The sequence below is a fragment of the Colwellia sp. RSH04 genome, from assembly GCF_003545765.1.
In the GTDB taxonomy this organism is placed as follows: domain Bacteria; phylum Pseudomonadota; class Gammaproteobacteria; order Enterobacterales; family Alteromonadaceae; genus Colwellia.
Window position 1 is genome coordinate 1 of sequence record NZ_QXIO01000006.1, and the last position, 57,671, is coordinate 57,671.

47 protein-coding genes and 1 pseudogene are annotated in these 57,671 nt (G+C 37.2%); 16 read left to right on the plus strand and 32 right to left on the minus strand.

Annotation, left to right across the window (positions count from 1 at the left end):
• Positions 1 to 424: 424 nt before the first annotated feature.
• The gene (locus tag D1094_RS11085) at positions 425 to 880 is read left to right on the plus strand and encodes an RNA-binding protein (RefSeq protein ID WP_118960183.1); all 456 of its coding nucleotides are present in this window, start codon (positions 425 to 427) and stop codon (positions 878 to 880) included.
• A 65-nt stretch (positions 881 to 945) separates the two neighbouring features.
• Here the strand turns inward: D1094_RS11085 and D1094_RS11090 are convergent, their stop codons facing one another.
• Positions 946 to 2,190, minus strand: a complete 1,245-nt coding sequence (locus D1094_RS11090) for a DUF5610 domain-containing protein (RefSeq protein WP_118960184.1) — start codon at positions 2,188 to 2,190, stop codon at positions 946 to 948.
• A 206-nt stretch (positions 2,191 to 2,396) separates the two neighbouring features.
• Between D1094_RS11090 and trmA the strand changes: the two genes are divergently transcribed.
• Positions 2,397 to 3,491: a tRNA (uridine(54)-C5)-methyltransferase TrmA gene (gene trmA / locus D1094_RS11095; RefSeq protein WP_118960185.1), complete on the plus strand. Its 1,095-nt coding sequence runs from the start codon at positions 2,397 to 2,399 to the stop codon at positions 3,489 to 3,491.
• A 333-nt stretch (positions 3,492 to 3,824) separates the two neighbouring features.
• Positions 3,825 to 6,230 (plus strand): PAS domain-containing hybrid sensor histidine kinase/response regulator, encoded by a 2,406-nt coding sequence (locus tag D1094_RS11100; RefSeq protein WP_118960186.1) that lies wholly within the window; start codon positions 3,825 to 3,827, stop codon positions 6,228 to 6,230.
• Here D1094_RS11100 and D1094_RS11105 read toward each other — a convergent pair whose 3' ends face one another.
• The gene (locus tag D1094_RS11105) at positions 6,231 to 6,476 is read right to left on the minus strand and encodes a biotin/lipoyl-binding protein (RefSeq protein WP_259337916.1); all 246 of its coding nucleotides are present in this window, start codon (positions 6,474 to 6,476) and stop codon (positions 6,231 to 6,233) included.
• Positions 6,477 to 7,029: 553 nt separating this feature from the next.
• Between D1094_RS11105 and D1094_RS11110 the strand changes: the two genes are divergently transcribed.
• The 7 genes and pseudogenes from D1094_RS11110 (at position 7,030) to D1094_RS11140 (ending at position 15,201) form a co-directional block, all read left to right on the plus strand.
• Positions 7,030 to 7,503, plus strand: coding sequence for a hypothetical protein (locus tag D1094_RS11110; protein WP_118960187.1), 474 nt, complete (start codon positions 7,030 to 7,032; stop codon positions 7,501 to 7,503).
• 81 nt (positions 7,504 to 7,584) lie between these two features.
• Entirely contained in the window at positions 7,585 to 9,183 is a 1,599-nt protein-coding gene (locus D1094_RS11115) for a hypothetical protein (RefSeq protein WP_118960188.1), read from the plus strand.
• Between the two features lie 125 nt (positions 9,184 to 9,308).
• Positions 9,309 to 10,499 (plus strand): glyceraldehyde-3-phosphate dehydrogenase, encoded by a 1,191-nt coding sequence (locus tag D1094_RS11120; RefSeq protein WP_220452549.1) that lies wholly within the window; start codon positions 9,309 to 9,311, stop codon positions 10,497 to 10,499.
• A gap of 262 nt (positions 10,500 to 10,761) precedes the next feature.
• Positions 10,762 to 11,615 (plus strand): annotated as a pseudogene (locus D1094_RS18745) (serine hydrolase); the annotation flags it as partial.
• A 58-nt stretch (positions 11,616 to 11,673) separates the two neighbouring features.
• A complete protein-coding gene (locus D1094_RS11130; RefSeq protein ID WP_220452552.1) occupies positions 11,674 to 13,335 on the plus strand; it encodes a hypothetical protein in 1,662 nt (553 codons plus the stop codon).
• Between the two features lie 4 nt (positions 13,336 to 13,339).
• Positions 13,340 to 13,918 carry a DUF3299 domain-containing protein gene (locus D1094_RS11135; RefSeq protein WP_118960189.1) on the plus strand — a complete coding sequence of 193 codons (579 nt, stop codon included), beginning with the start codon at positions 13,340 to 13,342 and terminating at the stop codon, positions 13,916 to 13,918.
• A 146-nt stretch (positions 13,919 to 14,064) separates the two neighbouring features.
• Complete coding sequence (locus D1094_RS11140; RefSeq protein WP_118960190.1) at positions 14,065 to 15,201, plus strand: DcaP family trimeric outer membrane transporter; 1,137 nt, start codon at positions 14,065 to 14,067, stop codon at positions 15,199 to 15,201.
• Between the two features lie 246 nt (positions 15,202 to 15,447).
• Here the strand turns inward: D1094_RS11140 and D1094_RS18640 are convergent, their stop codons facing one another.
• The 3 genes from D1094_RS18640 to fabR form a co-directional block, all read right to left on the minus strand.
• A complete protein-coding gene (locus D1094_RS18640; protein WP_182440166.1) occupies positions 15,448 to 15,627 on the minus strand; it encodes a hypothetical protein in 180 nt (59 codons plus the stop codon).
• A 34-nt stretch (positions 15,628 to 15,661) separates the two neighbouring features.
• Positions 15,662 to 15,958: a winged helix-turn-helix domain-containing protein gene (locus D1094_RS11145; protein ID WP_118960191.1), complete on the minus strand. Its 297-nt coding sequence runs from the start codon at positions 15,956 to 15,958 to the stop codon at positions 15,662 to 15,664.
• Positions 15,959 to 16,311: 353 nt separating this feature from the next.
• A complete protein-coding gene (gene fabR, locus D1094_RS11150; protein ID WP_118960192.1) occupies positions 16,312 to 16,938 on the minus strand; it encodes an HTH-type transcriptional repressor FabR in 627 nt (208 codons plus the stop codon).
• Between the two features lie 179 nt (positions 16,939 to 17,117).
• Here fabR and D1094_RS11155 point away from each other — a divergent pair, with 179 nt between their 5' ends.
• The 3 genes from D1094_RS11155 (at position 17,118) to D1094_RS11165 (ending at position 20,485) form a co-directional block, all read left to right on the plus strand.
• The gene (locus D1094_RS11155; protein ID WP_118960193.1) at positions 17,118 to 18,236 is read left to right on the plus strand and encodes a fatty acid desaturase; all 1,119 of its coding nucleotides are present in this window, start codon (positions 17,118 to 17,120) and stop codon (positions 18,234 to 18,236) included.
• 66 nt (positions 18,237 to 18,302) lie between these two features.
• Positions 18,303 to 19,733 carry a Si-specific NAD(P)(+) transhydrogenase gene (sthA, locus tag D1094_RS11160; protein ID WP_118960194.1) on the plus strand — a complete coding sequence of 477 codons (1,431 nt, stop codon included), beginning with the start codon at positions 18,303 to 18,305 and terminating at the stop codon, positions 19,731 to 19,733.
• Between the two features lie 248 nt (positions 19,734 to 19,981).
• Entirely contained in the window at positions 19,982 to 20,485 is a 504-nt protein-coding gene (locus D1094_RS11165) for a phosphoglycerate mutase family protein (protein WP_259337917.1), read from the plus strand.
• 141 nt (positions 20,486 to 20,626) lie between these two features.
• Here D1094_RS11165 and D1094_RS11170 read toward each other — a convergent pair whose 3' ends face one another.
• From D1094_RS11170 to D1094_RS11235, 14 genes are all read right to left on the minus strand, one after another.
• Positions 20,627 to 22,069 carry a hypothetical protein gene (locus D1094_RS11170; RefSeq protein ID WP_118960195.1) on the minus strand — a complete coding sequence of 481 codons (1,443 nt, stop codon included), beginning with the start codon at positions 22,067 to 22,069 and terminating at the stop codon, positions 20,627 to 20,629.
• A gap of 10 nt (positions 22,070 to 22,079) precedes the next feature.
• Complete coding sequence (locus tag D1094_RS11175) at positions 22,080 to 23,210, minus strand: hypothetical protein (protein ID WP_118960196.1); 1,131 nt, start codon at positions 23,208 to 23,210, stop codon at positions 22,080 to 22,082.
• Positions 23,211 to 23,403: 193 nt separating this feature from the next.
• A complete protein-coding gene (locus D1094_RS11180; RefSeq protein ID WP_118960197.1) occupies positions 23,404 to 24,645 on the minus strand; it encodes a malic enzyme-like NAD(P)-binding protein in 1,242 nt (413 codons plus the stop codon).
• A 617-nt stretch (positions 24,646 to 25,262) separates the two neighbouring features.
• Positions 25,263 to 26,558, minus strand: coding sequence for an adenylosuccinate synthase (locus D1094_RS11185; protein ID WP_118960198.1), 1,296 nt, complete (start codon positions 26,556 to 26,558; stop codon positions 25,263 to 25,265).
• 141 nt (positions 26,559 to 26,699) lie between these two features.
• Positions 26,700 to 27,284 carry a hypothetical protein gene (locus D1094_RS11190; protein WP_118960407.1) on the minus strand — a complete coding sequence of 195 codons (585 nt, stop codon included), beginning with the start codon at positions 27,282 to 27,284 and terminating at the stop codon, positions 26,700 to 26,702.
• A gap of 112 nt (positions 27,285 to 27,396) precedes the next feature.
• Complete coding sequence (gene hflC / locus D1094_RS11195; RefSeq protein WP_118960199.1) at positions 27,397 to 28,284, minus strand: protease modulator HflC; 888 nt, start codon at positions 28,282 to 28,284, stop codon at positions 27,397 to 27,399.
• A 3-nt stretch (positions 28,285 to 28,287) separates the two neighbouring features.
• Positions 28,288 to 29,451 (minus strand): FtsH protease activity modulator HflK, encoded by a 1,164-nt coding sequence (gene hflK / locus D1094_RS11200; protein ID WP_118960200.1) that lies wholly within the window; start codon positions 29,449 to 29,451, stop codon positions 28,288 to 28,290.
• 90 nt (positions 29,452 to 29,541) lie between these two features.
• Positions 29,542 to 30,828, minus strand: coding sequence for a ribosome rescue GTPase HflX (gene hflX / locus D1094_RS11205; protein ID WP_118960201.1), 1,287 nt, complete (start codon positions 30,826 to 30,828; stop codon positions 29,542 to 29,544).
• Positions 30,829 to 30,868: 40 nt separating this feature from the next.
• On the minus strand, positions 30,869 to 31,126 hold the full coding sequence (gene hfq, locus D1094_RS11210; protein ID WP_118960202.1) for an RNA chaperone Hfq: 258 nt from the start codon (positions 31,124 to 31,126) through the stop codon (positions 30,869 to 30,871).
• 188 nt (positions 31,127 to 31,314) lie between these two features.
• Entirely contained in the window at positions 31,315 to 32,214 is a 900-nt protein-coding gene (gene miaA, locus D1094_RS11215) for a tRNA (adenosine(37)-N6)-dimethylallyltransferase MiaA (RefSeq protein ID WP_118960408.1), read from the minus strand.
• 84 nt (positions 32,215 to 32,298) lie between these two features.
• Positions 32,299 to 34,239: a DNA mismatch repair endonuclease MutL gene (gene mutL, locus D1094_RS11220; protein ID WP_118960203.1), complete on the minus strand. Its 1,941-nt coding sequence runs from the start codon at positions 34,237 to 34,239 to the stop codon at positions 32,299 to 32,301.
• Between the two features lie 28 nt (positions 34,240 to 34,267).
• Entirely contained in the window at positions 34,268 to 35,605 is a 1,338-nt protein-coding gene (locus tag D1094_RS11225) for an N-acetylmuramoyl-L-alanine amidase (RefSeq protein WP_118960204.1), read from the minus strand.
• A gap of 90 nt (positions 35,606 to 35,695) precedes the next feature.
• Complete coding sequence (tsaE, locus tag D1094_RS11230) at positions 35,696 to 36,193, minus strand: tRNA (adenosine(37)-N6)-threonylcarbamoyltransferase complex ATPase subunit type 1 TsaE (protein WP_118960205.1); 498 nt, start codon at positions 36,191 to 36,193, stop codon at positions 35,696 to 35,698.
• Positions 36,194 to 36,220: 27 nt separating this feature from the next.
• Positions 36,221 to 37,795 carry an NAD(P)H-hydrate dehydratase gene (locus D1094_RS11235; RefSeq protein WP_118960206.1) on the minus strand — a complete coding sequence of 525 codons (1,575 nt, stop codon included), beginning with the start codon at positions 37,793 to 37,795 and terminating at the stop codon, positions 36,221 to 36,223.
• 38 nt (positions 37,796 to 37,833) lie between these two features.
• Between D1094_RS11235 and queG the strand changes: the two genes are divergently transcribed.
• Together queG and D1094_RS11245 are read left to right on the plus strand one after the other, a co-directional pair.
• Positions 37,834 to 39,027 (plus strand): tRNA epoxyqueuosine(34) reductase QueG, encoded by a 1,194-nt coding sequence (gene queG, locus D1094_RS11240; RefSeq protein ID WP_118960409.1) that lies wholly within the window; start codon positions 37,834 to 37,836, stop codon positions 39,025 to 39,027.
• Between the two features lie 162 nt (positions 39,028 to 39,189).
• Positions 39,190 to 41,652, plus strand: coding sequence for a bacteriohemerythrin (locus D1094_RS11245; protein ID WP_118960207.1), 2,463 nt, complete (start codon positions 39,190 to 39,192; stop codon positions 41,650 to 41,652).
• Positions 41,653 to 41,799: 147 nt separating this feature from the next.
• On the opposite strand, the gene D1094_RS18925 is transcribed toward D1094_RS11245, so the two are convergent.
• The 5 genes from D1094_RS18925 to D1094_RS11270 form a co-directional block, all read right to left on the minus strand.
• Positions 41,800 to 42,315, minus strand: coding sequence for a hypothetical protein (locus D1094_RS18925; RefSeq protein ID WP_259337920.1), 516 nt, complete (start codon positions 42,313 to 42,315; stop codon positions 41,800 to 41,802).
• 77 nt (positions 42,316 to 42,392) lie between these two features.
• The gene (locus D1094_RS11255) at positions 42,393 to 45,332 is read right to left on the minus strand and encodes a hypothetical protein (RefSeq protein ID WP_118960208.1); all 2,940 of its coding nucleotides are present in this window, start codon (positions 45,330 to 45,332) and stop codon (positions 42,393 to 42,395) included.
• 74 nt (positions 45,333 to 45,406) lie between these two features.
• Entirely contained in the window at positions 45,407 to 45,892 is a 486-nt protein-coding gene (locus D1094_RS11260) for a DUF4442 domain-containing protein (RefSeq protein WP_118960209.1), read from the minus strand.
• A gap of 97 nt (positions 45,893 to 45,989) precedes the next feature.
• The gene (locus tag D1094_RS11265) at positions 45,990 to 46,451 is read right to left on the minus strand and encodes a DUF523 domain-containing protein (protein WP_118960210.1); all 462 of its coding nucleotides are present in this window, start codon (positions 46,449 to 46,451) and stop codon (positions 45,990 to 45,992) included.
• Positions 46,452 to 46,468: 17 nt separating this feature from the next.
• Positions 46,469 to 46,816, minus strand: a complete 348-nt coding sequence (locus D1094_RS11270; RefSeq protein WP_118960211.1) for a DUF3630 family protein — start codon at positions 46,814 to 46,816, stop codon at positions 46,469 to 46,471.
• Positions 46,817 to 47,080: 264 nt separating this feature from the next.
• On the opposite strand from D1094_RS11270, the gene D1094_RS11275 reads away from it, so the two are divergent.
• Complete coding sequence (locus tag D1094_RS11275) at positions 47,081 to 47,380, plus strand: cytochrome c (protein ID WP_118960212.1); 300 nt, start codon at positions 47,081 to 47,083, stop codon at positions 47,378 to 47,380.
• 131 nt (positions 47,381 to 47,511) lie between these two features.
• Here D1094_RS11275 and prsT read toward each other — a convergent pair whose 3' ends face one another.
• From prsT to D1094_RS11315, 8 genes are all read right to left on the minus strand, one after another.
• Positions 47,512 to 50,256, minus strand: coding sequence for an XrtA/PEP-CTERM system TPR-repeat protein PrsT (gene prsT, locus D1094_RS11280; protein WP_118960213.1), 2,745 nt, complete (start codon positions 50,254 to 50,256; stop codon positions 47,512 to 47,514).
• 90 nt (positions 50,257 to 50,346) lie between these two features.
• A complete protein-coding gene (gene wecB, locus D1094_RS11285; RefSeq protein WP_118960214.1) occupies positions 50,347 to 52,638 on the minus strand; it encodes a non-hydrolyzing UDP-N-acetylglucosamine 2-epimerase in 2,292 nt (763 codons plus the stop codon).
• A gap of 112 nt (positions 52,639 to 52,750) precedes the next feature.
• Positions 52,751 to 53,587 carry a hydrolase 1, exosortase A system-associated gene (locus D1094_RS11290; protein WP_118960215.1) on the minus strand — a complete coding sequence of 279 codons (837 nt, stop codon included), beginning with the start codon at positions 53,585 to 53,587 and terminating at the stop codon, positions 52,751 to 52,753.
• A complete protein-coding gene (locus D1094_RS11295) occupies positions 53,577 to 54,461 on the minus strand; it encodes a hypothetical protein (protein WP_118960216.1) in 885 nt (294 codons plus the stop codon). The genes D1094_RS11290 and D1094_RS11295 overlap by 11 nt, the downstream gene beginning before the upstream one ends.
• 3 nt (positions 54,462 to 54,464) lie before the next feature.
• Positions 54,465 to 54,716 carry an acyl carrier protein gene (locus D1094_RS11300; protein ID WP_118960217.1) on the minus strand — a complete coding sequence of 84 codons (252 nt, stop codon included), beginning with the start codon at positions 54,714 to 54,716 and terminating at the stop codon, positions 54,465 to 54,467.
• Positions 54,717 to 54,744: 28 nt separating this feature from the next.
• A complete protein-coding gene (locus tag D1094_RS11305) occupies positions 54,745 to 55,836 on the minus strand; it encodes a GNAT family N-acetyltransferase (RefSeq protein WP_118960218.1) in 1,092 nt (363 codons plus the stop codon).
• A 68-nt stretch (positions 55,837 to 55,904) separates the two neighbouring features.
• Entirely contained in the window at positions 55,905 to 57,302 is a 1,398-nt protein-coding gene (locus D1094_RS11310) for a phosphomannomutase CpsG (protein WP_118960219.1), read from the minus strand.
• A gap of 20 nt (positions 57,303 to 57,322) precedes the next feature.
• On the minus strand, positions 57,323 to 57,571 hold the full coding sequence (locus D1094_RS11315; protein WP_118960411.1) for a ubiquinone biosynthesis accessory factor UbiK: 249 nt from the start codon (positions 57,569 to 57,571) through the stop codon (positions 57,323 to 57,325).
• Positions 57,572 to 57,671 lie beyond the last annotated feature (100 nt).

A 57,671-nucleotide genomic window follows, 5' to 3' on the forward strand; every position in this document is an offset into this window, starting at 1 on the left:
AATTTATTTTTAAACTAACTTTCAAACGTTATCTTCGTTAAATGTTTCTCATTTGATTCACTTAACTTATCAAAACACTTCTTTCGTAGTTCATTTAAGTTGAACCCCTTGGAAGTGGGGCGCATTGTAGAGAAATTAAGAAAAGGATCAAGTACTATTTCATCTTTTTTACTAACTTTTTATTCATTCGTATATTTATCAGCCATGAAGTACACAAAACCATCATTTTAGTGGTGTATTTCTGTGTTCTATTAAATAAAATAGTATTTAACTTTTATAAACTCGTTTATATTGCATATTTTTTACACTTATAGTTGCACAATATTTCAAGCTGGGTAACATAGAATCGCAATTTGCGTTTACTGATGCATTAAGCAAATTCATATAAATCTCAAACAAAATAATAATTAATTAGGTATTCATTATGAAATCTCCCCAAATATTAACAGTTATCATTGCTGCTGTATTTGCACTTATCGGCTATATTGTTTCAAGTACTATGGCTACAACTCCACTGTTAGTCGCTGCAATCGCCTTTATTAGTGCTTTTGTAGCTCCCCTAATTGGTAATAGTTCAACATCTATCGCAGGATCAGAGTTAGACACTTCAAATGAAGATGTTAAAACACTGTATGTTGGAAATTTACCTTATAGAGCCAATGAATCTGTTGTCAGAGAGCTTTTTTCTGCTCATGGTAGTGTTCAGTCAGTTAGGTTAATGAAAGATAAACATACGGGTAAACGCCGTGGCTTTGGCTTTGTTGAAATGGCAGCGGATGACTTGGAAAATGCAATCGCAGCTTTAAATGACACTGAATTTCAGCAAAGAACGTTAAAAGTACGTGAGGCCAAAGAGCGTCCTGAACGCAATGATAACTAGTTAATTCGGCTCTCTATTTGGAGCCTTATTAAATATATTGCTTAAGCCACACTTTTGTGGCTTTTTTATTGCTCTTTATTTGCCATTAGTTTTTCTACTAAGTCATTCCACTTGTTAGTCATTGTATTAGTGACTTCTTCACTATGTGACATTAAGCCCGCCTTTAATATCCCTTCGTAAAATCTATTAATTTGTTGTAAATCATTTGATAAGACATTTTCTGCACGTTCTTCAACCTTTTTGAATTGCTCAATAAAATCAATAACTGGCTTCATCTTTTTGGCTAAAAGTTGTTTATCTTCTACTTTTTCTTTATCGACAATATTTGCGACATCTGTATACTTTTGGCTAGCGGCATTGCTTTTGATCATTGAAAGCTGAAGGTTAAGACTCGATATTTCATCTGTATTAAAGTTAAGTTGCTGAGCTTGTTCAAGAGCTGACTTCATATCACCGCTAAAAAAATTCTGCTGCAATTTAACAACATCGGATACAAGTAACTCTATTGACTCTCTTTCTTGTTTATCTAACTCACCTTGTACTTCAAAGCGAAAGTTAATCTCTTTATATAAGAACTGTTGTTCTACATCTGTATTTTTACCGCTATAGCTCCTTTGCTCATTAGCTAAGTAGTGATCAAATTTAATGATGACATTATCACCATCTGCTGTAACTATTGATAAATCGCTAGTGCTAACTGACTGATGGGTAGATGTTTCTATACCAATTTCATCATTCTCAATTACATTGAGTGTTTTATCTGCTAACTTATCTATGCCTTGGTGAATCAGCTCCTGACTTTTTGTTATACCTTGTGAAAGTTCATCATCTAGTATAGTCATTTCATTTAATTCTTTTAATGCATCACCAACACCTATATCTACACCTTTATGTGCTTGTTCAAACATACTAGTAAGTTTTTCATTATTTGCACCATTCTCTTTTGCTGCCATGATACTTTGACTTATAAAACTCATGACATTTTCTGCGACTAACTCAAAATCGAATATTGAATTGGTATCGCTTTCTTTTTCAGCTTTATGCAAATCAACATTCGCGAGATCATGATACATATTTTTTTGAGATGAATTAGTAGACGAGCTACCAAATGAAAAACGAGCAGAGATACTTTGAAAAACGAGTTTTGCAGAAATATTATTTTTATGATTTACCATCAGCTCTTTCATTGAATCAGGTTTTTGTATTGCGCTATCATTAGTCTCTTGATTATTATGTGATTTCTTAATTCTTGACGAACCGATATTATTCGCCATATTCATATCATTATTAAATTTATTTATATTAGTCATAATAATCACCTTTCAGTGCTGTTTAATCAGTACTAGTTTATCGGCCATTGTTGTTAGAACATGAGTATAGCAGTCCATTTTTAACCTATATTATGAATGCTATAATGGAATCAAACCTCTAAGAAAAACCTAGACAAAATCTAAGGTAAGAGTAAACTTTGCGCCTTTATTTTTTAATGAAATCCCCCCCTTACTAAGGAAAACTTATGTTCAGTCATATACAACCTGGCAATTACACAGAACAACTTGTTGAAAAACAAAATGAAATGACTGAGTTATTTAAAGAGTTTTCTTTACCTAAAGCCGAAGTTTTCACCTCTGAACCAATGAATTACCGCCAAAGAGCAGAGTTTCGCGTATGGCATGAAGGTGATGACCTTTATTACATTATGTTTAACAGTGAAACAAAACAAAAATTTAGAGTTGACGAGTTTCCTGTTGCTAGTGTTCTAATTAATCAAGGAATGAAAGCACTATTAAGGGCGATTAAAGACAAACCAACACTTCGCTTTAAGCTATTTCAAGTCGACTTCCTAGCGACACTGAGTGGCGAGCTATTAATTAGTCTGCTTTATCATAAACCTTTAGATGAAACATGGGAGAGTGCTGCGAAGCAACTTAAAGTTGAATTATCTAATATTGCTCCTGTAGATATTATTGGACGTGCAAAGAAGCAAAAGATAATTATCGACAAAGATTATGTAATGGAATCACTTAATGTCGGCAATGACACCTACGTATACCAGCAAGTAGAAAATAGTTTTACTCAGCCTAATGCTGAGGTTAATCAGAAAATGTTACTTTGGGCACAAAAGGTCACAAAGAAAGCAGGTGGTGATTTAATAGAACTCTACTGTGGCAATGGTAACTTTAGTATTGCATTGGCAAAGAATTTTGATCGTGTTTTAGGAACAGAGATTTCCAAAACATCAGTAAAATCTGCACAAGTTAACATTCAACGTAATAATATCGACAATATTGATATTGTAAGAATGTCGAGTGAAGAGTTTAGCCAAGCAATGAATGGTGAAAGACAATTCCGACGTCTTGAGGGATTCGACTTAACACAATATAGTTATGATACTGTACTGGTTGATCCTCCAAGAGCAGGTCTTGACCCTGACAGTATTGAACTGGTTAGACAGTTTAATAAAATAATCTATATCTCTTGTAACCCTGAAACATTAAAAGAGAATCTTAGCCAGTTAGTTTCAACACATAACATTGAACAATTCGCCTTGTTTGATCAATTTCCTTTTACACACCATATTGAAACAGGTGTAACGTTGACACGAAAGTAAAATTATTCTTTACCTGTAGTAGCCCATATCAGATTTGACACTTTTCAATTTTGAATGTGACCTAATCGCCCCGTTGATAAGGGCAGCAATGATACATTAGCTGAAGTTAGCCTTGGTTTATCTAACGACAAGTCGTCCGACAAAATGACGTTATTACTGTTTAGTAAAACTTTACATTCTAAATTTTAAATGCAGATGTAAGCTTTAGGCTTACTTAAAGTGTACATAGGATTAATTTGAATATAAGGAAGCTCTCGGTCACTGAGCCATTTATGGCAACTTACCCGATCATCTATTATATTAACTTTAACGACCCCAAGGGAAAATTTTTGCATGACAGACTCTTCTGATTTAAACGTTACGTTTCATGAGCTAAACAAAAATGAAGGCGAGGCGGCCTTTCCAACGCACTTAAATAATCAAGAACTATTAAAGTTTCTGAAGCTTTCCACGGAATTGGCTGCTGATGAAGTTTTTTGGATGAAATCAGACTCTGAAATATTTTATGTAAACAGTGCCGCTTGTGAAAAACTCGGTTATAAGAGAGAGGAACTGATTGGTAAAAAAGTGTGGGAATGGGATCCATTGTTTCCTAAAGAGGTGTGGCCTAGCTTTTGGAAGGAACTAAAAGAAAAAAAGCACGTCGATTTTGAAACTCAACACCAAAACAAGGAAGGTATAATCTTCCCTGTTCGAATTAAAGGTCACTTTGTAGAACATAATGAGGAAGGGATATTATTCGCCTTCGTATCTGATATATCAGATATAAAAAATCAAGAAAAAGAGCTTGAAGACAACAACATAAAAATTAATGAACTGTTAGCTCAGGAAAAGAAAAAGTTTGCTGAGTTCGTCAATTTAGCCCCTGTAGGAATTGCCATCAATAAAATGGAAACTGGCGAATTTGACTACATTAATGACGAGTTTAGTCGATTCACTGGCTATAGTATTGAAGAACTCAATCAGATGAATTATTGGGAATTAACGCCAAAAAAATATGAAGAACAAGAGAATAAACAACTTAGTTTAATGACTGAGAAAGGCAGCTATGGGCCATACCAGAAAGAATATATTCATAAAAAAGGACACACTTACCCCGTTCTTCTTTCAGGAATTAAGATAACCGACAATAACGGACAAGAATATATTTGGTCAGTTGTACAAGATATTTCTCAACAAAAAGAAGTGGAAGTTAAATTACAAGAAGCGAAAGAAAAAGCAGATGCTAGCGCTTTTAAAATGCAGTTAGCCAATGACTCAGCGGGAATTGGAGTTTGGGAATGGAGCTTAAGATCAAATGAACTTACTTGGGATGAATGGATGTATAAGCTGTACGGCATAAAAAAAGATAAATTTTTAGGCGCTTATCAAGCCTGGGAAAATAGCGTACATCCAGAAGATATTGACGACGCAAAAGTAAAATTAGAAACAGCGATAAACGGTACAGGAGTTTACGATACGGAGTTTCGTATCATTCATCCTGATGGGGAAATAAGAACCATGAAAGCAAATGCTGAAGTGGCAAGGGATGATAAAGGCGCCCCCATTTCAGTTATTGGAGTCAACTACGACATTACTGAAAAAGTAAATACACTTGCAACATTGATCCAAGCTAAAAAAGAAGCTGAAAATTCAGCCAAAGCAAAAAGTGCATTTTTAGCTAACATGAGTCATGAAATTAGAACACCGATGAATGCAATTTTAGGCGGGTTTCAGTTATTAAAGAACGCTGATTTGGATCAAGAATTAAAAAGCACACTAAACAATGCTTCATTTTCAGCACAAAGCTTACTTACTATCATCAACGACATTTTAGATTACTCAAAAATTGAATCAAATAAACTTGAACTAGAAGAAGCGCCATTTTCCCTTCAAGAAATTCTGGATTCAGTTCAATATGATTTAGATTCACAAGTAAGCAACAAAGGAATAGATTTTTCTGTATCTACCGATAACACTTGTGCTGATAGCTGGCTGGGTGATCTCGTTAGGGTTAAGCAAATATTATTAAACCTAGCATCTAATGCGGTTAAATTTACCAGTGAAGGTAGTGTACAAATAAAAGTAACTGAGCAAATTTATAATAATCAAGAAGCTATTCAATTTGAGGTTATAGACTCAGGTATTGGAATGAATTCAGATGCACAACAGCGTATTTTCGAGAGATTCTCACAAGCTGATACATCAACGACCAGAAAATACGGTGGCACTGGATTAGGTATGTCGATTACGATAAGTTTAATTAAACTCATGGGAGGAGAAATTAAATTATCCAGTGAATTAAACAAAGGCACAGAAATTAAAGTAACCCTACCATTAAAACACTCAAAAATTACAACTAAGTATACAAAAGAAAAGCCTCTTACAGCCCCAAAACTCTCAAAATTTAATATCTTAATTGCTGAAGATAACAGAATTAATCAAGCATTAATTAAGTCATTTCTAAAACCAACAACCGCAAACCTAACTTTTGTGGAAAATGGACAACAAGCTGTAGACGCAGTAAAACAGCAAAAATATGATTTGATTTTTATGGATATTCATATGCCTCAAATGGATGGAATTGAAGCTCAAATACTCATTAAAGAGTTTGACTCACGTCTTCCTGTTATTGCATTAACAGCCAATGTTATGAAAGAAGATATTGAATATTACTTAAATCAGGGTTTTACGGCTCATGTAGGTAAACCAATAGATATAAACAACCTTTATAGGTTGTTACATCAATTTACTTCATAGCTACGGGTGGTATAACATTGCATCAACCACTTTAGCCTGCACTACTTCAACGGCGGCCGTGTTAGCACCTATATATTGCCCTACTAACGCAAGGTTTGCTTGAGCCGATATTAGAGCAATATCATAATTGCGAGAATCAATCTTAAACAGCACTTCTCCTTGCTCAACAATTTGATTGTCTTTAACCCTAACATCGACGATATTACCCGACACTTCAGGGGCAATACGCACTAAGTAGGTATGCACTTTAGAGTCTGTTGTAATAGGAGTAACCCTATCAGACCATAAGCTATATAACTAAATAGCCAATACTACCGATACAATATAGATACTCAATTTACGGGACGATTTTTCTCCTGTTGACATAAATATCTAACCATTAATGTTAAATTAGTAACAACCTACACTTGATTGTTTTATTTACTATAGTGAGTTTTATTATGCCGAACAAATCCCTTACAGACCACTGCTAATATTGAAATGTATGGCTTTCATTGTCATTTTTGGCGATATCTTTAAGCTCAAAAAGAGAATAGAAGTCTAGTTAATAAACACGCATGTGTTAGTGATTTTACCTAATCTGGTAGCACAGTTATTTGTTGGTAGACAAGTAGCAGTCAGCATTTAAAATTGGTTTTCAGCCAATTTTACCTATTGCATTATCAGATTCAATGAATCTATTTATCAGACCATTGATCCCCGTGATAATTAAACAACCAGTTATGGGTCTTGATGACAATAATAATCTAAATTTCTCTAATGAAGGTACTGAACTCGCGATATTGCTTTTGATGTTGCGGTGGGCAAATCCTTTAGTAATGGCTTAGTTGCTGTAGCGGGGGTTGTGGGCTCGTTACCAACAGCGACTGATGATGCGCTAGGTTTTGATCAATATCTTTTAGGTCCTGAAATAGCGCTTGGCTATGTTCAAAAGAAGTATGTTATAGGAGCCTTATTTAGTCATCAATGGGATATCGCTGGGGAAAACTCATATGACACCAATATTACAGGAGGTCAATATTTTTATACGGTCAACCTCAAAGAAGGTTGGCAGGTGCAAGCACAACCTACTTGGTCGTATAACCACAATGGCGAAAGTAGCAATAAATTAACGTTTCCTGTAGGTGTTGGTATTTCAAAAACAATGATTTTAGGGGGCTCACCTTGGAAATTTGGTGTGCAATATTGGCATTATGTTGAACAGGCTGATGAATTTGGCCCAGACTTTCAAATTAGATTGTCAATTACGCCTGTAATAACGCTACCTTGGTAGTTAATGCTTTCGGTCATAATTGATGATGTAAACCTCAATAGGTTTACTTCATCAATACTTTAATAAAAGAAGCTTAAACAAATGAATAAATTTAAAGAAAAAATAGCGTATAACATTAATATTCTGTTCTTATTGCTTATTGGTGCCCTATTGCTTTCGCCGATAACGCATGCCAAAGATAGATACAAAGCCTTTGCAGAAGTTGGCTTGCCTGAAGAAATACCTAACTTTTTATTAAGTTCGTTATCACATGATAGTGCTTATATTGAGCATGTATTGATTGAGGAAGGCGTAGGGACGGAAAAAACAAATTTAGAAGTGTTTTTACTTTTTAGCAAAGATAAAAATAACAATATTGACTTACGTGCTAAATATGATGAGTTTATAAATGAAGATGAGGAACGGCTGATTGACTCATTAAAAACAGCAGCTAAAACACAGTACCGCATTAAAAACTACGGAAGAATATATGATCCTGCCTCGATTGAAGTGAAAATAGTAGATGAGCGTACTAAGCATGTGTTTATTAAATTTTCACCTTATGCTTTACCGCAAGATATTGCTTACTTTAGGCATATGGTGGCTGATTTTACTATTGAAGATGGTAAGTTAACGACTGCGGTTGTTAAAAATACTAAACCTTTCGTTAAAGACGGTAAGCATATTGAAAGTTATGAAATGACGACTAAGTTTTTATCAAAAAACGATAAGTATTTTCTTGATAATAAAACGGTGGTTGCAGAAGGTATGTGGGGTGATAAGGCTTATTATCAAAAAATGAATGGCAACTTTGTTGCCTACTATAGCGGTAGAGATTCTGTTGCTGATGTTGTTTTAAATGATGAGCTATTAACTAAAGCGTCAAACCCAAGATTGAAAGAAGCTAAAATGGAGCTAAACAGGGCATTACCCTTTATGGCTGATATGGTTAGGCAACAGGGTATAGATTTGCCTTTGCCTTTTGGTGTTGCTGTTAATTATAGAACACAGGAAAATGATTTCGATTTTACAAGCTTTAGCGTATTAGGCATTCCACCAGAAAGTCTTGAAAAATTGTTTGATCCAGCTACGTCTACAGCAAAGGTAAAAGTTGAGAGTTTATCTTTAAAAGCAGATATGTTTATTTTACCCTTTTGGAATGTTTTTGCTGTACTTGGTCAAAATAAAACGTCGGTAGATATGCAAGCTCACTTTAAAGGTGTTGATGCCTGTCTTGGCATTACGCTACCTAATGGTAGTTGCCTTGGCGAGTCGGTTCAACTCCCTAGTACAGACATACCCATTTCACTTGATTTAACCTACGAGACCCTTGGGTTAGGGACTACCTTAGCCGTAGGTTATAAAAATGTATTTGCATCAATGACCGCGACATACGCGCATTCCTCGCTTAAAGACTCAGCCTCTCCAGCGACAACGATGTGGATTTTTTCGCCTATGATTGGATATCAATTTACAGAGTGGCGCGCTCAGGTTTTAGTGGGAGCTGAATATCAAGACTATGCGGCTAAGATGACAGGCGTAGTTGGTGAACTTGATTATGATATTGGTATTGAATCAGACAAATGGAGTTATACCTTAGGTGCCCGTAAAGAACTAGGACAACACTATAATCTTATCGCATTAGCCTCGAGAGGTAATGGCAGAACTTCATTTACTCTTTCTGCAGAGTACCGTTTTTAGGGTATTGATACACCTGATTATTAGTGCGCGAGTTAATTAGGTGAGCTAAGCAAGTGAGATGAAAATACATTTGCTTAGCTACTTTACTTTGACCTTGGTTTTAGCTGTAACTATGGACACACACAGTGAAAAAAATTAAAAAATTATTAGCTAGTCTTGTATTTATCTCCTCATTTATTGGCTTTAGTAGTTACGCTACAAATTTCTTCGACCCAATCGACAAGCAATTTGATATGGGAGAGTATTTAGCCGAAAATGCTTATGGATTTTTACCTGTCCCTATCATAATCACTGAACCCGCTTTAGGTTACGGTGGTGGTTTTACAGGGGTTTTTCTTGGTGAGAACGACCAGCAGAGAGAACGTAGGAAAGAAGCCGCTTTAGCATCACTTGATGGCGGCGCGCAGCTTTTAACACCAAGTATTACCGCTGTAGGTGGTATTGTTACTGAAAATGGTACTTGGCTAGGTTTTGCTGGCCATCAGCATTCTTGGCTGAAAGACAGTATTCGTTATACCGTCGGCGGCGGGTACGGAAGAATAAATATGACCTACTACCCCTTTGGTAATGACGCCATCACTAACTCTACACTAAACGATAAAGGAATAGAGCTTGAAATGATAGGTTTTGGCCTTATGCAGAACTTACAGTTCCGTCTTGCTGATAGTCATTGGTTATTAGGCTTCAAACAAACATATTCAAAGCCAGAAATAGGAATTAAAGGTCAAGACAAACTTAATGAGTTTCTAGGGAAATGGTTAAATCTATCACCTGCGTTATCAGCTGTGGGCTTAACGCTAGTTTATGATTCACAAAATAACTTTATGTATCCAACAAAAGGCTTTAACTACCATTTTTCTTATTTGTTGTATCGAGATGCCGTAGGCTCTGATTACAAATACGATGCCGTTAGCCTTGTAGGCAAAAATTTTTGGGAACTAACAAATAAATTCAATTTGGGCGTGAAACTAGAATTTGAAGCGCTCGCAAATAATGATTCTATTTTGCCCCCTAATGCTTATCCATATATTAAATTAAGAGGTATACCTAGTAATCGTTACCAAGGCGAAGCTGTTGCATCACTCGAAGGCCAGTTCACTTGGGAAATTGATAATCGCTGGTCAACGTCAATTTTTGCAGGTATAGGCTCTGCAACAGGCGAAGCAAGTGATCTTTTTAGTGCAGATAATCAATATTCTTATGGTGCAGGTTTTAGATATTTAATCGCTAGGCGCTATGGACTTAGAGCTGGTATTGATGTGGCCTTTAGTGATAACGATAGCGCACTATACTTTAATATTGGCACAGGATTCTAACCACAGTAAATGTAAATAAGCTATTAATAGAGTGTGTTTTTAATAAAGGAGAATTAAGTACATGATGAAAAAGATTTTCAGACACTCAAAATTTATAAACGCAATGATGCAAAGGAAAATTTCTATGAAACGATACATCGTACTATTTTTAATGGTAATAGCCTCGTCATTTGCTGTAGCACAACCAGCATTTGCAGACAAACATACTTGGCAAGGTGTTTCTCCTAAAATTGAGAAGCTTTCGCAGGGGCTGGTTGGCTGCATTGGTGTGGCTGCACAGGAAATCGGTAGCGACAAGGTCATCGCGATCAATGGCGATGAAACCTTCGCCATGGCCAGTACCTACAAGGTGGCGATCGCCGCGGCCGTGCTGGATCGCGTGGACAAGGGGGAACTCAGTCTCGACCAAATGGTCGACGTTCCACATGACATATATGTCGCCGGCCAAGTTGCGATTGCCGAGAGATTCCCTTACCCCGGAGTCCAGTTCTCGGTAGCGAACTTGATATATGCGATGATACAGAGAGTGACAACACGGCAACCGACGTCTGTTTGGGGCTGGTAGGCGGAGGAGCGGCGGTGACCAAGAACCTGCGCAGGCTCGGGATCAAAGATTTCAGGGTCGACCGTCCTGTCCACGGGATTCTCATGGATTTCTACGGCGTGCCAGCGGTAAGCCCGGAAGCTATCGTTGAGGCCATCAGCAAGAATCCGGCACTGGTGGCGGCCCAGGTTAATCCCAATCCAAAGTTCGAGTCGGATCCCCGTGACCACACAACGCCCAATGCGTATCTGAAACTCCTACTTGCCATCGACAATGGCACGGCGATGAGCGCCGAGAGCCGTAAGTTCCTGCAGGGGGTCATGTCGCGCACGCGCACCGGCGATGGCCGACTCAAGGGGCTGTTGCCTAAGGGAACGCCCGTAGCGCACAAGACCGGAACCCTAGGCGGAGTTGCCAACGACGCCGGTTATATCACACTCCCTGACGGTCGCCGGTTTACTATCGCGGTGTTCACCAACAGTAGTGAGACGCCTTCTGCGGACAGGGATCGGGCAATTGCGGAAGTCGCCCGGAGTTTATACGACTTTTATTATTTAACCGCACACAGTAAATAACCTTTGATATTCCTAACGATTGATTAATCAAAGTTAGTTAGTAAAAGAGGAAAATATGATGAAAAAAATTACACACCAAAAGGAAGAAAGCATAATGAAACGAAGAAACATACTATTAAGCACGATTATGTCATCGCTTATTTTAGCCATGCCGGCTTTTGCTGCGGATTACGATATTGCTATCAATGGTGGCAGGGTTATTGACCCCGAAACAAACTTTGATGCAGTTGCCAATGTGGGAGTCAAAAACGGAAGAATTGTCAAGATCACCAACAAGCAGATTAAGGGCAACGAGACTATCGATGCCAAAGGCTTAGTGGTAGCACCGGGTTTCATTGACACCCATTTCCACTTTCAAAAGCCGATCGGCTATTCCCTCGGGTTGCGCGATGGGTTGACCAGCAGCATGGATTTTGAGATGGGCTGTGCTGGATCCTATATTGACAATTGGTATAAGGCGCGCGAAGGTGTGACCGGCGCTAACTATGGCTGTGCGGTAAGTCACGAATTTGCCCGCGCGAAGGTTATCGACGGGTCAAACGGCGATTACTTGAAAGACGGTCCCATAGCCGCTCTTGAAACCCGCAAGAAAACCGGGTGGAGCGTGACGCGTCCGACCCTAGAGCAAGGCAACGCGATTCTCGAGGAGATTGACAAGGGTCTGCAGGCTGGCGCCGTGGGCATTGGTAGCACCGTGGGCTACATGAGAGAGGGCGTCTCTTCACGTGAGATGTTCGAGGTGCAGAAAGTCGGCGCACGCTATGGCCGCGCGACCGGTGCTCATACCCGCTACACGCTCGGCACAGACACGACAGAGGTTAACGGCGCGCAGGAACTCGTTTCAAACGCTCTCGCACTGAACGCGCCGGCAATCGTGCTGCACTTCAATAACCCCGGCTGGCGCGTGACGCACGAAATGATTACCGGGCTTCAGGCTCAAGGTCACAATATATGGGGTGAAATTTACCCTTATGCTGCCGGTTCCACTCCGATCAATGCTTCATTCCTTCAGCCTAAGAGCTGGGTCGACGATCTAGGCCACCGCTATGAAGACACCATGCTCGATCCGGTAACTGGTAAGTTCTATACCTTAGAGACCTACAAGAGCACCGTCAAATCCGAACCGACCCGCCCGATCGTCGTTTTCAAGATGCCCGAAGAAGACCAGGCGAAGTGGCTGACACTGAAGGGCGTGACCATGGCCAGTGATGCGACTGCTGCCATGCCTTACGACGCCGCGTGGGATTACCCTATGGAGAAGTTGGGTGGCAGCCATCCTCGCACTGCTGGTGCCCGAGGCGCGACGATTCGCCTTGGTCGGGATAACAACATCCCGATGATGCAACTGATGTCGATACTCAGCTACAACGCGGCTAAGCACTTAGGTGATACAGGTTTGAAGTTTATGCAAGAACGCGGTCGCATCCAACAAGGTAAGGTTGCCGATATCGTGGTCTTTGACCCTAAACTCTTCAAAGACAATTCAACCTACGAAAAGGGTGCGATCCCTTCGACGGGCATGAAAGCCGTGATCGTTAACGGTCAGGTTACTGTGCGTGACGATGCGCTGCTGCCAGTTTTTGCGGGACAGCCGATCCGCTTTGAACCTGAAGCCAAGCCGCGCTTCGAGCCTATCTCGCTGGAACATTGGAACAACAGGTTCTCTACAGGAATGCCTGATGTAACCGAAGCATTTCCTCAGAGCACTGGAAAATAATCAGATGCGCTTTTTGGCATCTGTGTTTGTGGCGACCTTATTGGTCGTCACATCCGCCTCGGCAGAGCCCGAGGCTATTGAATTTTTCGACCAGGTTGATCCCTTGGCTATCGTCTTCGATGATCCTTACCGAGACATGGGCTTCAAATTACTGAATGAGTTGAAGCTGCTGATAGAGGTGGATGAAAAACTCTCGAAAAATAATTTTACTGACCAAGAGCGCATGCGCCTCACCAATAGGCGTAAAGCGGCAAAGAACTTGCTAGAGAGTAATGGTTATAACATTGATAAACTCTTTGGCCATATCGTCCAGCAAGTGGGGACTTGCAGTCACCTGACACCACCTGCACCAAATGAGTTAGTACGAGTTAGGTTATTAGATGATCCCAAAGGGCTGTCTTCTTATTCGCCTATTCGCATTTCAGGCCTGCTGCGAGCTGAAGCTAATGATACTGTGATATTCATATCTGATGGAGAGAAGCGAATGGTTAGTGGCTGGACACTCAACGATAACACAGTTGAGCAACTGCAAAATTTGACTGAGAATGACCTGCTGCATGCGCATGGAAAAGCGCATCACTAATTTTTAGTGACTGCTTTTTTAAATGAAATTAAAGTTTGGTTAATAGATTAAGTTAATCGGTTAGGTCAATAAGTTACATGTAATCGCTTTAATTGCGAGTAAGGGTTATTAACCAAAAATGCGGTTACATTTCAAAGGATTCAATTATGAAAAAAATATTATTGTTATGCTTAGCTTTTCCCCTAGTAGATGCCCAAGCTGAGGTATTACTAACAAATGAAAATTCTGATTATGCCGTAAAGTTTGCGGGTCATATAAAACTAGATTTAATCGCTGACCTAGACGGGCATCGCGATAAATATCAATTTCTTATGTCAGCTATCCCTGTTGAAGGTGATGCAGATTATAATAGTGGTGGCTATTTTTCTATGCACAGCAAGGAAAGTCGTTTTAGTTTTGATGTGTCTAAAGAGATAAATGGCAGTGATAGCAAAGTATATCTTGAAATGGATTTTTTTGATGAAAAGAATACCGCCCCGCGTTTGAGGCATTTCTATTTTGAAAGAGGTGAATTTCTAGTAGGCCAAACTTGGACTAATGTGAGCAATTTGGAAGCAATAAATATATGGATAGACTTTGGTGCTGGTGATGCATTATATGGTAACAGAAAAATGCAAGTTAGGTGGCAAAGAGATATTAATGAAAGTCTTCAGTTTGCAGCATCCATAGAGGAGCCTAGTGATACCAATATAGAAAATACATTGGGAATTGATGGTACAGAAAAGGCCAAATTACCTATCTTTTCTTCTCGGCTGATTTATCGTCATGATCGCGGACATTTATTTTTCGCGGGTGAAGCTCAGCAACTTTACTGGCAAGGCGCTAACACGGTTGATAATGATGATGCTTTTGGTTGGAGTATGACCTTTTCAGGTAGTTACCGAGTGTTTGAACAAGATCAAATTAAGTGGATATTTGCTCAAGGCTCTGGAACATCAAAAGGTGTTATCGCTTTAGCAGGAGCACCTACAGCCGCAAGTCTCGACAGCAATGGAAAAATTCAAACAGATTCCTTCACAAACGTTACAACCAGTTATACACATGTGTTGAACTCTCAGCTTAATACCTCAATAGGGTTTACTTGGTTAGATGTTAATCCATCAGAGGCTAGAGACCCTAACACTAACATAAAAGAGGCTATTATCGGGCATGCTAACCTTCTTTATCACTACGATGAAGATATCGAAATGGGTATTGAATATATGTGGGGAACGAGAATAAATATCAACGACAATGAAGGAAATAATCGCCGCCTACAAGCGATGGTTAAGTATAAATTTTAACAAGCTTTGTGCTCGTAACTATATACCCGCTTCCATGTCCGCTATTTCGGAGGTTATTTATTTCACCTTTCGTTATAGCGACTAAAAAGATAAAACCGCTGAGTAAAAATACCAAGTACGGCAAACGAAAACCAAGCCGATTATTGAAATATTGCATGCGTGGTTGCCCAAATAACAGCTATAATCTAAAACTAAACTAAGTGAAGTAATAACGTATTTAGGTAATCAGTAGCATAAACTTGTGTGTTAGCTTGATGATAGCCTTATTAAGCGCAGGGCTAGCAAACTGCCCCAGTAGCCATAATCATACTTTTGCTGTTTCACCACTCTGGGTCTCGTGCCACGTTCAACCCAAACTCGCGTCGTTTGATTCTGCTGACCGAACCTTGCCTCATCTTGAAACCAAATATCCATATCTTCTGGCATGACATTAAACGGGGTGTTTACGATCGTTGACAGACTAAAATTTTTTAAAAACTTCTTGAGCCTCTCCTGATTGCTTGGGATGTTTGGAGCGGGTCGTTATCCTGCTAAGGTTTAGGTTGTGCAACAACCGATAAACATTACCTATCTGATAATTAACGTTAAAGTTGTTGCTAATATAGGCTTGAATATCAGCAGCAATCAGTCGGCCTCCATCATTGGATTGTGCGCGTTTTATCGCAAATACTTTTAACTCAAGCTGTTGATTTAACGTTAAATTGGCTAGGCGATCGGAAATAGGTTTATTGTCCAAGCCCGTTAACCCCTTTTCCAAATAACTAGAGACCTATTTATTCACGCTACTTCTGGCGATATTAAGTATTTTCGCTATAGTGGCGCGATTTTCCCCCTCAAAAAACAATGATACTGCCAATAAAGGTATTCTTTTTCTGGCATTAGTTTCATTTCTAGATAGGGCTAAAAGTTGTTTTGATATTTCTAAACTCAAGGCTGTTTAATAAATTAGTGATAACTACCTATATTAGATCAGATATTTAATTAAATTGGTATTATAGCAACCTAAAGGAACTCACAAGCTAAATTCCGCTTTTGGCTAGCTACCGACTTTATCGATTGTACGATTAGGTCAGAACCTATATTCAAAATTGCCAAATAAGATATGAGCTATTACACTTTACCTGCTTTTCGACGGCTACTTAAATCAGCCGCGCCTCGGGCAATAAACCTTAGTTGTTGTATTGTGCTTGTCGCGAGCTGCTTTAATTCAGATTTCTCATCAATATCCAGTGCATCGGATCCTGCACTAAAAACTATCGTAACCGCTGCATTTGCTTGCAAATAAGCGATATCAGCATCCAATTTATTTGCTTGCTGTAAATAATCACACAACTCTAAAGTGAAATATCGAATCTCACGAGATACCGCGGCACGAAATGCAGCAGAAGTACCTGAACGTTCCCTCAGTAAAAGTCTAAATATATTGCCGTTACTTTCAATAAACTCCATGAATGTTTCAACGGAGATTTGAATAACAGATCCACCTTTAGCAATACGTTGTCTCGCTTGCCTCATTAATTGTCTGAGGGTTAAACCGGCCTCATCAACTAATGTTAACCCTAATTCATCCATATCAGTAAAGTGTCGATAAAATGAGGTTGGCGCTAACCCTGCTTCTTTAGCTACTTCACGTAAGCTTAAACTGGAAAAACTACGTTGAGCACTTAATTGGCTCAAAGCAGCATCAATTAATTGGCGACGTGTTTTTTCTTTTTGTTGGGCTCTAACACCACTCATTGCATAACTCTCTTAAAACAATTTATTGACTATAATAAGGTAATCACGATTAAAAGTCAGTTAGATAGACTTTCTGATTTTTTTGACAAACCCCTTGACTGGTCAGACAACAACGTTAAACTATAATACAGTGTACACGTGTACGCTTATTTATTAAAGTAACGACTTGTGGAAGAAACATGAAGAAACCCGCTATTATTTGGCTTAACGTAACAATATTTGTAGTAACTTTCCTTGTTGCTGCAGTTGGTGTCCCTTATCGAGCATACACCTATGGCTTTGACGCTATTGAAATAGGGTTTGCCCTTCTCTGTTTTATATATTGCGGTATGTCAATTACGGCTGGTTACCATAGATTATGGTCTCATAAAACGTATCAGGCACATTGGAGCTTAAGGTTGATTTTTGCGTTAGGTGGTGCATTCGCGCTGCAAAACAGCATATTGCACTGGTCTTCTGATCATAGAGTTCATCACAAGCATGTCGATAATAACGATAAAGACCCTTATTCAGCTAAAATGGGATTTTGGTATTCTCATATTGGTTGGATGTGTAGAGAATATCAATCACACCGTTACAACGACTACAGTAACACGCGAGATTTGCAAAAAGATCCTATTGTTATGTGGCAACACAAACATTATATTTTACTAAGCTTAGCCATGAATTTTGGTATACCTATTGCCTTTGGTTTATGGCATGGCAATGTAATCAATAGCCTTTTACTGGTTGGATTTTTACGTCTAGTACTTAGTCATCACACCACTTTCTTTATTAATTCATTAGCACATATTTGGGGAAAACAAACCTATACCGATAAAAATACCGCTAGAGATAATGGCTTTTTAGCTTTTTTAACATTCGGTGAGGGATATCATAATTTTCACCATATTTTTGAAAATGATTATCGAAATGGCATTCGATGGTGGCAATTTGACCCAACAAAGTGGCTCATTAAATCTTGTCAGTGGTTAGGTTTAACCTCTAAATTACGAACAAGTCCTGAAGACAAAATTGAAAAAATGCGTTTAGCGATGACTTTAAAGCGAAGTCAGAAAAAACTTATAAATCATCCTGATGCTGAGAAGTTACGCTTAAAACTCCAGCAAGAGTACGATGCACTCATCGTTAAGATTAATGCTTTTTATCAAGTAAGAAAAACTTTATTAAAAGTAAAAAAAGAACAAGTTATCAATGATGTAGAAAACTCGGAATTGCTTGCGCAATACAATGAAGTCAAGCAAAAACTAATAGAACAAAGACGTTGTTGGCAACTTATCACTGCAAACCTTGTTTAAAAACAGTTAACTTATGCTCAAATCCTGCTAGAATTTTTTATAACTGTAGGATTTGAGGTGTAAATTTTGACAAAAACAAGTGCGAAGCCAAAAAAGAAAAATATTAACTACGATTACGATGTTATTATCATTGGTACAGGTCCTGGCGGTGAAGGAACCGCAATGGAGCTTGCTAAGAAATATAAAAAAGTTGCCATTGTAGAACGTTACAAAGATGTCGGTGGTGGCTGCACTCATTGGGGTACGATTCCTTCAAAAGCACTCCGTCAAAGTGTCAGTCGATTAATTGACTATAATTCAAATCCATTATTTCGCGGTCACGAAAAAGCAAAGCACTTAACATTTCCTGATATTCTCAAGCACGCCTCTTCTGTTATTCGCAAACAGGTGCAATTGCGCAGCGGATTCTATGATAGAAACCGTGTTGAGCACATTGTGGGTGAAGCCTCTTTTATTAATGAAAATACACTGAAAATAGTAAAGGATGACGACTCTGTTGATGAATTATCAGCAAAACAAATTGTTATTGCTACAGGTTCTAAGCCTTATAAACCAGATGATATCGACTTTAATCACCCTCGTGTTTACGATTCAGACACTATCTTGTCATTAAAGCACGATCCTCGTTCAATCATCATTTATGGTGCTGGTGTCATTGGTAGTGAATATGCCTCTATATTTAGAGGTTTAGGGGTTAAGGTCGACCTAATTAATACCCGTGATAGACTACTCTCTTTCCTTGATGATGAAATGTCAGATTCTTTAAGTTACCACTTATGGAATAACGGCGTAGTTATTAGACATGGCGAACAGATTGAACGGGTAGAAGCCAATGATGATGCAGTTATTGTTCATTTAGAGTCAGGTAAAAAAATGCGTGCAGATTGCTTGCTTTTTGCTAACGGACGAGCAGGTAACACAGCAGACTTAAATCTAGATAACGCTGGATTGAAAGCCGACGGACGTGGTCAACTTAAAGTGAATGACCATTACCAAACCACAGTAAGTAACATTTATGCTGTTGGTGATGTTATTGGTTACCCCAGTTTAGCAAGTGCTGCCTACGATCAAGGCAGATTGGCTGCATCAGCAATGATAGATAACCAAAGCACAGCAAAACTCGTTGAGGATATACCGACAGGAATTTACACCATTCCTGAAATTAGTTCAGTAGGTAAAACAGAACAAGAGTTGACCGAAGCTAAAATACCTTATGAAGTGGGTCGTTCGCAATTTAAGCATCTAGCAAGAGCACAAATTACCAATAGCCTTGTTGGATCACTGAAGATTCTCTTTCATCGTGACACCAAAGAAATACTAGGAATTCATTGTTTTGGGGAAAATGCTGCCGAGATCATCCATATAGGTCAAGCAATTATGCAGCAGAAAAATGGTGGAAATACCATAGAATACTTTGTCAATACAACATTCAACTATCCTACAATGGCAGAAGCATTTCGCGTTGCTGCATTAAACGGACTTAATCGATTATTTTAATAGCTTGGCAACCGATGGAGTAGCACCGAGTGTGCTTCTCTTGCCTAGGGCGTGTTTATCTTTGTTGATATTTTCAGCAAGGAAGTTAAAACCCCTTTGCCTTTTATTAATATTACACAAGCATAATTTTCTTTGATTATATTAACTATTGAAATTTAGTAATAACATATTAAGAAAAAGCATTGATTATGACGTTTAATGTATGTTAAAAAATTGTTTATAGTATAATTTATAGGCTGTAAAAACATATGACTTTCAAAGCTGTATTGATAAGTTTAGGCATATTCGCTTCTATGAATAGTTTTGCCGCAGATAATTTTAGTATTTATTTAACGAGACATGCCGAAAAAGAAAATAGTCAAAATGATAAAAACCCGTCATTAACACGTTGTGGAAAGGTAAGAGCACAGCAATTAGCGACGCTATTGTCATCAGCCGATATCAAACAAATTTATAGCACCACCTTTCAACGTACTATGCAAACGGCATTACCACTGTCTTTACAAGAACGTATATCTATCAAAAATTATAATCCAAGATTTTTGACACAAATAATGATGGAATTAAAACAGAATAGAGAGAATACTCTTGTTGTTGGTCATAGTGACACAACACCTATGATAGCAGAATACCTAAGCGGGCAACCTTTAGAGCAAATTAAAGAAGGTGAATATCAAACGCTCTACCAAATTCAGTTCATAGGCGAAGAAGTTGTTTTAACAACATTAACCCAGCCATTAGAGTGTAAATAACCAGTATTTGGCTTAATAAACCTTCCTCTATCAGTATTAGTTTTTCTGATTCCTACGTTAAGTTTATTTCCGCAAGACAGTAAAATGGGTCACTGCTGACCCACTCTTAACTCATTAGCACGTTACATTAAATTTTTTCACTTAGTAAATAACTAACTGAGCTTCATACAACCTATTTTCCCCTTTGATTTCTTCAAAATAAAGTGACATTTTATAACTTTCGGTATCAATACTGACTTCATTATCTAAATCAAAGGCATCATTTGGAAAGCTTTTACGCATTTCATCTAATATCCCGTTTTGTATATATGGCCCTAAAAACCAAGGGTGTACAGTGGGCTGTAATTTCTCTTGTAAAACAAAAGCTTCTTCAATAAAGCTTATAGCTTTAATACTCTCATGTTTTGTATGTACATAAAGATTTGAATTATAGAGTGTTAAAAAACTATTCGCTGATTTAAAGATCCTCCCGATAGGTTCTCCCATTAGGCTTTCCAACGCTTTAGTATCAATAACATTACTTGTTTGAAGCCTAGAATATAGCTCACTAATCGTTTCAAATTGAGTTTTTCTATTCGCAGATACAGACAAACCACTATATTTATAATTGATTGATTTTAATGTAAAACCTGTTAAAAAGTAGTGCTTTTTATTCGTTTCATCATCTCTGCTGTAATCGAAATGTAGCGTCAGGTCAGTATTATTTTGGTTGATAATGACTTGGTTATTTTTGTTTAATTTTACATCAGAGCCTAAAGCCTGCTGAACTTTTTCTAGTGAATCATTCCGCTCTAATAATCCATTAATTGACCAATTTTTATCATCATAAAAGTCTAGAAGCGGAATTTCATTCAATAATGTGAATGATAAAGGTGCTGAGTCCGTTTGAATCATCACCAGCTCATTATTTTTAAAATGAAACCAGTGATTTCGTCCATAGCCCAAAATTAACTCTTCATCAGATATTTTTAATTCCACACTAGGATCCCCCAGTATATTATTAACTTCTTTATAAGGGGTAGAAAGAGCAATACCATAAACCCCTTCTTTTATTGACACTTCATTAGTTGTTACTTCTGGGCGATGTAATTTGTGTACCGTTGGAGGCATAAATACAAACTTAGTTTCTATACGAGTTGTATTACTTATTGTTTTTATCTGCTTCAACCCCTCTTCATTGTATGGAGTTGCAGTTGAGCTCAACTTAAATGCTTTTTTATCGTATCGAATTAAATCAGCTTCATAAATAACAGAGTATTCAGAAAAAGGTGTAGACGATCGTTTATTATAGGATTGAGTTGGATTAAGTACTTTTTTAACTCTCTTGCTAACAAGAATAACTGCATCCGCACCAACAGAAGCCGCTTTTATTCTGAGCTTGTTAATTAGTTCACTGTTTGTTTTTTTACTTGAAGGTTCATAGGTTTTCTTTTTTGCACTGTAGGACTTAAGTACTTCATAGTCAGATGCTGGATAGTAATTTAAAATATAAGGTAAAGTATCGCTAGCATAAATAGGACATGAAATTGTAAGAGCAACCATCAACAAAACTGTTGAGGATAAATGCTTTAACTTGCTTATCATAATTATTCCTTTATTTTTTTTCAGACATCGATAAACCATAACTGATTAATGTTTTATCTTGATTCAATTTGCTAAGCAGAGAGGATACTTTTGGATGAAGTGCCATAAACGACTGTTGCTCAATTACTGATTTTTCTAATACTGGCATTTTTATACTACTTGCTTGCCTATAAAACTCAATCGCTTTTACCGACTCTCTGTGGTTATTAATATGAGTCTCAATAGGCTCTACTAAAGTAAATGTCTTTTGTTCTAATTTGAACCATTCTGCATACCATGTCGCATGTCTGTTACCGTTACCTAGCGCACTAGCTAATGATAAATTCTCAACTAAGGTTGTATAGGGAAAGTAATCATTCTGTGCTTTTCTAAAACTCACTTTCATCTCTGCTTCAGCTAAATTAGATTCAACTTGAGATAATACTTCAACACTAGCTTCAAATAACGCATGGTTGACTCGGTGTAATTCTTCAGCACTATGATAAAGCGCTATATTAATTAAATATTCACTTAAACCATTTATCTTTCTTAACTGAACTAAAAGACCTTGATGCCATTCTCCATTATCTAAGATATGGCTAGTACTTTCATTTTTCTCTATTAAGCTAATCGCTTTATTAAGAGATTGTGCACTTTTCCCTAACTGCTCAAGAATTTGATTAATGGTAATCAAACTCCACTCTAACACTTTTTTATTTTGATACTTTTCAAGTAAAGGCAATAAGTTTTCGGGTAATAAGTTGTATGATGTTTTAATATGCTTTTCTACACTTAATAACCATTCAATTTTTTTACCTGTGATAACCAACATTTCTCGGCTCTCTAATGCAGGCCATGTTCTATAAGATTTTTGACTTAGCAGATATGCTTGGTAATGCATACCCGATGCTTGTAGCGTTTTCGCTTTTTTATATGAATCAGACGCTTGTTTGGCTAGTTTAAATGAGGCTTGATATTCTTTTGGATCGAGTTCATACAAACGGGTCAAAGCTACAGTAATGCGTTCAATCTTTTTAGAAGCAATTGCATGTTCATAATCTACCAGTGCAGCTTTATGTTCTGGTGTTGTGCATCCGAATAACACAACCGTAAATAGAACACATAATATTCGTAAATACTTTTGTAAAATACACGCCTCCATCACTAATTTTCCTTTGTTTTTAATTATCTCAAATTGTTGTACATCATAAAGAATAAGTAGAAGGATTAATACCTTAAAGAATTTAAGCAGACATTATGCTTTTCAATAAAAAAGCCACAGCAATGATGCTGTGGCTTTTTTATATCAATTAATATGGGTGATTTTTATCGCACTTACAAACTGTTGTTAAGGTTTATTCCATGTAGTTTTCAGGTAAATCTAACGCCGCTACACCAGAGTCAATTGCAGCTTTTGCAACAGCTTTAGCGACAACTCCACACAACCTCGAATCCATCGGTTTTGGAATAATGTAATCTTTACCAAAGCTTAACTCTGTCGTGCCACTCGCTGATAACACTTCAGCTGGCACCGGCTCTTTAGCTAAAGCACGAATCGCATGAACAGCTGCTACTTTCATTTCATCATTGATAGTACGCGCTCGAACATCTAATGCACCACGGAATATGAATGGAAAACACAACACATTATTTACTTGATTAGGGTAATCTGAACGACCCGTTGCCATGATTAAGTCATCACGTGCTGCAAGTGCTAATTCAGGTTTTATTTCTGGATCAGGGTTAGAACAGGCAAAAATTACTGGGTTGTTTGCCATCATTTTAACCTGTTCTTGACTTAATAAATTAGGGCCAGACACACCAACAAATACATCTGCGCCTTTAATGGCATCATCTAATGTTCGTTTATCAGTATTATTAGCAAATAATTTTTTATAATCATTAAGATCGTCACGACGTGTATGAACGATACCTTTTGAATCAAGCATGTAAATTTTTTCACGCTGCGCACCACACTTAATTAATAGTTCCATGCAAGCAATAGCGGCTGCACCTGCACCTAAACAAACAATATTGGCTTGGTTAATGTCTTTACCTTGAATATCAAGTGCATTCATCATACCTGCAGCAGTTACAATAGCAGTGCCGTGTTGGTCATCATGAAAAACAGGGATTCTACAGCGCTCAATCAATGCTTTCTCTATAGCAAAACACTCAGGTGCTTTAATATCTTCTAAATTAATGCCACCAAAACTATCTGCAATATTTGCAACCGTATTAACAAACTCTTCAACGGTCTTATGCTTGACTTCAATATCAAATGAATCAATATTTGCAAAACGCTTAAATAATAAAGCTTTACCTTCCATAACAGGCTTAGATGCCATTGGGCCTAAGTTACCTAGACCTAATACTGCAGTACCATTACTGATTACTGCAACCGTATTACCTTTTGCAGTGTATTTATAAACATCATCAGGGTTTTCGGCTATTTCTCGACATGGTTCAGCAACACCAGGACTATAAGCTAAAGATAAATCTTCACTCGTTTCAGCAGCGGTTGTTAATTGAACGCTGATCTTACCTGGCGTTGGTGATGAATGATAATCTAAAGCTTGTTGACGTAAGTCTGTCATGGTGTTTTCCTAATGCGTTGAAGTTATGGTCTGTATGAGCATGCTTGCTGCTTAATGTATTAAGCTATTTTTATTATGTTTATATGGTATTGTAAAAATCTGAAGCCGTACAAGCCCATTTATCTATATAAAATCGCTGTAAGCTATAAAGAATGTAACCTTATAATTAACTAATTACCTATTAATTTCCTTAATAGTGATTATTAGCGCGGTATTATACAACGAAACAGCCACATCATCTGGTAAGACTAGCTAACATGTTAATAAGCTTATAGTTCTACTATTCTGCTAGCCTAAACGCCCTGCTATGGCTTATTTTAATTCATTTTTTCGCTGGATTATTTAACCTCAGCTCGGGATAATAAATAGCTCCCTAGCAGCTATTTTTCCTTACTTCTGTGTTTAATTCATAAACAATAGAATAACTATTCTTAATGAATTTGCCTTGAATGAAAAGAACTATCAAGCTAGTGAGTTGCTGAAACCACAAGTATAACAATTTCAAACGATTAACTTATCTCTTAACCCGAGCTGAGGTTATTTACTGCTAGTTAAATTTTTCCAAAAAAAAGTCCAGCATTGGCTGGACTCTTAATAAAAACGAAATTTACAAATTATTAAGCAAACGGATTTACTTTAATAATTGTTTCAACACGGTCTGGACCAGTAGAAATAATATCAACTGGAACACCTGTTAATTCTTCAATTCGTTTAATGTAAGCTAATGCGTTACTCGGTAAAACATCTACTGATGTTGCACCAACAGTACTTTCACTCCAACCTGGCATTTCTTCATACACAGGGGTTATTTTTTCATAACCTTCAGCAGCGGTTGGTGGCACAGTAATCACTTCGCCTGATTCTGTTTTATAACCAGTACAGATTTTTAATGTTTTTAATCCATCTAATACATCTAACTTAGTTAAGCAAAAACCTGTGATGCTGTTCACTTGAATGGCACGGTGCATTGCAACGGCATCAAACCAACCACAACGACGTTCACGACCAGTAGTTGCACCAAACTCATGACCAACAGTACCCAAATGGTTACCAATCTCATCATCAAGTTCTGTTGGGAAAGGGCCTGAACCAACGCGTGTCGTATAGGCTTTAGTTATACCTAGCACATAGTCAAGATTACGAGGACCAAAACCACAACCTGTTGCTACACCACCTACCGTAGTATTTGATGAAGTCACATAAGGGTATGTACCATGATCAATATCTAAAAGTGTACCTTGCGCACCTTCAAACATGATTGATTCACCATCTTTACGTGCTTGGTCTAGGATTTCTGAAATATCCGCTGTCATTGCTTTAATAATATCAGCAACAGCCATTGCATCAGCAAGTACTTCCTCATAATTAACTGGCTCTACTTTGTAGTAGTTAACTAATGAAAAGTTATGGTATTCAACGATTTCTTTCAGTTTAGCTGCAAATGATTCTGCACAGAATAAATCGCCTACACGTAAACCTCTACGAGCAACTTTATCTTCATACGCTGGACCAATACCGCGACCTGTTGTACCGATCGCTTTATTACCACGTGCAACTTCACGCGCAGCATCTAAAGCATTATGGTATGGAAGAATTAAAGGACATGCATCGCTAATTAAAAGGCGTTCTCTTACAGGAACTCCCTTCGCTTCTAACATGGTAATTTCAGCCATTAAAGCTTTAGGGCATAAAACTACGCCATTACCAATTAAACATTTTACGTTATCACGCAAAACACCAGAAGGAATTAAATGCAATACGGTTTTTTCACCGTTAATAACAAGAGTATGACCCGCGTTGTGGCCACCTTGATAACGAACTACATATTTAGCTTTATCGGTTAGTAAGTCTACGATCTTACCTTTACCTTCGTCACCCCATTGGGTTCCTAGAACTACTACGTTTTTGCCCATGTTTACTATTTCAAAAGAAAATTAGGCGGGGATTTTAGCAAAAATCAAATATGAGTCCAAGGAAAAATTGTGCATTTTTTCTGCTTAAAAAAAATGCACAATAAAGTTAAGGGTTTAAGTCGCATTTAGTCTTAGTTTAAATTAACGATAACCCCATGGTGCTTTGGGTATATCTATTGGCTTGGTTAAATCAAAATCAACGCGAAACTCACGTCCTTGCCTAATTAAGCGATAGCTAAATGTATCTGGATATATATACATTTGCCAAGTATTCCCTACTGATTGTGGGATAGCTTGTTTTATAAATAACTCTTTTGAGTATTGATCGGCGGGAAAAGATTGCATATTTGGCCAACCTGCATCAATAGTATGTCCGCCATACATGGTTGATTGATCAGAACTACCGTCTTCATGTCGATGATCATGCTTTAATGATAAACCAGAACCTGTTTTAGTAATTAGCCAAGTTCTTGATGCATCATCGCCTACATGAAAAGGTACTTGAAGCTGTCTTTCATCACACTTTCTAATATGCATGATCAATTTTTTATCTGAAAAACTGCTACTAGGTGCATTATCAACAGTCACCTTTCCTTGATAAGCTTTACCGCAATGCTTAGCGATATTATCAAAAAATTTATCATGACTCGGAATAGAAACGAGCGGCGCTTCTTTTGCGCTAGCTATAGGCGATACTAAAAAAACTATAACGAATAAAACAGACATTTTATAAATATTCATATTAACTCAATCAAATTATTAGAGAACGTTATTATTAATATTTCAGCGACAAAAAAGCCAGCAAATTTGCTGGCTTTTTAATTATTACGAAGTAAAATTACTTCTTCGGCTTCATACCATCTTTAAGGTACTGAAAGAATTCACTGTCAGGTTTTACAACCATTATATCATTCTTACTATTAAAGCTTTTTTCATAAGCCTCTAAGCTACGGTAAAAACTATAAAATTCAGCATCTTTATTGTAAGCATCCGCATAGACTTTAGCAGCTAACGCATCACCCTCACCACGAATAGTAAAAGAGTTCTTTTGCGCTTCTGCAAGCATAACAGTCACTTTAGCATCAATAGTTGCTCGAATAATCTCAGCTTGCTCTTGACCTTCTGAACGATGTTCTTTTGCCACAGCTGTACGTTCAGCACGCATACGATCATAAATTGAGTTACTGATCTCTGTGGGTAAGTTTATCGCTTTAACTCTAACATCAACAACTTCAATACCTAGATCTTCACGGCTACTACTAGCGCTTTCTAACGCTTGCATCATAAGATTTGATCGATCTCCTGATACAATTTCTTTAATGGTACGGTTACCAAACTCAGTACGTAGACCATTATTTACCTTTTGTTTCAGTAATGCACGAGCATTATCAACCGAACCAGATGTACGTAAATAGTATGTTGAAAAATCGACAATTCGCCATTTAACAAATGAGTCGACCATTAAATCTTTCTTCTCTGAGGTAACAAAACGATCTGGCGCTTCATCTAATGTTTGAATACGCGCATCAAGTTTTTTTACTGACTCAATGAAGGGTATTTTAAAATGTAGTCCCGGTTCAAAAACCATCATTTCATCTGTAGCAGAATCACGCTTTATTTTTGAAAATTGAAATACAATACCACGTTGTCCTTCATATACGATAAACACAGAAGAAACAGTTAAAATAAATAATAAAGATATAATTGCAATGGAAAGATTTTTCATTGATTAGTTTCTCCCACTGTTAAATCTATCTGCTCGACCTGAAGTCGATGATGTAGGCGAAGTATTACCACTACTATTTGGTGTAGTAGCTGGAGTATATGATTGATTATTTGAACGATTAGCTGGTTGTTGCTGTTGAATAATCTTATCTAATGGTAAATACATCATGTTATTACCGCCATCTACATCAACCATCACTTTACTGGTATTACTGTAAACTCTTTCCATAGTGGCAAGATATAAGCGTTCTCTAGTAACATCTGGTGCCGCTTGATATTCAGGTAAAATCTTCTCAAAACGAGCAACTTCACCTTCAGCATCGAGTAATGTTTGCTCTTTATAAGCAATAGCTTCTTGTTCCATACGCTTCACACGACCACGTGCTCTCGGTTCAATACCACGGGCATAAGCTTCTGCTTCACGAATGAAACGAATCTCATCTTCTTGAGCTGCAATGGCATCATCAAACGCATCTTTTACTTCATTAGGTGGGCGCGCATCTTTAAAGTTAACATCAACAATAATTAACCCTAAATTATATCGCTCAATAATTTTCTCTAGTTCTTGCCATACAGATTGTCGGATTTGCTCACGACCACTGGTTAAAATGTCATCCATTTTAGCGTGGCCAACAACATAACGTAATGCACTATCCAACGACTGACTTAAACTATCGTCTGCATTAGTAACACTAAACACATAGTTTCTAGCATCAACTACACGATATTGGATTTGCATGTCGACACGCACAACATTTTCATCTTGCGTCAACATGAAACCTGATGCTGGTAAATCTCGAGTACTTTGCATATCTACAGGGATAACTCTGTCTATGAAAGTCCACTTAAAGTTAATACCTGGGTCAACCGTACCAGCATATTTACCAAAACGTAATACTATTCCTTTCTCAGCCTCTTTAATGGTATAGAAACCACTAAAGGCATAAACAACAAGGCCAATAATAAGTATGATGGATAACCCTATGCTCGAAAAACTTTTTCCAGAGCCGCTGTTAGAGCCACCATTAGAACTTTTGCCGCCAAAAATTCCCGTAACTTTTTTACCTAAATCATTAAGTAACTCATCTAAGTCAGGCGGTCCTTGGTTTTTACCACCTTTATTTTTCCAGGGGTCTTTGTCATTATTCCCCGGTTCATTCCAAGCCATTTTGTTCTCCACTCATTGTAAAGTGACATTCGTCACTCAATAATTTTAAATCAAAAACTTTTATACTTGACCAATATTGACCAAGCAACTTTATAACTCTACGTATGTTTCTATACTGTTTGTTTCATTTTTTACTAGTCTGTTCCACTCTCTTTTAGGGAGTTTGATTTCAAGGTGACAGTGACCTTGTTCATCATAGTGTTCATTGGTAATACAATTTAATTTATATAACTCACCTCGAAGTTTACCTTCATTTGGAGGAATATTTAATTGATGATTAACAACCTGCTTCCCTAACCGTTCCGCTAATGCTTCAAAAAATAAGTCTATACCAATGTTTGCTCGTGCAGATAACCAAACCCTAATTGGGGTTCCATTTTCGTCTCTGTCAATTCGAGGTTCGATATTTTCAAGATTATCAATTTTATTGCATATTACTAATTGTGGAACTTCATTGGCTTTAATCTCTTTTAGAACATATTCCACTTGTTCAATATTTTCATTACGACTGTCATCAGAAATATCAACAACATGCAGTAAAAGTTCAGCTTCTCTTGTTTCCGTTAAGGTCGCTTTAAATGCCGCCACTAAATCATGCGGTAAATGCCTGATAAAGCCAACAGTATCAGCCAAAATAACGCGTCCAACACCTTCTATTTCAATTCGACGAAGCGTTGGGTCTAATGTAGCGAATAGTTGATCCGCGGCATAAACTTCGGCTTCAGTTAAGACATTAAATAGTGTTGATTTACCCGCATTAGTGTAACCTACTAATGAAATTGTCGGTATTTCAGCTCGACTTCTTGCTCTTCTTCCTTGCTGGCGTTGAACTTCAACTTTTTCTAATCGTTTTCGAATATTGATCATTCGTTCACGCAGTAAACGTCTATCTGTTTCTAATTGTGTTTCACCAGGACCACGTAAACCTATACCACCTTTTTGCCTTTCAAGATGGGTCCACCCTCTTATTAAGCGACTACTAATATGCCTTAATTGCGCTAACTCAACTTGAAGTTTACCTTCATGAGTTCGTGCTCTTTGCGCGAAAATATCAAGTATAAGTGTTGTTCGATCGACAACACGACATTGGCACAGCGCTTCTATATTCTTTTCTTGAGAGGGGGTTAAACTATGATTAAAAAGAATAACATTCGCATCGTATAGCTTCACTGCATCTGCAATTTCTTCAGCTTTGCCGCTACCAACAAAATATTTTGGGTGTGGTGTATTTCGTTTGCCCGAAACAACCGTTAATTCATTTACACCAGCAGAAGAGACCAGCATTTTAAATTCTGCTAAATCTTCTCGACTCGTTTCATCAGGGAAATCGAGGTGAACAAGTATTGCTTGTTCACCTGCTTGAAAACGATCAAACAAAAACGTTAAACCTTACATTACACACGACTATGAAGATCGATTAAGAATCCGATGATAAATCACTGTCTGATTGTCCTGGTACAGGCGCAGTATTTACTGCTCTAGCAGGTACAACCGTAGAAATGGCATGTTTATATACCATTTGACTGACAGTATTTTTCAGTAAGATAACAAACTGATCAAAAGATTCTACTTGTCCTTGTAGCTTAATACCGTTAACTAAATAAATTGCAACTGGAATGCGATCGCGACGTAAAGCATTCAAAAATGGGTCTTGTAAAGATTGCCCTTTTGCCATTATATGGTCCCTTTTATTATTATGTGAAAATAAAACAACTAACAATGCGTATTAAATAGCAGATAAAACAGTTAAAGATATACGCCAATCTCTAACCAACTTACTACCTATCTGTATAATTACAAGCAATAAAATTAATTATACATCAATATATTAATAATGCTTGATTATTACCAAGCGAAAATAAATTATGGTGTTACCTTAACCATAGACAGCACTTTCGATAAATTTCTTTCATCATTGGTTGTTAACCAATGTAAATCAGGCCAACTTCTAAGCCATGTTAATTGACGCTTAGCTAGCTGGCGAGTAGCGCAAATGCCACGAAATACCATTTCGTCATGACTGCACTCATTATTCAGATATTGCCACATTTGCCTGTAACCAACACAGCGAATTGAAGGTAAATCTTCATGTAAATCACCACGTTCTTTCAGCTTTACTACTTCTTTTTCAAAGCCTAAATCAATCATTTGATTAAAACGTAAAGCGATTCTGTCGTGTAATTCGCTGCGTTCCGAAGTACTAATAGCGAATTGTAAAACATTACCCTCAAGCTTATCACCTTTTAATTGAGATAATTGTGTCAAAGTGTTGCCGGTTATTCTATATACTTCAATTGCTCGACTAATTCGTTGACTATCATTTTCATGAATACGTTTAGCCGAAACAGAGTCAAATGTAGCTAACTGTTCATGCATTGCTGGCCAACCTTTCGACACAGCCTCTTCTTCAATAGCTTTTCTAATGTCAGGGTTCGCTTCTGGTAATGGCGATATACCTTCAATTAAGCTTTTAAAGTACATCATCGTACCGCCTACTAATACAGGGATACGGTTATTTGCTCTACTTTGAGCGATTTTATCTAAAGCATCTCGACAAAAATCTGCCGCAGAATAGCTCTCACTTGCATCACGTAAATCAATCAATGCATGTGGATATTGCTTGAGTTCAGCTTGTGTAGGTTTAGCGGTACCAATATCCATGTCTCGGTAAACTAACGCAGAATCAACGCTAATAATATCGCACGGTAATGCATCATATAACGCCATAGCTAACGCTGTTTTTCCTGATGCCGTTGGCCCCATAATACAAATAACAGGCAGTTGTTCTGGTGAATTATTAGTAGACAATTATCTAACACTCTATGCTTTGATTACATTAACCAAAGTTTATTGAAGTTGCTTGATACTAGATGTAAGGTCAATCTCAACAGAATTCAATAGCAAAGCACTATTTAGTTGAGTATTTAGTAAGTTTTTTCCAAGTATAAGTAAGTTTTCTGCATCTTGTGGCTGAAATTGTTCTAACACCAGCGCTTTAGCTAACGCGATATAACAGTCTGCCTTTTCGATTGTGGCATTATTTTTATAATTGTCGCTGTTTAATAAGGCATTAATAATAGATAAAAAACTGTTACTTATATCTCTGTCTCTTAAAACGGCAGGAAATTGACGAATTTGAATACGGTTATTCTTTTGTTCAGTGAAATGAATACCAGCTAAATTCAACCATTCCTTTTGACTTCTAATCAATTGTTGTTGCGGCTTTTCTACCGTTAGCATCACAGGTAAAAGCAGCGGTTGAGTAATTAAACCATCAGGTAATTTTTGCCAATTTTGCTTAATTTGCTCTGTAAAAATAGACTCAGCAAAGTTTGCTAATGATAGTAACCGTAATGTCTCTTTTTCTTTGAATACTGCAAAACCTTTCGTATCAATATGGAGAAAAAAATCCATCTGGAGGGATTGACTCGAATGTGAATCGGTCAATTGATGATCATTACCCCGTACAATGTTTTCTTCAGGTTTTGATGGTACAGGCGTTTCCATCAATTTTTGATAATTGCTTACTGCTGCTTCAGATGGATATTTATTATCGCTGACTCTATTCGCTGCATAACCTGTTTGACTGCTTTGCTGAGAAGAAGCACGCGACAAGGAGCTAATATAACCTGCTTGTTGGTGATTAACACTGTCTTGATGATGTTGACTTATACGTTCATTACTCACGTTTTTATCCGCATCATTAGCCCTTGGGTATTGTGCATAATGACTTTCAACAACTGGCGGTTGCGCTACAGAATCAAGTGTTGATTCCTCATCATCAAACGACAACTCATTTTGAAGCGCTTGATGACAAACCGAATAAATAAAATCATGAACATATCGGCTTTGATGAAAACGCACTTCATGCTTAGCAGGATGTACGTTTACATCTACATCTTTATGATTTAGCGTCAAAAAAAGCACAAATGCGGGGTATGCGTCATGAGGTAATAAATCAGAGTAAGCTTGCCTGATAGCATGGTTTATTAACTTATCTCGCATCATTCGGCCATTAACGTAACTGTAGCATTGATCGTTTTGACTACGAGAAAAGCTCGGTTTAGCTAACCAACCTGTGAATGTCATCTCATCATGCTGGCATTCAACCTCAACAGCATTATCAATAAACTTTTGACCACAAACCATCGCCACACGCTTCGCTTGCTGAGCTTTCGTCGTTGCAATGCGATATTGCCTAATTGTTTTACCGTTATGCGTTAACATAAAACCTACGTCGAATCGCGCTAAGGCAATTCGACGAACCACTTCATCAATATGATTAAATTCAGTTTTTTCGGTTCTGAGAAACTTTCGACGTGCCGGAGTATTAAAAAAGAGATCAAGTACTTCAATACTTGTGCCATCTGGATGAGCGGCTGGTTTAACGGTTACCGCCATATCTCTCCCTTCAGCATTCGCTTGCCAAGCATTCGCTTGTGCTTTCGGTTTAGATGTTAAAGTTAGCCTAGCCACAGAACTAATACTCGCTAATGCTTCGCCTCTAAAACCTAAACTATTGATTGCCTCAAGGTCATTTAAATCTTTTATTTTACTCGTCGCATGACGACTTAACGCTAACGTTAATTCATCTTTTACAATACCAGCGCCATTATCACTGATTCTTATTTTTTTAATACCGCCTTTAACTACTTCAATATGAATATTGGTTGCACCAGCATCTAAGCTATTTTCAATGAGTTCTTTAATCACTGAAGCAGGACGCTCAACGACTTCACCGGCTGCTATTTGGTTAGCTAAACGCGCAGGTAGTATTGCAATAGACATAAATAAAAGTTACCGAGGTATTTAAAGGTTATCCTGCTCGAGGAATTTTCAAGGTCTGCCCAATTCGCAGGGCATTATTTTTTAACTTATTAACCGTTTTTATTTTTGATATCGAAGTATTATAGCGCTGAGCAAGCACCGACAAAGATTCACCACTTCGAACTTTATGTTTTTTATAACCGACACTAGCAAAATATGAACCTGCCAAAGGGTAAGCCATAAAGTAATCTTTAATGCCAGTGTGAATAGCAGAAGCCAAACGGTGTTGATGTTTACTCCATGTAAGGTTTTTCTCTTCTTTATGGTTAGAAATAAACCCTGTTTCCACCAAAATAGAAGGTATATCAGAAGATTTTAGTACTGCGAAATTACCATTTTGTGGTGTTTTCTTATGCATTTTAGTTATTTTTTTTAACTCTCTAATAACTTTATTCGCGACTCCAAAACTCACGCCAAGAGAGTGTTCTTTACTCATATCAGCTAACGCTAACGCTAAATGACTGTCAGCTGTATTTTTAATAACACCGCCACCACCGCCAAGGAGTTCTGATTTTTCTTCTCGTTTAAGTAACCATCGAGCTAGTTCAGATTCGGCTCGCTTTTTAGTTACTACCCAAACAGAGGCACCATTGGGGCCTGGCGTTCTAAAAGCATCAGCATGAATAGACACTAAAAAGTCAACATTGCGTTCACGGGCTAAACTGGTTCGTCTATTCAGGTTTACATAGTAATCACCCGAACGAATCATTACCGCTTTCATGCCTTTTTCTTTATTAATTAAGGCTTGCAATTTCTTAGCGATAGCTAAAGTCACTCGTTTTTCATAAGTTCCTTTATGGCCAATAGAACCTGGGTCTTCACCACCATGGCCAGCATCAATACCTATAATAATATCGTGATGATCTTCTTTGGGTTGTGATGCGACTTTATTAGTACGATCTTTATCATACAAGTCAATAACCAATCTATTTCCATACTGCCCAGCAGGCGACAAAGGAAATACACTCAATTGATATGATTTTGCTAGCTCAAGTACGAGCCTAGTGGTACCTGTTTTTTTTGAAGTGCTGGTTCTAAAGCGCTTTACTCGCGGATCGTTCGCTGCGAGTTTTTTTAAAGAAACCGCGTTTTTGGTTCTTTCGAAATCGATAACTAAACGATTAGGGTTTGATAAAGTAAAATATTTATAATCTGGCTTGTTTTTTACGTCAAAAACAATACGTGTATTCTCAGGTGCTGGCCATACACGAATGCCGTCAATACTATTTGCAGCATGCACTTGGAAAGACAATAGAAATTGTCCACCAATGATACTGCAAAGTATCAACAACCATACACTAGTTGCTCGTGTTAACCCTTGATACATTAATTTACACCCTAATACTACTTGCTCACTTTGAGCTTAACATGGCTTTTTATAAAGATAAAAGTTCATTAAAAAGGTTTTATCAATCTATTACTTATTAACCAAAGCATTTAATGCAATTAGCAGTTGCTCAGCAAAAGTAGATTGAGCTAAAAAAGTTATAATTCGTTGTTCTCCCTGATAAGCCATGTTAATGCTAAAGTCTTCTTTAGCCAAGAGCCCAGCCCCTTTTTCTGGCCATTCAATAAAACAACAACAACCTTGATTAAAGTAATCGCGAATTCCCATATACTCTAACTCTTCAGGATCAGATAAACGATATAAATCAAAATGAAAAACACGCCAAGGAGACAGTTCATAAGGTTCAACTAAAGTATACGTTGGGCTTTTAACATTACCTTGATGTCCCATCGCTCTGACAAACCCGCGAGTCAATGTTGTTTTACCCGCACCTAAATCACCATGCAAATAAACAACTAACCCTCGAGGTTCGTTGTCATCGACAATGCTTTTTAGCGCTATCGCTAGTTTATGTCCTATGTCGACAGTGGCTTCTTCATCGACAAGTAAGCATTCAAGTTCTTTCATTTATAAGGTCTACTTCTTTTTAAACAATTATTCATTAACTAACTGTTGAATTTCAACAAATAAATCACTCGCTATCATGCCACGCTGGCCAATTTTTTTAGCGATGTTGTCTGCTGCTCTGCCATGAAGATAGCAAGCTAAGCAAGTTGCATAAAATTTATCATCAATTTGCATGAGTAACGCGCCAATGATACCACTTAACACATCCCCCATGCCACCAGAGGCCATGCCCGAATTTCCAGTAGAGTTTATGACTACTTTTTTTCCGTCTGATATAAGTGTGCCAGCACCTTTTAGCAAGCATATACAGTTATACTTTTCGGCGATATTTTTTACGGCATTGAACCGATCTTGCTCAATTTCTTCTACACTGCATCCAAGTAAAATTGATGCCTCTTTCGGGTGGGGCGTTAAAATAGCATTACCAATGTTTAGCTTGTTTTCAGTAAGGTTAGCAAGTAAATGGATTGCATCTGCATCAATCACAACAGGTTTATTCGATTGAGAACATTCATCTAACACTAACTTAAAGAGCGACTTTGCCCACTTATCTTGACCTAAACCTGGACCAATAACACAAGCGTTTGCTAGAGCCAAGCGTTGAGTTTGAAATAATTGCTCTGCTGTATTTTCAGCTATCATTAACTCTGCGCGACCAGAGAAAACTAAGACAGTATTCTCACGGTGGCAACAAACCGAAAGCAAACCAGCACCTGCCCTTAAAGCGGCTTCACTCGCTAATCTAATCGCCCCTGGCATACCAACATTTCCTCCAATTGTAAGAAGATGACCACTATTTCCCTTATGGCTAGCATTATGACGAGGAGGTAAAAACGGTTTGTTTAATCTTTGTTGCAACGCCATGGTTTGATAATAATGCTGACTAGTCACTTTTGCTTTAAACGCATCTCCTAAAGATAAGTCAGCTAATAATAGCTTGCCTATAAAATTAGCTGCTTGACCAGTCAATAAACCTTGTTTGTAAACAATAAAGGTTACACATTGACTCGCTATCACAGCCTGCTCAGCTAATTCACTCCCTGAAACTGAACCTGATGTAACACATAAGCCTGATGGCACATCAATGCTTAATACAGGAGTTGTATTATTATTAATTGTCGAAACTATCGCCTTTAATGTATTGGATAAAGCACCACGAAAGCCTATACCAAAAATTGCATCAACAATGACATCACCCTGATATGCTTGAATACTATCAATGAGGTGTTGATGATCATTTTTATATGAATAGCTTACGGCTGCGTGTTTCATCTGTTTGAAAGCTTTGAGCGCATCACCTGCTAATTCATGTTCATCGCACAACATGAGTACTTTAACATCAAGCCCTGACTTTTGTGCCAGCGTAGCAACAACGAAGCCATCACCGCCATTATTTCCTTTACCACACACAACTAGAAGGTTTTTTGCCGCTGGCCAGCTCGACACCAGTTGCTGAAAGGCTGCCTCTCCTGCCTTGCACATCAAGGAAAACATTTCGACACCTTGATTTTGCGCAACATTCGCTTCATTTTCTAAGACTTGTTTTGCAGTAAACACTGAAGTTAAACAGTCACTGTGTGATAAACTTATCGGTAATTTCATGATTTACACTCGTTATGGCTATAGCGCCATTAATACTTATGACTACACCTACTATTAACTATCTAGAATTAGCAGAAAAAATCAAGTGCTGGGGTAAAGAGTTAGGCTTCTCACAGCTAGGTATAACTGATATAGACTTATCTGCTCATGAAGAAGCTCTTCAGCGTTGGTTAGCAAATGGCTATCATGGAAATATGGACTATATGGCCAAACATGGTTTAATGCGAGCTCGTCCTGCAGAATTAGTACCTGGCACAACTAGAGTTATCTGTGTTCGTCTTGATTACTTGCCGCAAGATGCTAAGTTTGCACAAACCTTAAAAGATAAAAGTTCAGCCTATATTAGTCGCTACGCATTAGGTCGAGATTATCACAAATTAATGCGCAAACGCTTGCAACAATTAGGCAAAAAAATATCAGCTCATTGTGAAGCTTTCAATTGTCGACCTTTTGTTGATTCAGCGCCTGTATTAGAAAGACCATTAGCTGAAAAAGCGGGTTTAGGCTGGGTAGGAAAACATACCTTATTGTTAAATAAGGAAGCTGGCTCATGGTTTTTCTTAGGTGAATTATTTATTGATATCCCCTTACCTATTACTGATATCAAAAGTGAGCAAACAAAAGAGGAAACAGCACAAAAGAAACCTGGCTGTGGTACTTGCGTTGCTTGTATTAAAATTTGCCCGACAAATGCAATAGTTGAACCTTATGTTGTCGATGCTAAACGTTGCATATCGTATTTTACAATTGAATCCCCTGATCCTATCCCTGTTGAATTACGGCCTTTAATGGGAAATCGCATTTATGGATGTGACGATTGCCAGTTAATCTGCCCATGGAATAAATACGCAAAAATAACACCTGAGCAAGACTTTCAGCCTCGCCTTCAGCTTGACCAAGCGTCTTTATTATCTTTATTTAGTTGGAGTGAAGAAGATTTTCTCTCTAATTTAGAAGGTTCGCCTATTAGGCGCATTGGTTATGACAGCTGGTTAAGAAATATCGCGGTAGCGCTCGGCAATGCGCCTTACAAACCAGAAATTATTAGCGCATTAATGATGAAAAAAGAGGTAGTAAGCGAGTTAGTTGCCGAGCATATTAATTGGGCATTAACCCAACAAGACGCGAAAAGAAGCATTGCACAAGATGAGTTTGAAAAACAACAAAGTAATCATCGGTTAACAAACCGTTTAATACGTTCTATCGAGAAAGGCTTACCAAGAGATGCTTGATAGCATGAATCATAAAAAAATTCTTCTTTTGAATATGGCTGTTTAAGTCCATTCTTTCATTTTCTGGATTACACTTCTAAATAATTAAATTTTATCTAATTTTTTTTAAGAGCTATTATTAAATAATTGTTCAATTATGCTATAAATTCAAAAAGGATTTTTATGAATAGTTTGTTTATACCCGCGATAAAAATATCAAATTATCTGTCTTTTAAAGCAAAATTTTTAGTTGTTTCATTATTATGTATCATCCCTCTAATCTTCTTTTACGCTGTTCTATCTCAAACTCAATGGCAACAAATAGATCAAGCAGAAAACACCCTTAAAGCTTCCGAGTATATAATTCCTTTAAGAAAACTCGTTGAGCATGTTGCCCAAACAAGAGGTATGACTAATGTATTTTTACATGGTGATGCTTCAGTCAAACAGGCGATGAATAAAAAAATAGAAGAAAAACGTAACACCGTCGAAAATGACTTTGCATTATTACTAAAAAAAGATACCGAATTGGGCGATGAGTTAAACACGAACCATTTTCCAAAGGAGTTACATAATCGTTGGGGAATATTAAAAACTGAAGCCTTCTCAGGAGAAGCGAGTAAAATATTTTCTCGCTATACACTTTTAATCACTGATATTATCGATTTCATGGATACTGTTGGTCGACAAGGTAAAATGCTCCAAGCGAGTGATCCTACAAATAGTTATTTAATTAATAGTTTACTTCATACACTACCCAATCAAATAGAATCCCTTGGTAAGTTACGAGGAAAAGGATCAGGAATATTAGCTTCAAATTCCCTTACTACAGATAATAAATTACAAATAGCTGCGTTATCAAATACACGTAATGCCCTTAATTTAAAAAAAGATATTGAATATCTTTTTCAAGCATCTCCTGAGTTAAGCAATGAATTAAATCAAAAGTATCAAGACGCATCGAATAAATTAAATGCTTATTTATTATTAGCTAAAAATGAGATTGTTGACGCTAACACTGTGAACATTAAACCTACGGCTTTCTTTGAAAAAGGTAGTGAAACTATTTCATCTTTATTAATACTATTCGATGCAATGCAACCAGTACTAGAGCAAAGAATGAACGCACAAATCAGTGCGGCAAAAATTAATGTTAACTTTTACTTGTCGATAATAGTTGTTGTTACACTACTGCTTATTTATGCCTATATAGGGATTTATTTAGCCATAAAATATAACCTTAATGAAATGATCAAAACATCGCATTCAATTTGTGATGGTGAACTTGATGTAAGACTTGAACTGAAAACCAAAGATGAATTAAAAGTTATTGCTGAAAGTATTAATGAAATAACGGATGGACTAAGTCGTTCTATCATCGCAGTAAGAGAATCGAGTTTTTCCATCGCTTCAGCTGCTGAAGAAATAGCACAAGCAAGTAAGAATACCGCCGTAGGCATGGATGCTCAATCACAAGAGTTAGCAGTTACCTCAGCAGCTGTAACCGAAATGAGCGCATCAGTTCAAGAAGTCGCTAAAAACACAGAGCTAGGATCTTTATCTTCAAAGCAGGCAAGCGAAGAAGCTAAGAATGGTGGACAAGTTATTCAAACGACTATTGAGGCTATTAATAAACTTGCTGAGAATATCAATACTTCTGTTGAAGGAGTAGTCGCACTAAAAGAAAATAGTAATGATATCACTACTATTTTAGATGTTATAAGAGGTATTGCGGATCAAACTAACTTACTAGCACTCAATGCAGCTATAGAAGCAGCAAGAGCGGGTGAACAAGGGAGAGGCTTTGCTGTAGTTGCTGACGAAGTAAGAACTTTAGCACATCGTACACAAGATTCTACATTTGAAATTCAGAGTATGATCGAATTGATTCAATCTGGCATTACCTCTGTCTCAACAAATATGGTTGAAAGCCAAAAATTTGCTAATCAATCCGTAGCACAAGTTGAACAAGCAGGTGCAGCATTAAACACTATTGAATCTTCAGTGTCTGAAATCAATGATATGAGCTTACAAATTGCAACAGCGGCAGAGCAGCAGTCATGTGTATCAGAAGAAATAGCTCAAAGTATAGTCACAATAAGTGACGTTGCTAATGAATCAGCACAAGGCTCTAAAACTCTAGCAATGGCGGGGTCACGTTTATCCGCAATGTCTAAAGAAATGCGATTAGTCATACAAAGATATAATATTGACGAAACACTCTTCAATAAAAATGAAGAAAAAATACGTTTACTGCATTGGGAAAATAAATTTTCTATCGGTATAGATGAAGCGGATCGTCAACATCAAAAAATGGTTGAAATGATGAATAACGTACATATCATGTCTACCAAAAAGCGTAGCCCTGCCGCAGTAGCCAATGCATTAGATGCTTTAGTTGAATACACTAAAGTGCATTTTCAATGGGAAGAAGAGTTAATGGATTCTCATGGTTACCCTCAATCAGAAGAGCACAAAAAGCATCATCAAGAACTACTCAATGACCTTGTTAAGCATAAAGAAATGGTAAAACAGAATATTAATAGAGATATAAGCGCAGATATTTCCTACCTAAATGACTGGGTAATTCAACACATTACCAAAGGTGATAGCCATTATGCCAAGTTTATTCAACAAATGAGTTAAAAAAGTAGATTAATACTCTTTGAAAAACTTGAGCTTAATTACCGCGATAAAAAATTGCGGTAATTAAAACTAATAAGTAAATAGTTTAAAAAAGGCTTTAATTTCAAGCATTATACAAATTAACGGCCCTTTATTTAGCTGAATCTTTTATTTATTTTGTGAAGCAAGGGTAAGATCAGCTTCTAATTCTTCTACTTTTTGCTGCAAAGTAAGTGATTTTCGAATAGCCTCATTCTTTTCTTCAATGCTCTTTTTTTCTCGATCTTTTGAGGCTTGTAACTGTTTTTTTGTCGTCTCTAACGTGGCTAACAGGTTTTGAATATCTTTATTTTGTTCAAAGTGTTGGTCTTCTCTCGCATTAGTATATTCTTCATCAGTATTATTTAATGCTTCACGTGATTTAAATGTTAAAAAAGCAAATGCCAAACGAAAAATAAAAATCAAACAGGTGATGAGAAAAACCAACATATACTGGTTCTCATCAAGCGCAAACACTGCCGCATTCGCTTTATCCCAAAAATCCCCTGTTGCTTGAACGAAAGTGGTAATAATTTGATTATGCCAAGCTAACCAAGTGAAAATATAAATAAGAATAAAGCTTGGTGCTGGTCGTTGATTTTCAGTAAAAACCAATAAGCTTTGAAGTGTTTTTTGGTTGAGCATGAAGTCCCTTTTCAACAGAGTAAAAAAGGCTCATTATAGAGCCTTAATTCGATAAATAAATGTCTCATTTAAAATACTTAACTATTCACCTTAAGTTGCTGAGCATTTTGCGAAAGTACATTAATTGCTTGTTGTGTTTTTGATAATAATTTCGTAACTAATGCAGGCTTTATTGATTTCAATTCGCTTGAAAGTAACTGGTTCCAATGTTCGCACATATGCTGTAACTCTGTTGCTGCCAATATTTTAGCATTTACCATTAACTCATCTATTGCCACTTGAGCCTTATTTTTTTCATGCTTTTTCATCGCATCCGATAAGGCAGAGAAATAGAGATGATTATCTACCAAATACTCGTCTAACATGTAAAAAGCTAACTCCGCAGAGCCTTGATGTTTAATATATCGGTTTAAATTAAATGTTTCAGATGCTTGATTTTTATCTGTCAATTTACTCAACGCTACCTGTGATTTTTTATTCTTTACTGAACTATTTTTAGCACTTTTTGCTAATTGCTTTGTTGTGTTTTTTGCTTGTGTAGCATCAACAGCTTGTCCTTCTACTTTTTCAGAAACAAACCACGGCGATAAGTGGCAGCATAACTCTTCTAAAGGAATGTCAGGCGTAATTTTCCGCAACTGCCATGCATTAGGTAAACCTGATTGTTTACATTCTTGTATCTCGATTTGCTTAGCAATATTCAAAATAACTTTCGCTGACGATTGCTCTAACCTTTTATGTTTATTAAGCTCCTGTGATAATAGCGAAGTATCAAACTCAGTGATTACTATATTAAAGCAACCTGACTGCCATAGTTCCAACATTTGCGTCTCATGATTAACCACGTGAACATGACAACTTAACCACTGTAACTGGGCAAACAAATTTATGTAATGTTGTGGTTCTTTTACAGCCAAGATAACTTCAATGTTTGATAAACTAAATGGTTTAACGGGCTGTTTTTCTTTAGATTGTAATAATGACTTTAGTGATTTTCCAGCAAGCAAATCTTTCATGCTATCTAAGTGCGGCCCCCCCTCTTCATTCACTTTAGTATTTTTTTGAATTCGGCTTGGCTCGCCTACTGAAGCAAGAGGTAATGTAAATCGACATTGGTAGCCTAATTCAGTCAATATGATTTCTGTATCTGAGCCATGTAATTTTTTCAAAAGTAAATCATAGTGATATGAAAGCGCATCTTCTGGTGTTAATTGCCCGACGTCTTGTAGCTTTTGCAGAGCAAGTGGTAACCCTTTAGCTTTATTCTTACTGACAATATTCGCTGTCACCAAAACTCTTTGCTGTGCAAAATCTTTATCTTTTAATTGAAGTGATAATTCAATTCGGTTACTTGTTTGCTCTTTAGTAACTAACTCAACAAAACAACGTATTAATTGAGAGAATACCTGAATATCTAATTTAACCTCAGTCGCAATTTGGTCACTAACTTTGAGCGATAGTTGGTGCTTACCCTGACGCAAAATTGGGTATTCATTCAACAAAGTTACATTTAATTCAGAGGCTAGATTCACATCCGTTAATTTAAGAACTCTCTCTTCAAGGATCAAAGCATTTATTAATTGCCATTGATTTATTTGCTGGAAGCACTTTATTAAATTTAATTTTTGAGGTTTTAATATTTGAGCGCTTAAATGGCTTCGAGTTTGCTCAATAGCCCTTTGCAAGTATTGATATTGACTTTGCTGTACCCGTAACTGTTGCTGTAGAACCTTTTGTTGTTGCTCTTTTTCTGAACCAACTTGCTCATTAAGTTGACTCACACGCGTTGACTGCTCAGCCAACTGCACAATTACCTTATCGTGTAACTTAACCAGTTCTTTATATTCAATCTCACGTTGACTGATATTTTTTACCTCATCAAAGGTATGTAGTAATTGTTCTTCTTCATAGCTCAATGAGCCAAAATCAATGTTGGTAGGGTTCGCTGATATCGCTTGCTGAGAATAATTAACCAGCTGTTGCATTCTTTTTCTTATCGCCTCAGATAATCGGTAGCAAAAATATATTGCCAACAACAATAATCCAGCTGTAACCCACCACAAGACAGAATATATTACTGATTTTGGCAATTCAGCAGTAAATTGATGAAGCACTCTTTCAAAAGGGCTTGCGACCAAAGCAGTTGCCATAACATCTGGAACTTGGCTGGTCATTAATTCAGCGTTAACTTGCTGAACTTGCCTTATTTGTTTGTTTATAAACTGTTGATACTGTTGCGATAAGCGTAAATAACCCTGCCATTTCGCCAATACATTTTCTTGACCCGTTAGCAACTGCTCTAAGGTTTCCAGCAATGCTTGATCAAATAACTCATATTCAGCTTGATCAATGGCCGTTAATAATTGCTCTATTTCTGTACGTAATTTACTAAAATATTGTGGTGTTGATTGAAAGTTTAGATTTTGAAAACCCTGTAAAATAGACTGCAATGCTTGATAATCTTGATTTAGAGTTTTGTTTTCATTAATTGCACTAGAATTATCCTTGTTACCAGACTCTGTCTGTAACAATGTTTCAATGGTACTAATAACATTTTGCTTTAATGATTGATTTCTTAACCGAACTTTTACAAGCCTTTGCAATAGTTTGTCACTATCAAGGTATTGCTTTTGCCATATTAAGTATTGCGACTGGTAGTCACCTGCTAATTTCGTTAATTTTTGATTACCCGCCATTAACTGCGCGTGTTTTTCTGCGAGCACAGTTAATTCAGTTGTATTGATAACTTGCTCTAAAAGCGCTTCTTGATTATGCAGTAACTGAATTTGCTTGATTAATGCTGTTGACGGATTAATTTGCTCCTTGACTAAAAGCTCTCGGTATTTTTCTTGATGAACAATTTGAGAGAGTAATAAAGCTAATGTGATGATAAATACAGCGAATATTAGGAATATCTTGCTGTAAAACAGCTGATGAAATAATTGACCATTTTCAAACTCAGATTGAGTTTGGTTATTATTATGAAGGCTATCTTCACCTTCCTTACTTTTTTTCATAAGTTAACTATTTGTTCGTTCAATCCCTTAATAATAGTTTAACTTATTTATCTCAGTCATCACATTGCAAATAATTACTTTTTAGTAACCCAAGCCCAATCCATTTCACATTCTATTGGTGCCTCACCCGATTCATCTGTAATTATCACCGATATAAACATATCGCCTTTCTCTTTGTTCTTAATCTCAGCGTGCTGTTCAGGTGTTAAGATTGCTGTTGCTGTTAATGCGCCTTGCATTCTTCGATTAAAACTAAGCTTCATTGATTTTAGCAAAGGTAACTGACTACTTGGTAAATTAATACCAAAAACGATACCTGAGGCTGACTCTGCTAGTAATGCTGCTGCCACCGCATGCACTCCACCGATATGATTTTGTACTCGTTTCTTATTTGCTAACTTGATGACAACTTTACTATGAGAAATCTCAGTAATATTAATGCCAGTCGTGTTTGCATACTTCACTTGCGAGCAAAAAAGCTTGGTAAGTAACCAAGGTTTGATAAATTGAGGTGAAAACTTGTTAATTTTCTTAACCATGCGGCTCAATCGATTAGGCATAAATACTCTCTTTAATTAGCTTTGCTCATATTGTGACTTTAACTGGTCAGACCTTCAAGCTATTTTTCTGCTTACTTTGTAATGAAGAGTCAAAAGTTTACTCTCCTTCTATCACTGCAATTAGCTGTTCAATGTTCTCCTCAGAAAATACTTTAATTCCATTAGCGGTTAGCAATTGGGTACAGATTCCTTGTCCGCTAATTTTAATATTCTCAAAGTGACCATTATGAATTTTATGGCTCCCGCATGAGGGGCTAGACTCCTTTAATAAAGCATAGCGAATATCGTGCTGGTGACATAACTCTAGGGCCTTTTTTGCGCCTTTTAGAAAAGCGTCGGTAACATCGACTCCGTTGCGTGTTATCACCTTGTTACTTCCCTGTTGAATTTCAGCAGCTGGTCTAGGAATAGGTAAACCACCTGCCACTTCTGGACAAATAGCTATTAAACGACCATCGGATAACCATTGGTGAAGAATTGTGTTATTTAACAAATTCCCTTTGCCATCGTAGCGTACTTTTTCACCTAAAAAGCAACGACTTATGAGTATTTTCTTCATACAGCTTCCTGTTGTTCTTACCTTACGAGTTTGCCTCTTTGCAAAAGTGATTGTTCTAATTGTTCATAGACTCGATTTAATAACTCTTTACTTGATTCATCGATACTTTCAATCCAGCAAGATTGACTATAGTAATCAAAATTAATAACAAACTGTGCTTTATTTTGCCAAGATACTCTGAAACTTTCTCTATCAGCACCAATAATATTTTCTTTTGTTTCGAAAGCATCAGCAATATAAAGCAGTTGCTCTATAAGGAATGGAATATCTTCTTGATACCAATATTTACAGTAATAAATTATAATATTTTCACTAACTAGCTCTATACTTTTAATTGTCATCGATATATCTTTTTGGTCAGCCATTGCTTATAACCCTATAAATTGTAAGTATTAAATTATACCAAGTTCTATTTACTTCCCTATGATACAACTTTATTTTTTATTAAGGCGTTAAACTTACACTAACGAGCATAGCCGCTAAATAAAGTTTGATATTAATCATTTGTAATAGAAAAAAACAACGACATATTGGAATATTTCTCATATACTCGAGTGAGTATTATTAATTTTATGGTGCTATGTAATTGGCTCCATAATGCCTGAAATCAACAAAAGAGAGTGATAACTATGAAAAAACTTGTGCTTGCTGTTGCAGCAACTCTAGTTATGGCTTCTCCAGCTTACGCTGGCGATGCTGCAGAAGGGAAGAAAAAATCAGGAATGTGTGCAGCTTGCCACGGTACTGATGGTATCTCTATGGTTCCTATGTACCCTAACCTTAAAGGTCAAAAAGAAGCTTACTTAGTTAAGCAGCTTAAAGACTTTAAATCTGGTAAACGTAATGATCCAACCATGAAGCCAATGGTTATGGCGCTTAGCGACGATGACATCGCTAATATTGCTGCTTACTACGCAAACTTAAAATAATATTATTTGTATGATCAAAAAAACCACTCACTGAGTGGTTTTTTTATAGGTGATTTTTTAATTAGCGACCTATTTATTAACAATAATTAATTAGTGACGCTATACATAAAAACAAAGCGTCATAATTCTTGTTACAGTCGTTTTACCAATTCCGCTTTCTTTTCATTTTGAGCAGCTGTTAAGGTTTCAAGATCGTTTATTACCTTTCTTGCTTCGCTTTGTTGACTGTTAGCAATTAAGATTTCAGCATAATTAAGCTCTATGTCTACATCTTGACCTTTGGCTAAATTACTTGCTTTGCTCGACTGCTTTAATGCACCGGCGAGATCTCCTTTTTTCAGTAAAATTTTCGCGTAGGTATCGAGCACATTGGGGATTTTTTCTCCATATTTTATTGCAGCTTCAGCATGTAATAATGCTTTATCTAACTCTCCTTGCTCTAAATACAACCAAGCAAGATTATTATTTACTAAGACATTATTAGGCTGACTTTTTATTAAATCAGCATAGTAACCAAGCGCTTTATCGTTATTATCACCTAAGTATAGGTTTGCTAATAAGGCTTTAACTCTTGCATCATTAGGATTAGTTTTAATATAGTTTGCTAAATGATTTTGCGCTTTATCTCTTTCATTATTTCCCATATAAGCAGCAGCTAAATAAATAGCATTCTGACTGTTTGTATATGCTTGATAAAGATTTTCCATTTTAGGTACCGCTTGGACAAACTTACCTTCAAGCATAAGTATTCTACCTAAAAAACCTTGCTTTAGATTTTCTTCAATTTCACGTAACGCAAGCGTTTGATATAACTCTTTTGATGGTTGAAGTTGCTTACTATTCAGTAATAGCTGCATATTAACCATCTGTAGAATAAGATTGTCAGGGTGATGTTCATAACCACGGTTAACAATATTTAAAGCACGCTCATAGTTGCGTTGATTTGCATAAGAGTCAGCAAGCAAAATAACAGGCTCAATATGATATGGACTTTGCTTCATCCATTTTTCAAGTGTCGATTGCTCCTTTGTTTGCTCTTGTAATTGTTTATAGGTTAAAACTGCAACTTGCCAGTAACGCTTTGGCAATTTATTATCATTTTCAAAGTTAACAAGAACACTTTGAGCCTTTTTTGCTTGCTTAAGCGTAAGCAATGCCTCGCTGTATAAAAGGGCTTTTTGTAATTCTTTTGGTTCAGCTTCATATGCAGCAGCAAGTTTTGCTAATGCTTTTTCATTTTTGTAAATACCAAAATAGTGCCTAAGGGCTTTATTATGTTCTGGATATACATTAATTAAATTGTCTACACGCTGCTTACTTAAAGCGTCATCTTTTTGAATTCGAGCAATACGCAACTGTTCTGTTAAAGCAAATAGGTTATTACTCTCTTTAGCTAAACTTTGCTCAAGTAACTGTTCAGCTTGTGAAAACTCTTCAAGTTTAATATGTACACTCGCCATTAAGTTAAAGCCGCCAGCTTTATCAGGGTACTTATTCTGCCACTTTTGCGCGATATTCTTGGCTTGCTCTACATCATTTGTTTGTAAAGCAGCATATGCAAGGGCTAATTCAGCTTCAACAAATTCAGGGTTTATTTGTACCGCTTCTTTTAAGTCTTGCATCCCTGAAGGGTCATTCATCATAAGTTTTAAAATGCCTTGTCGAGCATTTTGAGTCGCATCACCTGATTCTTTACTTTGACTTTGAGCCAGTAATTTTTTAGCCTCTTCGGTCGCGCCGAGTTCAAGTAATTTAAAGCTTAATGAAGACAAAAATTGTGCGTCGGTATCATTAACACTTTCTATGTCGCCTAAGGTTGTGCTTATTTCATCAACTAAGCCAAGTTCTAGCTGACTTACCGCTAACATTCTTCTTGCCTGATGCTCTTTAGGCAAATACTTAACGATACTATTTAAGTGGTTATAGCTCTGCTCCCAGTTATTCAAATAAAACGCACTCGCTCCAGCTACTAGCTTCAAACTAAATTGATTAAAGTTATTTGATAATGCGCGTTCGGCTAGCTCACTGGCAACACGATAATCAGTCGCTTCAAATCTAACCATTGCTTTAATGTAAAGAGCAAAAGGTTGATTAGTTACCCTGGCAAGAATAGCATCAGCAAGCTTTTCAGCCTCTTCATTCTCTCCTGCTTTAAGGAGGCTATCAGCCAGTAAAAGCTGCACAATTCCCGAGCGTGGTTGTTGTTCTATGTATTGCTTAAAACTCTCGCTAGCTAATGAGTAGTTTTTCATTACTGTTGCAATTTGTCCTTGCAACATTAATGTATCAGCTTGGGTGTTATCTATTGCTAACACTTTTTGCACTAGAGCCTCTGCATCTTCATTCTCATTTTCAGCAAGCTTCAAGTATGCTTTGGCTAAAAGACTATATTTGCCTTGAGCTGTCAGAGATTCAGCAAGCGCAACCGTTTCTTTGGCTAATTCAACATTTTCATTACGTAGTGACGCTAGGGTTTTATATGCTAAAAAGTGGCTATGCTGTTCATTATCAAGCGCGCTAGCTTGTTCAGAAAGTGCAATCACGTCATCATCAGCTTCCGTTAAAATAAATGCTCGAGCTAATAAGGGGATTAGCTCTTTACCTTGGTAGCCTAGTGATTTAGCGCGAGAAAGCTCCTTTTCTGCAGCAACACCATCACCTAAATTTAAGTATACTTGACCCAGTAAGAACCTTGCTTCAGCATTTTTAACATCAATACGGATAGCATTTTTTAATGCTATGATGCTTTCATTAACTTTATCTTGGGAAAGATACGTTTTCGCACTGGTTAAATGACTTTCTACGGTTTCTGTCTCACCACATGCTGATAGTGCTAATAAAACACTTAAACATACCGTTGCCTTCACAAATTTCATTTCTCTTCCTTAATAACTTAAATTTAGCCAGTGGCCTTATTGTAGAATAAAATAAAAAACCCATTAAATTATTTTAATGGGTTTGTTTTATTATGCCCTAGTGTTTAACAGTGGGCTTGTTACGTGCAAATTGTTATAACATTGATGGTCTGTAACTAATATGAGAACATCAGCCCAGCTATCAAGTTGCTCAATGCTATCAGCTTTAGCACAACGCCAATGTTCAACAAACGGGTCGTGATAATTAACTTCTACACCTGCTTGCTCAAAATGAGCTAACACATCTTCGGCGGGTGATTCTCTACAATCATCAACATTGGCTTTATATGCCACTCCTAGAATGCCCACTTTTTTACCGTGTAGTTCCTTAGATGAAGTCACTTCTTGTAGTAAGTTAAGTGTTTGTTGGGCAACAATACTGGGTCGTTTATCATTAATCGCTCGTGCTAAACGAACAAATTCACCAGCGCGAGTATTCTCGACTAAAAACCAAGGGTCAATTGGAATACAATGCCCACCGACACCGGGACCTGGCGTAAGCACATTAACGCGAGGGTGTCTGTTCGCAAGGCGAATCACTTCGTATACATCAACATTTAATTCTTGGCAAATTTCTGCTAATTCATTAGCAAAAGCAATACCCACATCACGAGAAGTGTTTTCCACTAACTTAATACACTCAGCCGTTGTTAGATCGGTTAAAAATACCTCACCCTTAACGAAACTTTGATAAATCCCTTTTACTTTTTGCTGAGCAGTATCACTACTTGCACCAATAATACGGTCATTATGCACTAGCTCATAAAGTGTTTGTCCAGGAATAGCTCGCTCAGGACAATGAACTACATCAACGTTAATACCTGCTGCTTTAAAGCGCTCTTCAACAGCTAAACTCGTTTGTGGAGAAATCGTTGACTCTACAATAACAGTTTGCCCATCTTTTGCGACTTTAGCTATTGCATCAACCGCACTAAAAACAAAACTGCGATCACAGCTACTACCTTTATGAGGAGTTGGCACAGCAACTAAATATGTATCACTTGATGGAATACTAGTACTCGCATTGAGGTAACCTTGCGAAACCACTTTAGAAATAAGATCAGGTAAACCCGCTTCATCAAAAGGGCATTGAGCTGCATTTATTGCTGCAACTTTTTCTTCATTTAGATCGACACCAGTGACCTGATAACCTGCTTCAGCAAGAAGACTGGCAATAGGTAAGCCCATATAGCCCATTCCTACAACCGCAATGCTTTCATTTCTTGAAATGATTTCTTGCTCAAGCGTATTCGGTGTTGAGTTAGTAATAATATCAAGAATTAACTCAGCGACGTGACCATCGCCAAAAGGATTGTTCCAAGATAAAGCCGCGCTATTCGTTTCAGATAACCATTTATCTGCAGCAGCTAGCGCTTTGTCGGCATCGCGGCCTACTAAAACATTAGCGCCTACTTCAATAGACTCTGGTCTTTCAGTGTTTTCACGTAACGTAATACAAGGTACGCCAAGTAAACAGGCCTCTTCTTGAATACCACCAGAATCCGTTAAAATAAGCTGAGCATGCTTTTGTAATTGAATAAAATCTAAATAACCGACAGGCGGTGTAAGTTTCAAATATTCTGGTAACTCAATATCAAACTCTTTTAGTTTAGCTTGTGTTCTTGGGTGAATTGGCCAAACAATAGTTTGACTGTATTTCGCATGAAGTTTGTCAAATAAGGCTAATAATTCAAGTAGGTTTGCTGATACATCAACATTTGATGCTCTATGAGCTGTTACTAAAAAGAATTTGCCCGCTTCTAACTCAAGGTCGTTTAAAATCGTACTCGTATTAGCAGAAATATCTAAATGCTGAAATAACGAATCAGAAACGGTATTACCTACAGTAAAGATTTTCTCATTATCTATGCCTTCTTTGGCTAAAATAGCATGCTGATTAGGCCCTACTGCAAATAAATACTCACTCATGTGGTCCGTTAAAATACGGTTAGTCTCTTCCGGCATGGTTCTATCATAACTACGTAAACCTGCTTCAATATGACCAACTTTGATGTCTAACTTAGAAGCCGCTAACGCACCGGCAAGTACGGTATTGGTGTCGCCTTGAACAAGCACCACATCAGGTTTTTCATCTAGTAAAATAGGTTCCATTTCAATTAAAATGTTGCCTGTCTGGTTACTATGTAAACCTGAGCCAACGCCTAAATTATAGTCTGGCGCGGGAAGCTCTAACTCTTTAAAGAAAATACTATCCATTTCTTGAGAGTAATGCTGATTAGAGTGGATAATAAAGTGAGCGATACCACGCTTTTTACATTCGCGTATAACCGGCGCCATTTTGATTATTTCTGGACGAGTGCCAACGATAATCCCTATTTTCATTTCGAGTCCTTAAAGTAACTATTTTCAATACGTAATTTGTTTATTCAATGCTCAATATTGTAAAACAATTTGAGTCAGAAGTAAGTTCATTACCTGCTTTTAATTATATCAATTATCCATTCTCCACGTGTGCGATTGTTTTTGCTAACAGCTCCCTCTTTAATATACTGTTTGAAAAGGTATGATCTGCCTCAGAAATCATTATCGTTTCACTTGATTTTATTGATAAAGTTTCCTGCCAGCTTTTATTTGTTTTTAGCAATATGTTAAATTCATCCGCCGTTAAATCATTACCGCTTAATATAATTAAGCACTTACCATTAAACTTTAAAAGTCCTTGTTCCATAGAATCAACAAACGAGGCTTGCTTATTTCGTGACTCTATACGACTCATTTTTTTATACTGTAAAAATTCTTTAACACTATTGAGTACATTTATTTTGCCTGAGCATACCTTTTTCCAGAAACTTCGATTAAAAATACGCTGAGTGTAATATGATTCAATATAGGTCTGTGCTTGTGTTGAGGCTTGCCTTACCCAAGGATTAACCAGTACAAGCCTTGTTACGTAATCATGCTCACACTGTTCAAGGTAAAGCAATATTGCTGAGGCAGCATCACACAACCCCCATAGCGTAATATTATTTAGTTGCGGCAACTGTTGTTTGAAAAGACCAATGGCATCACTGATATCCTGCTGAATATCCTGAAAATCAGCTATCTCACCTTCACTATCGCCTGCCCCTGAGTAATCAAAGCGAAAAACAGCAATGCCTTGTTCAGCGAGTGCTCTAGCGATATAGACGAATAAACGATGGCTACCAACTCGGGTTTGAGGGCCTCCAACTACAATGACAACGCCTTTGCTAGCCTCTTTTATTGGTTGATGTAATACACCAACAAGTTGTTTACCTTGGCTTTGAAATACCACACCGCGCTCAAGCATCATGACCACCTGAATTATCTTGAGATACTTGCAGAGCCACCTCAGAATTCTGTCGTTTTGATACCTTTCTACTTGTAAGCTGCTTATCAAAGACTTCAATAGAATGTGTCAATAATTGCGAAGCATTAACTAACTCTGTTGCTTGCCAAAATTTACTTTCTTCCATTGGACGAAAGTCAATTTTTTCTGCAAATACCTGCTGACATTGAATAAGCTGCTTTTCTCGTACTGCAGAAATTTTCTGCCCTACAGGTGTCCATTCAAACCAACAACAATTAAGTTCAAATTGTTGTTCTGCATAATTTGCACCATTGATATCTTGTTCTGCTAACTGCTGAAGTAAACCACTGGGTATTTCATAACCAGCAATAGCTATCATCTCTTCAGGGGTTACTACGCCATGTTCAGCTCTGTCACGTTTTTCTATACCTGCGGCTAAAGCTAAGCGTTTTAATTGACGGACAAAACGTGCACCATTTAACTCAACTTGCCAAAAGTGCACATGTTCAACTAATGAGAGTATCTCTGCACATAAAAGTAACCCTGCAGACAAACTTACTGACAAGGTAATCGGTAAGTCAGAATGCTGCTTAATTTCTTGTAATTGATTGACAATATCTTGTTGCCATAGTGTTAAGTCGCAGTGAAATAACTCGCCTTCACTATCACCGGTACCGAAATGATCAAAAACAATACTTTGATACCCCAAATCATAAGCGTGATTAGCTACTTTAGTTATCATGTGGCGCGTTTGGTTTGCTTCTTCAAATAGCGGCGAAATATATAAAATATGTCCTTTAATTTTTTCAGGCGTTCTACTTAAACGAAACAACTTTCCCTGCTTGCCTTGATAAAAATGTGCCACTAAGTTAATCATTAGTTACGATTTTCTTTCAACAATAAGTTGCGTTAATGTGTTAACAGTCGCGAAATTTTCTGCACTTATATCTTCATCATCAATAATCACATCAAACCTGTCTTCAATTTCACCAATAATGGTGACAATAGCCATTGAATCAAATTCAGCAATAGCACCAACGAGCTCTGTTTCTTCATGCCAAAAGTCGGCTTTATAATTAGGGATAGTATCCATTAATATCGCAATCACTTGTGTCACTACCGAGGTTGTCATGAGCTATTTTTATTCCTTTGTAAGAGTGTTATTTTTTTAACCAACGTTTTAAACGCTTAAGTTTGGGTAACCAAATATAAACCATCGCTTTGACCCGCCCAAGTATATTTTGTCTATTAAACACTTGTAGGGTAAGTCGAGATTTAGTCATTTTCAGCCAATCTTGTTTATATGATTCATCACCCATGCCAAATTCAATCATATCAACCTTATCATGGCTTAATACATATTCTGATATCGCTAATGATAAAATTGAGCCCACAGAAAATTGCTGAAAATCGGGGTGATATGCGAGCTTAAAGATTGATGCTGTTGTCATCTCTTTAGTAGACTGAACAAACCAAATCTGCGCTGCAGCAGGTTTATCATTAACGTATAATATGCCAAGTCTTAATTGATTTTTAGCTAAGGCAGAGCGACACACTTGCTCTATAAAGTCGTAACTGTATTCATCACCTTTCCAGCTTTCTGTATATACTGCTTTATAGGCATTAAATGCACGATCAAATAAATCATCAGAACTAACTATATCAATATTATACGAGGTAGATTTTGCCAGTTTTTTGCCGCGTCTAGATAGAGTATTTTTTAATTGGCTAGGCAGCTGTGCATAATATTGTTCAAACGTCGATAACTGATCTTGATAAATATTATGCTGCTTTGAAAAAACTTTACTAGCCCAGTTAGCAGAAGCGCCATTGGCAAATAAATCAGCTAACTCAGAGTTTTGTTCAATGGGCCCTATTTGCAGTGTTTGCCATGAAGATGATTGCAAAATATTGTTAACTAAACACTCCAACGCCTTGATATGGTTCGACTCGTCATAATGTTTAGCATAATAGTGCTCAATAACAGTTGAGTAAAAGCTGCCAAGTGATTTTAACCTTTTCCCCTGTTCTAAGTGAATAAAGGGTATGGCAACAATAAGCTGTTCAGCTTGTGAAGAGGTTTCAGTTGCCATCAAACAGTGAACAATAACTGATGCCCCTGCAGGCAGCATAAATTGTGCTGTTGCCTTCAACCAAGGTAGTGTTAGTTCAAATTGTTTAGCTGGATTAATAGCATCGCTAAATAAGCGTTCAAACTCATGCAAACTGAGTTGGTGATAGCTATAAATCATATTGCACTTCACTGTGTTTAATCATTGCTTATTCAGTTCCTAAGCAGGTTATCCCTATCGCTAATTATCTATTCGTTATTTTCTTTTAGTAATAATGACAATATTTGCTGTGTTTTTTCTTCCATCAAGGTTGAATCACCTTTAGATTCAACATTCAGCCTTACCACAGGTTCGGTATTACTCGAACGCAAGTTAAAGCGCCACATACCAAACTCCATACTAATACCATCTGTTTTATCAATCACCTGAGCCTCTTGTTGATAAAAATCAAAAACCCGCTGAATCGCCTTTTTAGGATCCTCAAGCTTATTATTAATTTCTCCAGACGATGGATAGGCGGCAATGCGTTGAGCAACTAGCTGCGACAATGGCTGCTCTTTTAAACAGACTAACTCGGCTATCAGCAACCAAGGGATCATGCCACTATCACAATAAAAGAAGTCTCTAAAATAATGATGAGCACTCATTTCACCACCATAAACAGCATCTTCAGATCTCATACGCTCTTTAATAAAAGCATGGCCTGTTTTACTTTGAATGGCCTGACCACCTGAGCGTTGAACAATATCAACGGTATTCCAAGTCAAACGAGGATCATGAATTATTTTAGCGCCGGTATTTTTAGCTAAAAAGTTTTCAGCGAGTAAACCAACAATATAATAACCTTCAATGAATTGTCCTTGTTCATCAAATAAGAAGCAGCGATCAAAATCACCATCCCAAGCTATTCCCATATCAGCGTTATGTGCAAGCACCGCTTCACTAGTAGCTGAACGGTTCTCAATCAATAAAGGGTTAGGAATACCGTTAGGAAAATTACCATCAGGTTGATGATGAATTTTTATAAATTCAACAGGTAACTTCAACTGATTAAATGCAGACTCAATCGCATCAAGCGCAGGACCTGCAGCACCATTACCCGCATTAACAACCAGTTTTAATGGCTTTTCACGACCTTTAACCAGATTATTCACATCAATATAGCTCAAAAGGTGCTTTGTATAAGCATCGCTTATATCATGGCTAGATAATTGCCCGCGCTGCTTAACTTCATCAAACTCATTACGCTCAGCCAAGGCTTGAATATCAAATAACCCCGTGTCGCCACTTATCGGTTTAGAGTTTTCACGCACTAACTTCATACCGTTATAATCAATAGGATTATGACTTGCCGTAACAACAATACCGCCATCACAAGCTAAGTGACTAGTAGCAAAATAGATATGCTCTGTACCTGCTAAGCCTAAATCAATCACATCAGTACCGCCTGACATTAAACCATCAGCGAGTGCCGTTTTTAGTTCTTCACTGGTTAAGCGGATATCTCCACCGACCACCACTTTCTTTGCCTGAGTATGTTGTGCAAAAGCACGGCCGATTCTATAAGCAACATCGGTATTCAGCTCTTCACCAAGCTTTCCGCGAATATCGTACGCTTTAAAACAAGTAATTTTTGATGACGTCATTTTTTTCCCTAAAAATAATATTATTTGCCTAACTTTTCTTCAAGTTCCGCTATTTTCGCTTCCATTTCGCTCAGTTTTGCTCGTGTTTTAATTAACACTTGTGTTTGAATATCAAACTCTTCGCGTGTAACCACATCTAACTGAGAAAGCTTTCGTTGCAAAACGGTCTTGGTCTTATCTTCAATATCATTTGCAACATTTTTTAAACTTACTGGCATTGCATCGGTTACTTGCTTAGCAATTTCTTCAATTTTTTTAGCATTTATCATCATTGTTTCTCGGCTATTTTCAATTTGCTTTATTGTAACGGTTTTGTCGACGACTAAAAACAGGTAAAATTCCCGCCGTTAAAAATTTGTATCGAACAAG

Excerpts from the sequence above, each read along its gene's own strand:
- D1094_RS11100 (WP_118960186.1), top strand. The coding sequence starts at position 3,825 with ATGACAGACTCTTCTGATTTAAACGTTACGTTTCATGAGCTAAACAAA.
- D1094_RS11270 (WP_118960211.1), bottom strand. The coding sequence starts at position 46,816 with ATGGCTGACCAAAAAGATATATCGATGACAATTAAAAGTATAGAGCTA.
- D1094_RS11300 (WP_118960217.1), bottom strand. The coding sequence starts at position 54,716 with ATGACAACCTCGGTAGTGACACAAGTGATTGCGATATTAATGGATACT.
- D1094_RS11260 (WP_118960209.1), bottom strand. The coding sequence starts at position 45,892 with ATGCCTAATCGATTGAGCCGCATGGTTAAGAAAATTAACAAGTTTTCA.
- D1094_RS11180 (WP_118960197.1), bottom strand. The coding sequence starts at position 24,645 with ATGACAGACTTACGTCAACAAGCTTTAGATTATCATTCATCACCAACG.
- D1094_RS11135 (WP_118960189.1), top strand. The coding sequence starts at position 13,340 with ATGCGCTTTTTGGCATCTGTGTTTGTGGCGACCTTATTGGTCGTCACA.
- D1094_RS11190 (WP_118960407.1), bottom strand. The coding sequence starts at position 27,284 with ATGTCTGTTTTATTCGTTATAGTTTTTTTAGTATCGCCTATAGCTAGC.
- wecB (WP_118960214.1), bottom strand. The coding sequence starts at position 52,638 with ATGAAAATAGGGATTATCGTTGGCACTCGTCCAGAAATAATCAAAATG.
- D1094_RS11085 (WP_118960183.1), top strand. The coding sequence starts at position 425 with ATGAAATCTCCCCAAATATTAACAGTTATCATTGCTGCTGTATTTGCA.
- fabR (WP_118960192.1), bottom strand. The coding sequence starts at position 16,938 with ATGAGTGGTGTTAGAGCCCAACAAAAAGAAAAAACACGTCGCCAATTA.
- trmA (WP_118960185.1), top strand. The coding sequence starts at position 2,397 with ATGTTCAGTCATATACAACCTGGCAATTACACAGAACAACTTGTTGAA.
- hflC (WP_118960199.1), bottom strand. The coding sequence starts at position 28,284 with ATGAAAAATCTTTCCATTGCAATTATATCTTTATTATTTATTTTAACT.
- D1094_RS11165 (WP_259337917.1), top strand. The coding sequence starts at position 19,982 with ATGACTTTCAAAGCTGTATTGATAAGTTTAGGCATATTCGCTTCTATG.
- D1094_RS11170 (WP_118960195.1), bottom strand. The coding sequence starts at position 22,069 with ATGATAAGCAAGTTAAAGCATTTATCCTCAACAGTTTTGTTGATGGTT.
- D1094_RS11140 (WP_118960190.1), top strand. The coding sequence starts at position 14,065 with ATGAAAAAAATATTATTGTTATGCTTAGCTTTTCCCCTAGTAGATGCC.
- D1094_RS11225 (WP_118960204.1), bottom strand. The coding sequence starts at position 35,605 with ATGTATCAAGGGTTAACACGAGCAACTAGTGTATGGTTGTTGATACTT.
- D1094_RS11315 (WP_118960411.1), bottom strand. The coding sequence starts at position 57,571 with ATGATAAATGCTAAAAAAATTGAAGAAATTGCTAAGCAAGTAACCGAT.
- prsT (WP_118960213.1), bottom strand. The coding sequence starts at position 50,256 with ATGAAATTTGTGAAGGCAACGGTATGTTTAAGTGTTTTATTAGCACTA.
- D1094_RS11310 (WP_118960219.1), bottom strand. The coding sequence starts at position 57,302 with ATGACGTCATCAAAAATTACTTGTTTTAAAGCGTACGATATTCGCGGA.
- D1094_RS11115 (WP_118960188.1), top strand. The coding sequence starts at position 7,585 with ATGAATAAATTTAAAGAAAAAATAGCGTATAACATTAATATTCTGTTC.
- hflK (WP_118960200.1), bottom strand. The coding sequence starts at position 29,451 with ATGGCTTGGAATGAACCGGGGAATAATGACAAAGACCCCTGGAAAAAT.
- D1094_RS11295 (WP_118960216.1), bottom strand. The coding sequence starts at position 54,461 with ATGATTAACTTAGTGGCACATTTTTATCAAGGCAAGCAGGGAAAGTTG.
- D1094_RS11090 (WP_118960184.1), bottom strand. The coding sequence starts at position 2,190 with ATGACTAATATAAATAAATTTAATAATGATATGAATATGGCGAATAAT.
- mutL (WP_118960203.1), bottom strand. The coding sequence starts at position 34,239 with ATGTCTATTGCAATACTACCTGCGCGTTTAGCTAACCAAATAGCAGCC.
- queG (WP_118960409.1), top strand. The coding sequence starts at position 37,834 with ATGACTACACCTACTATTAACTATCTAGAATTAGCAGAAAAAATCAAG.
- D1094_RS11265 (WP_118960210.1), bottom strand. The coding sequence starts at position 46,451 with ATGAAGAAAATACTCATAAGTCGTTGCTTTTTAGGTGAAAAAGTACGC.
- D1094_RS11305 (WP_118960218.1), bottom strand. The coding sequence starts at position 55,836 with ATGATTTATAGCTATCACCAACTCAGTTTGCATGAGTTTGAACGCTTA.
- D1094_RS18925 (WP_259337920.1), bottom strand. The coding sequence starts at position 42,315 with ATGCTCAACCAAAAAACACTTCAAAGCTTATTGGTTTTTACTGAAAAT.
- D1094_RS11175 (WP_118960196.1), bottom strand. The coding sequence starts at position 23,210 with ATGGAGGCGTGTATTTTACAAAAGTATTTACGAATATTATGTGTTCTA.
- D1094_RS11290 (WP_118960215.1), bottom strand. The coding sequence starts at position 53,587 with ATGATGCTTGAGCGCGGTGTGGTATTTCAAAGCCAAGGTAAACAACTT.
- D1094_RS11275 (WP_118960212.1), top strand. The coding sequence starts at position 47,081 with ATGAAAAAACTTGTGCTTGCTGTTGCAGCAACTCTAGTTATGGCTTCT.
- D1094_RS11185 (WP_118960198.1), bottom strand. The coding sequence starts at position 26,558 with ATGGGCAAAAACGTAGTAGTTCTAGGAACCCAATGGGGTGACGAAGGT.
- D1094_RS18640 (WP_182440166.1), bottom strand. The coding sequence starts at position 15,627 with ATGCCAGAAGATATGGATATTTGGTTTCAAGATGAGGCAAGGTTCGGT.
- D1094_RS11245 (WP_118960207.1), top strand. The coding sequence starts at position 39,190 with ATGAATAGTTTGTTTATACCCGCGATAAAAATATCAAATTATCTGTCT.
- D1094_RS11130 (WP_220452552.1), top strand. The coding sequence starts at position 11,674 with ATGATGAAAAAAATTACACACCAAAAGGAAGAAAGCATAATGAAACGA.
- D1094_RS11155 (WP_118960193.1), top strand. The coding sequence starts at position 17,118 with ATGAAGAAACCCGCTATTATTTGGCTTAACGTAACAATATTTGTAGTA.
- D1094_RS11235 (WP_118960206.1), bottom strand. The coding sequence starts at position 37,795 with ATGAAATTACCGATAAGTTTATCACACAGTGACTGTTTAACTTCAGTG.
- D1094_RS11255 (WP_118960208.1), bottom strand. The coding sequence starts at position 45,332 with ATGAAAAAAAGTAAGGAAGGTGAAGATAGCCTTCATAATAATAACCAA.
- miaA (WP_118960408.1), bottom strand. The coding sequence starts at position 32,214 with ATGGGGCCAACGGCATCAGGAAAAACAGCGTTAGCTATGGCGTTATAT.
- hfq (WP_118960202.1), bottom strand. The coding sequence starts at position 31,126 with ATGGCAAAAGGGCAATCTTTACAAGACCCATTTTTGAATGCTTTACGT.
- tsaE (WP_118960205.1), bottom strand. The coding sequence starts at position 36,193 with ATGAAAGAACTTGAATGCTTACTTGTCGATGAAGAAGCCACTGTCGAC.